The sequence below is a fragment of the Cupriavidus gilardii genome, assembly GCF_017598945.1.
Classification (GTDB): domain Bacteria; phylum Pseudomonadota; class Gammaproteobacteria; order Burkholderiales; family Burkholderiaceae; genus Cupriavidus; species Cupriavidus gilardii_E.
The window spans coordinates 1-57,671 of the sequence record NZ_JAGFTW010000028.1; the positions used below are offsets into that span (position 1 = coordinate 1).

General features: G+C 67.7%; 45 protein-coding genes, 1 tRNA gene and 2 pseudogenes (1 of these 48 running past the window's edge). 21 read left to right on the forward strand and 27 right to left on the reverse strand.

Annotated elements, in window-relative coordinates:
• Positions 1 to 41: 41 nt before the first annotated feature.
• The 15 genes and pseudogenes from J5T34_RS09945 to gloB form a co-directional block, all read right to left on the reverse strand.
• Positions 42 to 515, reverse strand: coding sequence for a DUF4149 domain-containing protein (locus J5T34_RS09945; RefSeq protein WP_208579670.1), 474 nt, complete (start codon positions 513 to 515; stop codon positions 42 to 44).
• A gap of 66 nt (positions 516 to 581) precedes the next feature.
• Positions 582 to 1,058, reverse strand: a complete 477-nt coding sequence (greA, locus tag J5T34_RS09950; RefSeq protein ID WP_174107197.1) for a transcription elongation factor GreA — start codon at positions 1,056 to 1,058, stop codon at positions 582 to 584.
• Positions 1,059 to 1,353: 295 nt separating this feature from the next.
• Positions 1,354 to 4,602: a carbamoyl-phosphate synthase large subunit gene (gene carB / locus J5T34_RS09955; protein WP_208579606.1), complete on the reverse strand. Its 3,249-nt coding sequence runs from the start codon at positions 4,600 to 4,602 to the stop codon at positions 1,354 to 1,356.
• A gap of 68 nt (positions 4,603 to 4,670) precedes the next feature.
• Positions 4,671 to 5,366: a leucine efflux protein LeuE gene (leuE, locus tag J5T34_RS09960; RefSeq protein ID WP_208579607.1), complete on the reverse strand. Its 696-nt coding sequence runs from the start codon at positions 5,364 to 5,366 to the stop codon at positions 4,671 to 4,673.
• Positions 5,367 to 5,406: 40 nt separating this feature from the next.
• A complete protein-coding gene (carA, locus tag J5T34_RS09965; RefSeq protein ID WP_208579608.1) occupies positions 5,407 to 6,543 on the reverse strand; it encodes a glutamine-hydrolyzing carbamoyl-phosphate synthase small subunit in 1,137 nt (378 codons plus the stop codon).
• Positions 6,544 to 7,032: 489 nt separating this feature from the next.
• Positions 7,033 to 7,443, reverse strand: a complete 411-nt coding sequence (locus J5T34_RS09970) for a RidA family protein (protein WP_208579671.1) — start codon at positions 7,441 to 7,443, stop codon at positions 7,033 to 7,035.
• Between the two features lie 99 nt (positions 7,444 to 7,542).
• The gene (locus J5T34_RS09975; RefSeq protein ID WP_208579609.1) at positions 7,543 to 8,019 is read right to left on the reverse strand and encodes an acyl-CoA thioesterase; all 477 of its coding nucleotides are present in this window, start codon (positions 8,017 to 8,019) and stop codon (positions 7,543 to 7,545) included.
• Positions 8,016 to 9,686 (reverse strand): AMP-binding protein, encoded by a 1,671-nt coding sequence (locus tag J5T34_RS09980; protein ID WP_208579610.1) that lies wholly within the window; start codon positions 9,684 to 9,686, stop codon positions 8,016 to 8,018. Before J5T34_RS09980 ends, J5T34_RS09975 begins: the two co-directional genes overlap by 4 nt.
• A 44-nt stretch (positions 9,687 to 9,730) precedes the next feature.
• A complete protein-coding gene (locus J5T34_RS09985; RefSeq protein ID WP_208579611.1) occupies positions 9,731 to 10,915 on the reverse strand; it encodes an acyl-CoA dehydrogenase family protein in 1,185 nt (394 codons plus the stop codon).
• A gap of 15 nt (positions 10,916 to 10,930) precedes the next feature.
• Complete coding sequence (locus J5T34_RS09990) at positions 10,931 to 11,782, reverse strand: enoyl-CoA hydratase family protein (protein ID WP_208579612.1); 852 nt, start codon at positions 11,780 to 11,782, stop codon at positions 10,931 to 10,933.
• A 69-nt stretch (positions 11,783 to 11,851) separates the two neighbouring features.
• On the reverse strand, positions 11,852 to 12,658 hold the full coding sequence (locus J5T34_RS09995) for an SDR family NAD(P)-dependent oxidoreductase (RefSeq protein ID WP_208579613.1): 807 nt from the start codon (positions 12,656 to 12,658) through the stop codon (positions 11,852 to 11,854).
• Positions 12,655 to 15,024 (reverse strand): bifunctional salicylyl-CoA 5-hydroxylase/oxidoreductase, encoded by a 2,370-nt coding sequence (locus J5T34_RS10000; protein ID WP_208579614.1) that lies wholly within the window; start codon positions 15,022 to 15,024, stop codon positions 12,655 to 12,657. Before J5T34_RS10000 ends, J5T34_RS09995 begins: the two co-directional genes overlap by 4 nt.
• 169 nt (positions 15,025 to 15,193) lie before the next feature.
• Positions 15,194 to 17,086: pseudogene (locus J5T34_RS10005) on the reverse strand (propionate--CoA ligase).
• 221 nt (positions 17,087 to 17,307) lie between these two features.
• Positions 17,308 to 18,981 (reverse strand): transglycosylase SLT domain-containing protein, encoded by a 1,674-nt coding sequence (locus tag J5T34_RS10010; RefSeq protein WP_208579615.1) that lies wholly within the window; start codon positions 18,979 to 18,981, stop codon positions 17,308 to 17,310.
• A gap of 127 nt (positions 18,982 to 19,108) precedes the next feature.
• Positions 19,109 to 19,909 (reverse strand): hydroxyacylglutathione hydrolase, encoded by an 801-nt coding sequence (gene gloB / locus J5T34_RS10015; RefSeq protein WP_208579616.1) that lies wholly within the window; start codon positions 19,907 to 19,909, stop codon positions 19,109 to 19,111.
• A gap of 10 nt (positions 19,910 to 19,919) precedes the next feature.
• Between gloB and J5T34_RS10020 the strand changes: the two genes are divergently transcribed.
• The 4 genes from J5T34_RS10020 to J5T34_RS10035 all read left to right on the forward strand — a co-directional run bounded on the left by J5T34_RS10020 (position 19,920) and on the right by J5T34_RS10035 (position 22,233).
• Entirely contained in the window at positions 19,920 to 20,723 is an 804-nt protein-coding gene (locus J5T34_RS10020) for a class I SAM-dependent methyltransferase (protein ID WP_208579617.1), read from the forward strand.
• 137 nt (positions 20,724 to 20,860) lie between these two features.
• Positions 20,861 to 21,310, forward strand: a complete 450-nt coding sequence (gene rnhA, locus J5T34_RS10025; protein WP_174107168.1) for a ribonuclease HI — start codon at positions 20,861 to 20,863, stop codon at positions 21,308 to 21,310.
• A gap of 10 nt (positions 21,311 to 21,320) precedes the next feature.
• A complete protein-coding gene (gene dnaQ, locus J5T34_RS10030) occupies positions 21,321 to 22,046 on the forward strand; it encodes a DNA polymerase III subunit epsilon (protein WP_208579618.1) in 726 nt (241 codons plus the stop codon).
• A 112-nt stretch (positions 22,047 to 22,158) separates the two neighbouring features.
• Positions 22,159 to 22,233 (forward strand) — tRNA-Val (locus J5T34_RS10035).
• A 375-nt stretch (positions 22,234 to 22,608) separates the two neighbouring features.
• On the opposite strand, the gene J5T34_RS23925 is transcribed toward J5T34_RS10035, so the two are convergent.
• On the reverse strand, positions 22,609 to 22,746 hold the full coding sequence (locus tag J5T34_RS23925; protein ID WP_244258804.1) for a head-tail connector protein: 138 nt from the start codon (positions 22,744 to 22,746) through the stop codon (positions 22,609 to 22,611).
• A 933-nt stretch (positions 22,747 to 23,679) separates the two neighbouring features.
• Here J5T34_RS23925 and J5T34_RS10040 point away from each other — a divergent pair.
• Positions 23,680 to 24,729: a restriction endonuclease gene (locus J5T34_RS10040; RefSeq protein ID WP_208579619.1), complete on the forward strand. Its 1,050-nt coding sequence runs from the start codon at positions 23,680 to 23,682 to the stop codon at positions 24,727 to 24,729.
• Between the two features lie 470 nt (positions 24,730 to 25,199).
• Here the strand turns inward: J5T34_RS10040 and J5T34_RS10045 are convergent, their stop codons facing one another.
• Entirely contained in the window at positions 25,200 to 25,679 is a 480-nt protein-coding gene (locus J5T34_RS10045; protein WP_208579620.1) for a DUF1801 domain-containing protein, read from the reverse strand.
• Between the two features lie 255 nt (positions 25,680 to 25,934).
• Between J5T34_RS10045 and J5T34_RS10050 the strand changes: the two genes are divergently transcribed.
• Together J5T34_RS10050 and J5T34_RS10055 are read left to right on the forward strand one after the other, a co-directional pair.
• Positions 25,935 to 26,681 (forward strand): hypothetical protein, encoded by a 747-nt coding sequence (locus tag J5T34_RS10050; protein WP_208579621.1) that lies wholly within the window; start codon positions 25,935 to 25,937, stop codon positions 26,679 to 26,681.
• A gap of 192 nt (positions 26,682 to 26,873) precedes the next feature.
• Positions 26,874 to 27,086, forward strand: coding sequence for a hypothetical protein (locus tag J5T34_RS10055; RefSeq protein WP_208579622.1), 213 nt, complete (start codon positions 26,874 to 26,876; stop codon positions 27,084 to 27,086).
• Between the two features lie 54 nt (positions 27,087 to 27,140).
• On the opposite strand, the gene waaC is transcribed toward J5T34_RS10055, so the two are convergent.
• The 7 genes from waaC to J5T34_RS10090 form a co-directional block, all read right to left on the reverse strand.
• Positions 27,141 to 28,136 (reverse strand): lipopolysaccharide heptosyltransferase I, encoded by a 996-nt coding sequence (gene waaC / locus J5T34_RS10060; RefSeq protein WP_208579623.1) that lies wholly within the window; start codon positions 28,134 to 28,136, stop codon positions 27,141 to 27,143.
• 185 nt (positions 28,137 to 28,321) lie between these two features.
• Positions 28,322 to 30,073, reverse strand: coding sequence for an ABC transporter substrate-binding protein (locus J5T34_RS10065; protein ID WP_244258805.1), 1,752 nt, complete (start codon positions 30,071 to 30,073; stop codon positions 28,322 to 28,324).
• A gap of 142 nt (positions 30,074 to 30,215) precedes the next feature.
• Positions 30,216 to 30,524: a DUF2160 domain-containing protein gene (locus tag J5T34_RS10070; protein ID WP_208579624.1), complete on the reverse strand. Its 309-nt coding sequence runs from the start codon at positions 30,522 to 30,524 to the stop codon at positions 30,216 to 30,218.
• Positions 30,525 to 30,551: 27 nt separating this feature from the next.
• Entirely contained in the window at positions 30,552 to 31,373 is an 822-nt protein-coding gene (locus tag J5T34_RS10075) for a carbohydrate ABC transporter permease (RefSeq protein WP_006576490.1), read from the reverse strand.
• Positions 31,366 to 32,247, reverse strand: coding sequence for a carbohydrate ABC transporter permease (locus J5T34_RS10080; protein WP_174107147.1), 882 nt, complete (start codon positions 32,245 to 32,247; stop codon positions 31,366 to 31,368). Before J5T34_RS10080 ends, J5T34_RS10075 begins: the two co-directional genes overlap by 8 nt.
• The gene (locus J5T34_RS10085) at positions 32,244 to 33,362 is read right to left on the reverse strand and encodes an ABC transporter ATP-binding protein (RefSeq protein ID WP_208579625.1); all 1,119 of its coding nucleotides are present in this window, start codon (positions 33,360 to 33,362) and stop codon (positions 32,244 to 32,246) included. The genes J5T34_RS10080 and J5T34_RS10085 overlap by 4 nt, the downstream gene beginning before the upstream one ends.
• 4 nt (positions 33,363 to 33,366) lie before the next feature.
• On the reverse strand, positions 33,367 to 34,539 hold the full coding sequence (locus J5T34_RS10090) for an ABC transporter ATP-binding protein (RefSeq protein ID WP_208579626.1): 1,173 nt from the start codon (positions 34,537 to 34,539) through the stop codon (positions 33,367 to 33,369).
• A gap of 203 nt (positions 34,540 to 34,742) precedes the next feature.
• Here J5T34_RS10090 and J5T34_RS10095 point away from each other — a divergent pair, with 203 nt between their 5' ends.
• Positions 34,743 to 35,510, forward strand: a complete 768-nt coding sequence (locus J5T34_RS10095; protein ID WP_208579627.1) for a DeoR/GlpR family DNA-binding transcription regulator — start codon at positions 34,743 to 34,745, stop codon at positions 35,508 to 35,510.
• 187 nt (positions 35,511 to 35,697) lie between these two features.
• On the opposite strand, the gene purU is transcribed toward J5T34_RS10095, so the two are convergent.
• Both purU and J5T34_RS10105 read right to left on the reverse strand, forming a co-directional pair.
• Complete coding sequence (purU, locus tag J5T34_RS10100) at positions 35,698 to 36,564, reverse strand: formyltetrahydrofolate deformylase (protein WP_149319792.1); 867 nt, start codon at positions 36,562 to 36,564, stop codon at positions 35,698 to 35,700.
• A 60-nt stretch (positions 36,565 to 36,624) separates the two neighbouring features.
• A complete protein-coding gene (locus J5T34_RS10105; protein WP_208579628.1) occupies positions 36,625 to 37,497 on the reverse strand; it encodes an NUDIX hydrolase in 873 nt (290 codons plus the stop codon).
• A gap of 74 nt (positions 37,498 to 37,571) precedes the next feature.
• Between J5T34_RS10105 and glpK the strand changes: the two genes are divergently transcribed.
• The 13 genes from glpK (at position 37,572) to J5T34_RS10170 (ending at position 57,189) form a co-directional block, all read left to right on the forward strand.
• Complete coding sequence (gene glpK, locus J5T34_RS10110; RefSeq protein WP_208579629.1) at positions 37,572 to 39,122, forward strand: glycerol kinase GlpK; 1,551 nt, start codon at positions 37,572 to 37,574, stop codon at positions 39,120 to 39,122.
• A gap of 106 nt (positions 39,123 to 39,228) precedes the next feature.
• Positions 39,229 to 40,872 (forward strand): glycerol-3-phosphate dehydrogenase/oxidase, encoded by a 1,644-nt coding sequence (locus tag J5T34_RS10115; RefSeq protein ID WP_208579630.1) that lies wholly within the window; start codon positions 39,229 to 39,231, stop codon positions 40,870 to 40,872.
• A gap of 58 nt (positions 40,873 to 40,930) precedes the next feature.
• Complete coding sequence (locus J5T34_RS10120; protein ID WP_208579631.1) at positions 40,931 to 41,308, forward strand: MliC family protein; 378 nt, start codon at positions 40,931 to 40,933, stop codon at positions 41,306 to 41,308.
• Positions 41,309 to 41,390: 82 nt separating this feature from the next.
• Positions 41,391 to 41,774, forward strand: a complete 384-nt coding sequence (locus J5T34_RS10125; RefSeq protein WP_208579632.1) for a hypothetical protein — start codon at positions 41,391 to 41,393, stop codon at positions 41,772 to 41,774.
• A 589-nt stretch (positions 41,775 to 42,363) separates the two neighbouring features.
• A complete protein-coding gene (bcsB, locus tag J5T34_RS10130) occupies positions 42,364 to 44,649 on the forward strand; it encodes a cellulose biosynthesis cyclic di-GMP-binding regulatory protein BcsB (protein WP_244258806.1) in 2,286 nt (761 codons plus the stop codon).
• A 16-nt stretch (positions 44,650 to 44,665) separates the two neighbouring features.
• Positions 44,666 to 45,859 carry a cellulose synthase complex periplasmic endoglucanase BcsZ gene (bcsZ, locus tag J5T34_RS10135; RefSeq protein WP_244258807.1) on the forward strand — a complete coding sequence of 398 codons (1,194 nt, stop codon included), beginning with the start codon at positions 44,666 to 44,668 and terminating at the stop codon, positions 45,857 to 45,859.
• A complete protein-coding gene (locus J5T34_RS10140; RefSeq protein WP_208579635.1) occupies positions 45,841 to 49,680 on the forward strand; it encodes a cellulose synthase subunit BcsC-related outer membrane protein in 3,840 nt (1,279 codons plus the stop codon). Before bcsZ ends, J5T34_RS10140 begins: the two co-directional genes overlap by 19 nt.
• A gap of 18 nt (positions 49,681 to 49,698) precedes the next feature.
• Positions 49,699 to 51,612, forward strand: coding sequence for a cellulose biosynthesis protein BcsE (bcsE, locus tag J5T34_RS10145; RefSeq protein ID WP_208579636.1), 1,914 nt, complete (start codon positions 49,699 to 49,701; stop codon positions 51,610 to 51,612).
• 7 nt (positions 51,613 to 51,619) lie between these two features.
• Positions 51,620 to 51,823 (forward strand): hypothetical protein, encoded by a 204-nt coding sequence (locus J5T34_RS10150; RefSeq protein ID WP_208579637.1) that lies wholly within the window; start codon positions 51,620 to 51,622, stop codon positions 51,821 to 51,823.
• Positions 51,820 to 52,641: a cellulose biosynthesis protein BcsQ gene (gene bcsQ, locus J5T34_RS10155; RefSeq protein WP_208579638.1), complete on the forward strand. Its 822-nt coding sequence runs from the start codon at positions 51,820 to 51,822 to the stop codon at positions 52,639 to 52,641. Before J5T34_RS10150 ends, bcsQ begins: the two co-directional genes overlap by 4 nt.
• Positions 52,638 to 55,205 carry a UDP-forming cellulose synthase catalytic subunit gene (gene bcsA, locus J5T34_RS10160; RefSeq protein ID WP_244258808.1) on the forward strand — a complete coding sequence of 856 codons (2,568 nt, stop codon included), beginning with the start codon at positions 52,638 to 52,640 and terminating at the stop codon, positions 55,203 to 55,205. The genes bcsQ and bcsA overlap by 4 nt, the downstream gene beginning before the upstream one ends.
• 56 nt (positions 55,206 to 55,261) lie before the next feature.
• Complete coding sequence (gene bcsG, locus J5T34_RS10165; protein WP_208579639.1) at positions 55,262 to 56,899, forward strand: cellulose biosynthesis protein BcsG; 1,638 nt, start codon at positions 55,262 to 55,264, stop codon at positions 56,897 to 56,899.
• Positions 56,896 to 57,189, forward strand: a complete 294-nt coding sequence (locus J5T34_RS10170) for a hypothetical protein (RefSeq protein ID WP_208579640.1) — start codon at positions 56,896 to 56,898, stop codon at positions 57,187 to 57,189. Before bcsG ends, J5T34_RS10170 begins: the two co-directional genes overlap by 4 nt.
• 97 nt (positions 57,190 to 57,286) lie before the next feature.
• Here the strand turns inward: J5T34_RS10170 and J5T34_RS10175 are convergent.
• Positions 57,287 to 57,671, reverse strand: a pseudogene (locus tag J5T34_RS10175) (TetR/AcrR family transcriptional regulator) (its annotated part continues 242 nt past the right edge of the window); the annotation flags it as partial.

Sequence of the window (57,671 nt, forward strand, 5' to 3'; positions counted from 1 at the left end):
CCCCTCTCCCGCAAGCGGGAGCGGGGAGAAAACACCCCCCTTCAGTCCTCCGCCCCCCTCCGCCGGCCGGCCAGACGCCAGACCAGCACTAGCGCCAGAACGCTCTGCAGCAGATAGAAGGCGCTCGAGACGCCGTGCAGCATGCCGAAGCGCGCGCGGAACGGCGACTCGGACACCCCGAGCCCCATCGCCTGCGCCTTGTGCCGGAGGCTCTCCATGAAGGGCTGCAGCCCGAAATAGCCGATCAGCACGCAGCACAGCATGCCGAGCACCAGCCAGCGCAGCGCGCGGTAGCGCGTGGCACCGCGCCGGATCATCACGTTGCACAGCACCAGTTGCAGCACGCCGATCACCACGCCGAGCACGGCCTCGGTGCGGAACAGCTGGCCGGCGAGCATGCCGGCCATTTCGCGGCTCGGCAGCACCGCGAACAACGTGGGAGCGACCAGATAACCGATGGTCCAGAGGCTGCCCGCCCAGATCACGGTCAACAGCAGAAACAGCCGATGCGGCAGCAGCGGCTGGCCGGCGGACGCCGGGCCCGACAGCGGAGAGGACGGCGAGACCACGGCGCCGCCGCCTCAGATGTAGCGGACGGTGATGACTTCGTACTCGCGCTCGCCGCCGGGGGCCAGCACGGTCGCCACGTCGCCTTCGAACTTGCCGATCAGCGCCCGCGCGATCGGCGAGCTGACCGAAATCTTGCCGCTTTCCAGATCGGCTTCGTCTTCGCCGACGATCTGATAGCGGACCGATTTGCCCGATTCCAGGTCTTCCAGGTCGACGGTCGCGCCGAACACGATGCGGCCATCGGTATCGAGCTGGGTCGGATCGATGATCTGCGCGGCCGACAGCTTGGCCTCGACTTCCTGGATGCGGCCCTCGATAAAGGCCTGTTTTTCCTTGGCGGCGTCGTATTCCGCGTTTTCCGACAGATCGCCCTGCGCACGCGCCTCGGCGATGGCATTGATCACCGCGGGACGTTCGACAGCCTTCAGGCGTTGCAGCTCCGCTTTCAGGAGTTCTGCGCCGCGCTTGGTAATCGGAATGGTGCTCATGTCTTCGTCAGGCAAAAAAATGAGCCGCAGCGCAGCGGGCGATGTACGCAGCGGTCTTGCCGGCACACCTCCGCTCAACCGCGGCTTTTAGGTTCGTTGGTACTACCAGGGAATGTTCGGTAACGCCTTGCAATACCGAAATGGCTTTGCTTTGTCTTGCTTGTTTCGGCCGGCTGGGCCGCCGAAATTCCCGTTAGTTTAGGACAAGACGTCCGCCGGCATCAACACCGGCGGACGCGGGGGTCCGGTGCACCCGGACCCGGTGGGCGAACTTCGGCCGGGCGCGGGGCCGGAATCAGGCCAGCGACGCGTGCAGGCCCTGCAGGTCGTAGACCTCCAGATTCTGCATCTGCTTCAGGCCCTCGACCGCGGCGCGGGCACCGGCGATGGTCGTGTAGTACGGCACCCGGTTGGCCAGCGCCGAGATCCGGATCGAGCGCGAATCGGCGATCGCGGTGCGGGTCTCGTCCACCGTGGTGAACACCAGCGCCAGCTCGCCGTTCTTGAGCATGTCGACGATATGCGGACGGCCGTCCTTGACCTTGTTGACGACGCGCACCGGAATGCCGGCCGCCTCGATCGCGGACGCGGTGCCGCGCGTGGCCACCAGCGGGTAGCCCATGTCGTGCAGCATGCGGGCAACGCTGACCGCGTGCGGCTTGTCGCTGTCCTTGACGGTCAGCAGCACGGTGCCGCGCTCGGGCAGGCGCGAACCGGCGGCCAGCTGGCTCTTGAACAGCGCCTCGCCGAAGGTCTTGCCCACGCCCATCACCTCGCCGGTCGAACGCATCTCGGGTCCGAGCACCGGATCGACGCCAGGGAACTTGTTGAACGGGAACACCGCTTCCTTGACGCTGTAGTACGGCGGCACCACCTCGCCGCCGATGCCCTGCTCGTCCAGCGACTGGCCGGCCATGCAGCGCGCGGCGATCTTGGCCAGCGACAGGCCGGTGGCCTTCGACACGTACGGCACCGTGCGCGAGGCGCGCGGGTTCACTTCGAGCACGTAGACGATGTCCTGGCCGTCCTTCTGCTGGATCGCGAACTGGACGTTCATCAGGCCGACCACGTTCAGCGCCTTGGCCATCGCGGCGGTCTGGCGCTTGAGCTCGTCGACGGTCGCCTGCGACAGCGAGTACGGCGGCAGCGAGCACGCCGAATCGCCCGAGTGGACGCCCGCCTGCTCGATGTGTTCCATCACGCCGCCGATGAAGACGCGCTTGCCATCGCACAGCGCATCGACGTCGCACTCGATCGCATCGTTGAGGAAGCGGTCGAGCAGCACCGGCGAGTCGTTCGACACCTTGACCGCCTCGCGCATGTAGCGCTCGAGGTCGCGCGGCTCATGGACGATCTCCATCGCGCGGCCGCCCAGCACGTACGACGGGCGCACCACCAGCGGATAGCCGATCTCCTCGGCCAGCTTCAGCGCCTCGTCCTCGGCGCGCGCCGTGCGGTTCGGCGGCTGGCGCAGACCGAGCTCCTGCAGCAGCTTCTGGAAGCGCTCGCGGTCTTCGGCCGCATCGATCATGTCGGGGCTGGTGCCGATGATGGGCACGCCGTTGGCTTCGAGGTCCAGCGCCAGCTTCAGCGGGGTCTGGCCGCCGTACTGGACGATCACGCCGACCGGCTTTTCCTTGTCGACGATCTCGAGCACGTCCTCGAGCGTCAGCGGCTCGAAGTACAGGCGGTCGGAGGTGTCGTAGTCGGTCGACACGGTCTCCGGGTTGCAGTTGACCATGATGGTCTCGTAGCCATCCTCGCGCAGCGCGAGCGCCGCGTGCACGCAGCAGTAGTCGAACTCGATGCCCTGGCCGATCCGGTTCGGGCCGCCGCCCAGCACCATGATCTTGCGCTTGTCGGTCGGGTTGGCCTCGCACTCGCCATGTTCGGCCTCGTAGGTCGAGTACATGTAGGCGGTGTTGGTGGCGAACTCGGCCGCGCAGGTGTCGACGCGCTTGTAGACCGGGCGCACGTTGTGGGCCAGGCGCGCCTCGCGCACGGCCTTGGCATCGGTCTTCATCAGCCTGGCCAGGCGCCGGTCCGAGAAGCCCTTCTGCTTCAGGTAGCGCAGCTCGGCGGCCGACAGGCTGGCCAGCGTGCGGGCCTTGACCTGGGCTTCCGTCTTGACGATGTCCTCGATCTGGGCAAGGAACCACGGGTCGATATCGGTCTCGGCGTACACCTCCTCGAGCGACATGCCCAGGCGGAACGCATCGCCGACGTACCAGATGCGGTCCGGGCCCGCCTCGCCGATCTCCTCGACGATCTCGTCGCGGTCGGTCGATTTCTCGTCCAGTCCGTCGACGCCGACCTCCAGGCCGCGCAGCGCCTTCTGGAACGATTCCTGGAAGGTACGGCCCATCGCCATCACCTCGCCCACCGACTTCATCTGCGTGGTCAGGTGGCTGTCGGCCTGCGGGAATTTCTCGAAGGCAAAGCGCGGCACCTTGGTGACGACGTAGTCGATCGACGGCTCGAACGACGCCGGGGTCTGGCCGCCGGTGATCTCGTTCTTCAGCTCATCCAGCGTGTAGCCGACCGCCAGCTTGGCGGCGACCTTGGCGATCGGGAAGCCGGTGGCCTTCGAGGCCAGCGCCGACGAACGCGACACGCGCGGGTTCATCTCGATCACGATCATCCGGCCGTCCCTCGGATTGATCGAGAACTGCACGTTGGAGCCGCCGGTATCGACGCCGATCTCGCGCAGCACCGCCAGCGAGGCGTTGCGCAGCAGCTGGTATTCCTTGTCGGTCAGGGTCTGCGCCGGCGCGACGGTGATCGAGTCGCCGGTGTGGATGCCCATCGGGTCCAGGTTCTCGATCGAGCAGACGATGATGCAGTTGTCCTTCTTGTCGCGGACCACTTCCATCTCATACTCTTTCCAGCCCAGCAGCGATTCCTCGATCAGCAGCTCGCGGGTCGGCGACAGGTCCAGGCCGCGCTTGCAGATCTCTTCGAATTCTTCGCGGTTGTAGGCGATGCCGCCGCCGGTGCCGCCCAGCGTGAACGACGGACGGATCACGATCGGATAGCCGCTGGTGTCGGTCTCGCGCGCGATCTGGGATTGCACGGCCAGCGCCTCTTCCATCGAGTGGGCGATGCCGGACTTGGCCGAACCCAGGCCGATCTTGGTCATCGCGTCCTTGAACTTCTGGCGATCCTCGGCCTTGTCGATCGCCTCGGGCGAAGCGCCGATCAGCTCGACCTTGTACTTGTCGAGCACGCCGTGGCGGTGCAGGTCCAGCGCGCAGTTCAGCGCGGTCTGGCCGCCCATGGTCGGCAGGATCGCATCGGGACGCTCCTTGGCGATGATGCGCTCGACCACCTCCCACGTGATGGGCTCGATGTAGGTCACATCGGCGGTGTTCGGGTCGGTCATGATGGTCGCCGGGTTCGAATTGACCAGGATGACCTTGAAGCCTTCCTCGCGCAGCGCCTTGCACGCCTGCGCGCCGGAATAGTCGAACTCGCAGGCCTGGCCGATGATGATGGGGCCCGCGCCGATGATCAGGATGCTCTGGATGTCTGTGCGTTTTGGCATTGCACGCTCTCTTTGTCGGCCGGTCCGCGCTCGCTGGCGAGCAGGCGCACCGCGCCGGATATCAATATTCAGTTCAGGGTGGCCGTCGCCAGCTTGGCGCCGAAGCCGATAAACATCGCGCCCACGCCGCTCGCCATGCCGGCCGACAGCCTGCGCCGGCGGCGGAAGGCCTCGGCCAGCTTCGCGCCGACGAAGATGATGGCGGTCAGGTAGACGAAGCTGCAGGCCTGGCAGATCAGCCCCAGCGCGGCGAACGACAGCACCGGATAGGCATACTGCGGATCGACGAACTGGATGAAGAACGACACGAAGAACAGGATCGCCTTGGGGTTCAGCAGGCTGATCAGCAAGGCCTTGCGGAACGGGTTGGTCGGGTCGGTGGCCTGCACCTGCCCTTCCCCCTGCTCCGCCGGGGCACTCTCGGCGGCGGTCTTGCCGTTGCCGGTCCAGCTGCGCAGCGCGCCGCGCAGCATCTGGAAACCGATCCACGCCAGATAGGCGGCGCCGATGTACTTGATCACGTAGAACAGCCCGGGGCTGGCCTTGAGCAGCGAGGCCACGCCGGCCGCCGACAGCACCATCAGGATGGCGTCGCCGAGGAACACGCCACAGGCGCCGCGATAGCCGGCCCGCACGCCCCGCTGCGCGGCGACCGACAGCACATACATCGAATTCGGCCCCGGCAGCAGCACGATGAAGATCGTGCCCAGCAGATAGGTCCAGAAGTCGGTAATGCCGAAGGTGGCATGCATCAGGGCGTTCATGGTTCGCGATCCCGTCTCGATGTCGATGTGCAGGTCCGCCTTACTGGCGGGCCTCTTCCATCAGCCTGGTGAAGCGGTCGAACAGATAGGCCACGTCGTGCGGGCCGGGCGACGCTTCCGGGTGGCCCTGGAAGCAGAAGGCCGGCTTGTCGTTCAGCGCGAAGCCCTGCAGCGTGCCGTCGAACAGCGAGACGTGCGTCACGCGGGCGTTGGCCGGCAGCGTCGCGGCGTCGACCGCGAAACCGTGGTTCTGCGAGGTGATCACCACGCGGCCGTCGTCCAGGTCCTTGACCGGATGGTTGGCGCCGTGGTGGCCGGTCGGCATCTTGACGGTCTTCGCACCGACGGCCAGGCCCATGATCTGGTGACCCAGGCAGATGCCGAAGGTCGGGATGCCGCGCTGCAGGAATTCCTGCGTGGCACGGATCGCGTAGTCGCACGGCTCGGGATCGCCCGGGCCGTTGGCCAGGAAGATGCCGTCCGGCTTGTAGGCCAGCGCGTCGGCGGCGGTCGATTGCGCCGGCAGCACCGTGATGCGGCAGCCGCGCTGGGCCAGCATCCGCAGGATGTTGAACTTGACGCCGTAGTCGAACGCCACCACGTGGAAGCGCGGGTTCTCCAGCTTGCCGTAGCCGCGCTCCAGCGCCCACTCGGTCTGATTCCACTCGTACGGTTCCTTGACCGACACGACCTTGGCCAGGTCCATGCCGGCCAGGCCCGGGAACGAGCGCGCCAGGTCGATGGCCTTCTGCGCATTGTCCTCGCCGGCCAGGATGCAGCCGTTCTGCGCGCCTTTCTCGCGCAGGATGCGGGTCAGCTTGCGGGTGTCGATGCCGGCGATGGCGGGCACCTTCTCCTGCTTCAGGTAGTGCGGCAGCGTGTGTTGCTTGCGGAAGTTCGAGGCGAGCAGCGGCAGATCCTTGATGATCAGGCCGGCGGCATGGACTTTGGTGGCTTCGACATCCTCGGAATTGACGCCGACATTGCCGATATGCGGATACGTCAGCGTGACGATCTGCCGCGAATAGCTCGGGTCGGTGAGGATTTCCTGGTAACCGGTCAGCGCGGTGTTGAACACCACTTCGCCGATGGTATGGCCGGAGGCGCCGATGGAATAGCCACGAAAGACCGTGCCGTCTGCTAGCGCAAGGATGGCGGGCGGAAAAGACGGTAACACGGGTAGGCTCCTGCTGGATTCACCCTGTGACCGACCTCTCTCGACGCCTCGTGCCCCGAATCTGACGGCGAGCGCACCGGCATTGCGCCGGGGCGGTCGGGCCGGGCTGCGCGGGATTCGGCATGGGCGCGGCGGGGTGTCGATGGCGATCGGCACGGCGCTCCGGGGCGAATCCGCAGGGCAGCGGTCAGGGCGGCGGAAGGTGGAATGCGGTTGGCGCTAGGGTGAAGGGTTCTGAAAGCGAAACTTTCGGATTCTACCTCACGCCGGCCAATTTCTCAAGTTTTCAAGGACTTGCGTATGCCATGCCTACCGCTTCTGCCCTCGCAGTACTCCCCTCTCCCGCTGGCGGGAGAGGGGTTGGGGGAGAGGGAGCAGCAGTGGCTCTGCGAGGCGTTGCGGTCACTGCGACCGCCCTTTCCCTCTCCCCCGCCCTCTCCCGCCAGCGGGAGAGGGAGGACACCATCGGTGGGTGGCCGTTCAGGAGATTTACGCCGCCGGCGGCACCACCGCCGTCACCTCGATCTCGACCCGGGCGCGCGGTTCGATCAGGTCTGCCACCTGGACCGCCGTCATCGCCGGGAAGTGGCGTCCGATGATGGTGCGGTAGTGCTTGCCGATGGCGGGATAGGCGGCGACATATTCGGCCTTGTCCTTCACATACCAGGTCATCCGCGCGATGTGCTCCGGCCGCGCCCCGCCCTGCTCCAGTACCGCCACTACATTGCGCAGCGCCTGCGCGGTCTGCTCGGCAAAGTCGTCGGTCTCGAACTCGCACTGGCCGTTCCAGCCGATCTGGCCGCCGACGAAGATCAGCCGGCTGCCGGCCTGGAACTCGGTCAGGATGCCGTTGGCATAGCCGCGCGGCGCCGCCCAGTCCGGCGGTTGCAGCACGGCCATCGGCTGGCCCCGCTCCGCGGCGGTGGCGATGCTGGTGGCGTTGGCGGTGGTCGCGGATTTGGCGGTGGGCGCCACGATATCGTTCATAGCTTGGGCTCGTCAGGAATTCGATGGAGAAGATGCCGATGCGGCGGCAGGCGCTTCGTCGACGACGCGGTCCACAAAGCGGGCTATCGCCTCGCGCACCGGCGCGGGAAAGGGTCGCGGCGCGATGCGGGCCGTATCGACGCAGACCAGGCGCTGGGTGAATTCGACCCGCAGGTCCTGCTGCAGGCCAAGAAAACGCACCTGCAGCGTGCAGCTCGAACTGCCCAGCCGCGTCACCGCCAGCTCGCGCGTCAGCACCTCGCCCATTCGGCTCGGCGCGACGAAGCGGCATTGCAGGTCGGCGGTCGGCACGCCGGCGCAGTCGGCGCCATGCATCCGCTCGAACGGCCAATCGAGCGCCTCGCGAAACCAGTCCTCGACCAGATCGTTCAGCATCTCGAAATAGCGCGGAAAGAACACGATGCCGGCGGCATCGCAATCCTTGAAGCGCACCCGCACCGTATTGCGAAAGGTCGCCGCTGCGGTCATGACGCCGGGACCCCGTTCTGCTCGGCCATCTGCCGCAGCCGGAAGCGCTGCAGCTTGCCGGTCTCGGTACGCGGCAGCGCGTCGACGAAGTGGATGCGGCGCGGATACTTGTACGGCGCGATCTGCCGCTTGACGTGCTCCTGCAGCGCGACGCGCATCGCGTCGTCGCCCTGAAAGCCGGGACGCAGCACCACATAGGCGGCCACGACCTGGCCCCGCCCATCGTCGGGCGCACCGACCACGCCGCATTCGGCCACGGCCTCATGCTGCATCAGCGCGGCCTCGACCTCGGGACCGGCGATGTTGTAGCCGGCCGAGACGATCATGTCGTCCGAGCGCGCCTGATAGAAGTAGTAGCCGTCGGCGTCCATCACGAAGGTATCGCCGGGCAGGTTCCAGCCGTCGCGCACATAGTTGGCCTGACGCGGATCGTCGAGGTAGCGGCAGCCGGTCGGGCCCTGCACCGCCAGCTTGCCGGGCACGCCCGGCGGCAGCGTCTGCATGTTCTCGTCGACGATGCGTGCGACATAGCCGGGCACCACCTTGCCGATCGCGCCGCGCCGCACCTCGTCGCCGGCGCTGGAGATGAAGATGTGCATCATCTCGGTGCCGCCGATACCGTCGGTCATCTCGATGCCGGTGGCCGCCTTCCAGCTCTGCCGCGTCGCATCGGGCAGCGCCTCGCCGGCCGACACGCTCTTCTTCAGGCTGGACAGGTCGTAGCGGTTCGCCGCCGCGGCCATCTGCCGATAGAAGGTCGGCGCGGTGAAGACGATGGTGGCGCGCGCGTCCTGGATCAGCGCCAGCAGCGTCTCCGGCGTCAGCTTCTCGGCCAGCACGGTCGAGGCACCGATCCGCAGGGGGAAGCACAGCAGCCCGCCGAGACCGAAGGTAAAGGCCAGCGGCGGCGTGCCGCAGAACACGTCGTCCGGCGTGGGTCGCAATACGTGCCGCGGGAACAGATCGCACATCGCCAGCACGTCGCGATGGAAATGCACGGTGCCCTTGGGCTGGCCGGTGGTGCCGCTGGTGAAGGCGATCAGGCAGATATCGTCGCTGGCGGTATCGCAGGCGGCGAAGTCGTCGGGCTTGCCTTCCAGCGCCGCTTCGAGCGAACCCGGGCCGCTGCCGTTGAAGCACAGCACTTGCCGCATCGTCGCGCAGTAAAACTCGCCGCCCTCGCGCATGTTGGCGTCCAACTCGTCGCGCAGCCGCGCGTCGCACAGCGCGGCGCCGACCTCGGCGCGGTCGATCACCTGCTTCAGCTCGCGCGCGCGCAGCAGCGGCATGGTCGGCACCGCGATCAGGCCGGCCTTCAGCGTCGCCAGCAGGCTCGCGGCCATCATCAGATTGTTGGGGCCGCGCAGCAGGATGCGGTTGCCGGGCACCAGCCCCATGTCCTCGGTCAGCACGCGCGCGATGCGGTTGGTCAGCGCGGCGAGCTCCGCGTAGCTGACCGTGGCGAAGCCGCTCGCGCTATCGGCATCGGGATAGCGGATCGCGGTGCGTTCGCCGCGACCTTCGCGCACGTGGCGATCGACCAGTTCGATGGCCGCATTGAGCCGCTCGGGATAGCGCGTGTCCTCGTTGAACAGGAACACCGGCCAGGCCTCGCGCGGCGGCAGGCGGTCCTGGGCGAAGGTATCGATATGGGCTGTGCTCGCCATGGCTGTCTCCTTGATGGGCGGCGCTCGTTCTGTGGAGCGCGCGGTCAGGACTGCGGTTGCCGCGCGGCCAGCGTTTCGCGCGCGACGATCAGCTTCTGCACTTCGGTGGCGCCCTCGTAGATGCGCAGCGACCGGATTTCCCGGTACAGGCTCCCGACCCGGCTGCCGATGCGCACGCCGAGTCCGCCGAACAGCTGCACCGCGCGATCGATCACCATCTGGGCGTTCTCGGTCGCGGTCATCTTGGCCATCGCGGCCTCTCTCGTGGTGCGGCCCGCGCGGGTATCGCGCAGCCACGCCGCGCGCCAGGTCAGCAGCGCGGCCGCGTCGAGCGCGGTCGCCATCTCGCCGATCGTGGCCTGCGTCAGCTGCAGGTCGGCGAGCTTGCCGCCGAACATCGGCCTTGCGGTGGCGCGCGCAATTGCTTCATCCAGCGCCGCGCGGCCGAAGCCCAGCGCGGCGGCCGCCACCGAGGCGCGGAAGATGTCGAGCGTCATCATCGCCAGCTTGAAGCCCTGCCCCGGCTCGCCGAGCCGCTGCGCAACGGGCACGCGGCAGCCGTCGAAGCGCAGCGTGGCGAGCGGATGCGGCGCCATCACGTCGATGCGCTCGGCGATCTGCAGGCCCGGCGTATCGGCATCGACCACGAAGGCGGTGATGCCGCGCGCGCCGGGCGCTTCGCCGGTGCGGGCGAACACGCAGTAGAAGTCGGCGATGCCGCCGTTGGATATCCAGGTCTTGGTGCCGTCGAGCACGTAGTGGTCGCCGTCCAGCGTCGCCTGGCACTGCATCGCCGCGACATCGGAACCGGCCTCGGGCTCGGACAGCGCGAAGGCGGCGATCGCCTCGCCCCGGGCGACGCGCGGCAGGTAGCGCTGCCGCAGCGTCTCGTCGCCCGCCAGCGTGATCGCGCCAGAGCCCAGTCCCTGCATCGCGAAGGCGAAGTCGGCCAGCCCGTCATGGCGCGCGAGCGTCTCGCGCAACAGGCACAGCGCGCGCGAGTCGAGCTGTTCCAGCGCGCCGCCGTAGGCCCGCGGCACGCAGTAGCGCAGCCAGCCGGCCTCGCCGAGCTGCCGCACCAGCGCGCGGCAGTCCGCGTCGACATCGGCGCCGGGCGCATGCGGCTGCGCCGACAGCGAACGCGCGCACCAGGCGTCGAGCTCGCGCGCCAGCGTGCGATGCGCGTCGTCGAAGAATGGCAGCGCCAGATCGTCTTGCCAGCCGGTCATGTCGGTTTCCCTCGCTCAGTTGCCTTCAAACACCGGCTTCGCCTTGGCGACGAACGCCTCGTAGGCGCGGCGGAAGTCGCCGGTCTGCATGCAGATCGCCTGGGCCTGCGCCTCGGCCTCGATCGCCTCGTCCAGCCCCATGTTCCATTCCTGGTGCAGCAGCTTCTTGGTGACGCCATGCGCGAAGGTCGGCCCCGCGGCAAGCTGCGCGGCCAGCGCGGCGGCCTCCTCGCGCAGCCGCTCGGGCGCGTGCAGGGCATTGAAGAAGCCCCACTGCAACCCCTCCTGCGCGCTCATCGCGCGGCCGGTATAGAGCAGCTCGCTGGCACGGCCCTGGCCGATCATGCGCGGCAGCAGCGTGCAGGCGCCCATGTCGGCGCCGGCCAGGCCCACTCGCACGAACAGGAAGGCGGTGCGCGCCGACTCGGTCGCCAACCGCATGTCGGAGGCCAGCGCGATCATCGCGCCCGCGCCGGCGCAGACGCCATCGACCGCCGCGATGATCGGCTGCGGACACGCCCGCATCGCCTTGACCAGATCGCCGGTCATGCGCGTGAAGTCCAGCAGCTCGGGCATCGCCATCTTCGTCAGCGGCCCGATGATCTCGTGCACGTCGCCGCCCGAGCAGAAGTTGCCGCCGGCGCCCTGCACCACCACCGCCTTGATGTCGTTGGCGTAGACCAGCGCGCGGAACAGGTCGCGCAATTCCGCGTAGGCGTCGAAGGTCAGCGGATTCTTGCGCTCGGGGCGGTTCAGCGTCACGGTGCCGACCTTGCCGTCATCGGATACCGACCACAGAAAGTGGCGCGGCGCGAAGTCCGCGAAGCCGCGCTTGTGGTGGCGCATGTCCAGTGCGATCTCGTTCATCTGCGTTCTCTCGTCGATGTGTCGATGGTTCGATGTGTCGATTCGTCGTTCGTTGTCGCCGATCCGCATTCAGCCGGTCATCACCTCGCCGCCGGCCACCGCGATCGCCTGGCCCGTGATCGCGCTCGCCGATGGCCGGCACAGCCAGGCCACCGCGTCGGCGACTTCATCGGGATCCACCAGCCGTCGCTGCGGATTGCGGCCGGCCAGCTCCGCCCGTGCCTGCTCCTCGGTGCGGCCGGTCTTGCCGACGATATTGGCCACCGCCTCACGCACGATGTCGGTATCGGTATAGCCCGGGCACACGGCATTGACCGTGATGCCGCTGCGCGCCAGTTCGAGCGCGAGCGCACGCGTCAGACCGAGCACGCCGTGCTTGGCCGCGCAGTAGGCCGTCACGTACGCGTAGCCGGTCAGCGCCGCGGTGCTGGCGACGTTGACCACCCGACCCCAGCCCGCCTCGCGCATCGGCGGCAGCGCCGCCTGCGTGCACAGGAAGGTGCCGGTCAGATTCACGTCCAGCATGCGGCACCACAGGGCCAGATCGGTCTTCGCAATCGGGGCGCTGTGTGCCTGGCCGGCGTTGTTGATCAGCACGCCGATCGGGCCCAGCGCCTGGGCGGCCGCGTCGAATGCGCGCGCCACGCTGTCCGCGTCGCTGACATCGGCCTGCACTCGATGCAGCCGCGCATCGGGATGGTCTTGCCCAAGCCGCTCCACGGCCCGAGCCAGCGCGTCGCCGTCGCGGCCCAGCAGCGTTACGCTGGCACCGTCTGCCAGCAAGCGATCGGCAATGGCCGCCCCAATGCCTCGGGCTCCACCGGTGACGAGCGCGTGGCGTCCGCGCAGCGGAAACGACGAACGATCGGCACTCATCGGGCCCCCGCCAGCACAGCGGCGCGTTCGAGATTGGTCTCCAGCTGGCGCTTGCCGGCCTGGTACTGCACCGGCCAGTCGACCGGGCGGTAGCCCAGTTGCGCAGCCTGGTGCAGCGTCCATGCCGGATCGGCCAGATGGGGCCGCGCGATCGCGCACAGGTCGGCGCGGCCGGCGGCGATGATGCTGTCGACGTGATCGGCCTCCGAGATCGCGCCGACCGCGATGGTCGGAATGCCGGCTTCGTTGCGGATGCGGTCGGCGAACGGCGTCTGGTACATGCGGCCATAGATCGGCTTCTGCTCGGGGCTGACCTGCCCCGACGAGCAGTCGATCAGATCCGCGCCGGCCGCTTTGAAGGCACGGGCGATCTCGACCGCGTCGTCGGGCGTGATGCCGCCCTCGACCCAGTCGTGCGCGGAAATGCGGACCGACATCGGCCGCTGCGACGGCCACACCTCGCGCACCGCGGCGAACACTTCGAGCGGATAGCGCAGCCGGTTGGCCAGCGAGCCGCCGTATTCGTCGTCGCGCTGGTTGGCCAGCGGCGAGATGAACGACGACAGCAGATAGCCGTGCGCGCAATGCAGCTCCAGCCAGTCGAAACCGGCCTCCGCCGCGCGCCGGGCGGCGGCGACGAAATCGTCGCGCACCCGGTCCATATCCTCGCGCGTCATCGCGCGCGGCACCTGTGAGATGCCGGGCAGGTACGGCAGCGGCGAGGCGGAGATCAGCGGCCAGTTGCCCTCGGGCAGCGGATGGTCCATCGCCTGCCAGCCGAGCTGCGTCGAGCCCTTGCGGCCGGCGTGGCCCAGCTGCATGCCGATGCGCGCGCCGCTGGCGAGGCCCGTGCCCGCATGGACGAAATCGACGATGCGGCGCCACGCGTCGCGCTGCGTGTCGTTCCACAAACCCGGACATCCGGGCGTGATGCGCGCGTCGGGCGAGACACAGGTCATCTCTGCCATCACCAGGCCGGCGCCGCCCTGCGCGCGGGCGCCGAGATGCACCAGGTGGAAGTCGCCGGGGACGCCGTCGACGCACGAATACATCGCCATCGGCGACACCACCACGCGGTTCTTCAGCGTCAGGCCGCGCACGCGATACGGCGTGAACATCGGCGGCAAGACGCCGTCATGGGCGCGCAGGCTTTCCTCCGGCACGCCGGCCTGCCGCGCCAGCCAGCGCTCGTAGCTCTCGACATAGGTGCGGTCGCGCAGCCGCAGGTTCTCGTGCGAGATGCGCTGCGAGCGCGTCAGCAGCGAATAGGCGAACTGCTCGGGCGCCAGGCGCGCATAGCGCTCGACGTTCTCGAACCATTCGGTGGAATTGCGCGCGGCGTTCTGGATCTTCAGCACCTCGACGCTGCGCGTGGCCTCGTAGCGGCGCAGCGCCTCGTCGAGCGCGTCCGGACCGGGCTGCGTCATGCCCTGCAGATTGCTGGCCAGATCGATCGCATCCTCCAGCGCCAGCTTGGTGCCCGAGCCGATCGAGAAGTGCGCGGTGTGGGCGGCATCGCCCATCAGCACCACCGGCACGCGGCGCCCGCCGGCCAGCGTGTTCCAGTGCACCCAGGTGTTGCAGATCACGCGGTTGAAGCGGATCCAGTTGGCCGAGCCGCGCAGGTGGGTGGCGTTGCTGATCAGCGGCTGGCCATCGAGATACTTGGCAAAGAGCCGCTCGCAGTAGGCGATGCCCTGCTGCTGGTCCATCTGCTCGATGCCGGCGGCGCGCCAGACCGATTCCGGCGTCTCGACGATAAAGGTCGAGGTGTCGTCGTCGAAGCGGTAGGCATGCGCCTGAAACCAGCCGTGCTCGGTCTGCTCGAAGGCGAAGGTGAAGGCGTCGAAGCGCTTTTTCGTGCCGAGCCAGACGAAACGACACTGCCGCGTATCGATATCCGGCGCGAAGGTCTCGGCGTAGCGCGTGCGCACGCGGCTGTTGACGCCGTCCGAGGCGATCACCAGATCGGCGCGGTATTTCTCTGCCAGCGCCTGGTCGTCCTGCACATCGGTCTCGAACACCAGCTCCACGCCGAGCGCTTCGCAGCGCGCCTGCAGGATGTTCAGCAGCCGCTTGCGGCCGATGCCGATGAAGCCATGCCCGCTGGAGCGCATCGTGCGGCCGCGGAAGTGGATATCGATGTCGTCCCAGTGATTGAACGCCGCGTCGATCTCGCGCGCGCTCTCCGGATCGGCCTCGCGCAGGTTGTCCATGGTGGCGTCCGAGAACACCACGCCCCAGCCGAAGGTGTCGTAGGGCCGGTTGCGCTCGACCACCACCACCTCGTGACGCGGATCCTGCCGCTTCATCAGCAGGCCGAAGTAGAGGCCGGCCGGTCCGCCGCCAATACACAGTACTCGCATCTGTCGTCTCCTCGCGGCGTGGTTGCCGCTGCTGCCGCCGCGGATGCTCCGGCGCTGTGCCGTAATCAATACAGCCCTAAATATTTTATGTTTAAAATAATAGGGCGAGGCGGCCCGCTTGGCAAGCGTTCCCTGCGGCATGGCGCCAGGGACCGCTTGCGGGCGGCGATCAGCCCTGCAGCGCCTCCCGGAACTGCGCCAGCGCCGACGGATCCTCGATGGTGGTCAGATCGCCGGGATCGCGCCCTTCTGCCACCGCCTGGATCGCGCGGCGCAAGAGCTTGCCGGAGCGCGTCTTCGGCAAGGCGCCGACGAACACCACGCGGGCCGGCCGCGCCACCGCGCCGAGCTGGCGGTCCACCGTCTGCATGATCTAGCCTTCGAGCGCCATGCGGTCCTGCGGCGTGGCGGCGCGGCCGGGGTCGCGCAGGATGCAGACCGCCAGCGCGACCTGCCCCTTCAGCGGATCGGCCACGCCCACCACCGCGACCTCGGCCACCGCCGGATGCGAGGCGATGCTTTCCTCGATCTCGCGCGTACCGAGCCGGTGGCCCGCCACGTTCAGCACGTCGTCGGTCCGCCCGAGGATGAACAGATAGCCGTCCTCGTCGCGCACGCCCCAGTCGAAGGTCGAATAGCGCTGCTTGTCCGGAAAGCCGGACCAGTATGTCTTGACGAAGCGCTCGTCGTCGCCCCAGACGGTGCTCATGCAGCCGGGCGGCAACGGCCCCTCGATCGCGACCACGCCCTTCTGCCCCGGCGCGCATTCGGCGCCGGTCTGCTCGTCGACGATGCGCACGTCGTAGCCGTACACCGGCAATCCGGGCGAGCCGAGCTTGGCGGGCAGCGCCTCGATGCCGTGCTGCAGGGCGATGATCGGCCAGCCGGTCTCGGTCTGCCAGTAGTTGTCAACCACGGGCTTGTTGATGGCCGACTGGATCCAGCTGGCGGTCGGCTCGTCCAGCGGCTCGCCGGCCAGGAACAGCATGCGCAGGCTCGACAGGTCGTAGCGGGTCAGCCAGGCCGGGTCCTGCTTTTTCAGCACGCGGATCGCGGTCGGGGCGCTGAACATCACGTTGACGCGGTATTGCTCGACCAGCTGCCACAGGATGCCGGCATCGGGCCGCACCGGCGTGCCTTCGTACAGCAGCGTGGTCATGCCGGCCAGCAGCGGGCCGTAGACGATATAGCTGTGCCCGACCACCCAGCCGATATCGGAGGTGCAGAACATCGTGTCGCCGGGCTTGGCGCAGAAGATGTTCTCCATCGACGTGGCCAGCGCGACCGCATAGCCGCCGGTGTCGCGCTGCACGCCCTTGGGCTTGCCGGTGGTGCCGGAGGTATAGAGGATGTACGACGGCGCGCTCGATTCCAGCCATTCGCATGGGACCTGCGTCGCGCCGACGCGCTCGCGCCAGGCCAGATAGTCCTCGTCGCGGCCGGGCGTGCGCTCCATCGGCGCAAGGCCGCGATCGACCAGCAACACCTTCTCGGGCGGGTTCTGCGCCAGCCGCAGCGCCTCGTCGAGCAGCGGCTTGTACGGCACGACCTTGCCGCCGCGCGAGCCGGCATCGGCGCTGACCACCACGCGCGGTCTGGCGTCGTCGATGCGTGCGGCCAGGCTGACCGAGGCAAAACCGCCGAACACGACCGAATGCACCGCGCCGATGCGCGTGCAGGCCAGCATCGCGAACACCGCCTCGGGGATCATCGGCATATAGATCAGCACGCGATCGCCCTGGCGCACCCCCAGCGCCAACAGCACCGCGGCCATCCGGTTGACCTCGGCGTGCAGCTCGCGATAGCTGTAGCTGCGGCGCTGGTCGGTTTCCGTGGAGACATGGACCAGCGCCGGCTGTTCGGCGCGCTTGGCCAGGTGCCGGTCGACCGCGTTATGGCAGATATTGGTGCGGCCGCCCACGAACCAGCGCGCGAACGGCGGCCGGCTGTAGTCGAGTACCTGTTCGCAGGGGGTCTGCCAGTCGATGCGGCGGGCCTGCTCGGCCCAGAAGGCGTCGGGATCGACGAGGGAGCGCGCGTGCACGGCGCGGGTGGTGGTCATTGCTGTCTCCTCCGCTCGGGCGGCGGTTATCGTTGGACCGCCAGTTTGCCACCACCGGCCCCGGCTTCGCCATCCGCAATGTCCACAAGGTCACGCGCCGGATGGCTGGCCGGATGGCCAGGGCGTCGCCGCAAAGACAAAGGGGCACGCCCCTCGGCATGCCCCTTTTCGATACAGCCCGATACAGCCCGATACAGGCCGATAGAGCTCCTCCTGGCGCTTCAGCGGGCCTTGCCCTTTGCCTTGGCCTTGGGCGAGGCGCTGGCCTTGGCGCTGGCGCGTGCCGTGGACGCCTTGGCGCTGGCCTTGACGGACGCCCGCGATGAGGCCCGCACCGCCTTGCCGTGGGGTTCCACCACCACGCGCTGGCGGGCGTTCACCGCGCGGGCGCCCTTGCCCGACACGCGGATCACCCGCACCTCGTCGTCGCGCTCGGCGATGGCGCGCGCGCGCTTGACCGGCACGTTGAGCACCAGGCTCTGCCCCGCCACCAGCTTGGAGCCGGACAGCTTGTTCCAGGCACGGACCTGGTTGACCGAGACGCCATAGCGGCGCGCCACCGACGCCACCGTATCGCGCTTGCCGGCGCGCACCACCAGCCGGCGCGCTTCGGGCAGGTCCGGCTCCATCGCCAGGATCGCGTTTTCGGCCAGCTTGGCGCTGATGTCCTCGGTATGGCGTCCCGAACGCGGAATCATCACGGTCGAACCGGGCTTGAGCCGCATGCCCTTCGGAATCCGGTTGATCTCGCGCAGCGTGTCCGGATCGACGTTCAGCCGCGCGGCCAGCGATTCGACCCGCTCGCGGCCATCGACCGTCACGGCGGTCCAGCTCGACAGCCCGCCGCGGTAGGTGTTCAAGTTGTACTGGAAACGCTCGGCGTTCTCGAACGGCAGCAGGATCTGCGGGTTCGAGGCGCCCAGGATCACCGGCTTGTTGAACGACGGGTTGAGCGCGCGAAATTCCTCCAGCGGCATGTTGGCCAGCTTGGCGGCCAGCGTCACGTCGATGTCGCGCGAGGTCGTCACCGTGACGAAGTACGGATGGTCCGGAATCGGCGGCAGCGTGACGCCATAGGCGGCCGGGTTGCTGACGATGTTCTTGACCGCCTGCAGCTTCGGCACGTAGTAGCGCGTCTCGTTGGGCATCGTCAGGCTGGCGTAGTCGGTCGGCAGCCCGCGCGCCTCGTTGCGCGCGATCGCGCGCGAGACCGCGCCCTCGCCCCAGTTGTACGCGGCCAGCGCCAGATGCCAGTCGCCGAACATGTCGTGCAGCCGGCTCAGATAGTCCAGCGCCGCTTCGGTCGAGGCCAGCACATCGCGGCGCTCGTCGCGGAACATGTTCTGCTTCAGGTTGTAGTGCTTGCCGGTGCTCGGGATGAACTGCCACATGCCGGCCGCCTTCGCGGTGGATACCGCCTCCGGGTTGAACGCGCTCTCGACGAACGGCAGCAGCGCAAGCTCGGTCGGCATGTTGCGGCGCTCGAGTTCGGCGACGATGTGGTACAGGTATTTGCTCGACCGCGCGATCATCCGCTCCATATAGTCGGGCCGCGCCGCATACCACTGCGTGCGGTCCTCGACCAGCGTGCCCTCCAGGTCCGGCATCGAAAAGCCGCGACGGATGCGGACCCAGATGTCCTGCGACTGGCCCAGCGTCCAGTCGATCCTGTCCTCGTCGACGTTGATCGGCGCGGTGTCGCGCGCGATGGTCGGCGGCAGGTGGATCGAATTGAGCGGATCGGTGGGAGGAAGGCCGGATTTGGGCTTGGTGGCGGAAGCCAGGGCGGTCGGCGAGCCGGCCGTGCCGGCTTCATCAGGCGGGACGGGCGTGCTGGCGCATGCCGCCAGCAGCGCCGCACAGGCTACGGCCGCCAGGTATCGACCAATTCTCATCAATTTCTCGGATCGTGACGCTAAAAATTGGCTGATGCTAAAGACAAAGCGGCTGGTGCGTCAATCGGATTTTCCGCATTCGGCGGGACGATGAAGGATCGCGCAGACGGATCGGGCGGCGTGCCGGTCAGCGAAAGCCATCCTTCCAGGCCCGCAGCGCGCCAAACGCCGCGGCATCGTCCCCCGGCTGCGCGCCCTGCTCGGCCAGTGCCCGGCGCACCGACGGCTCGCGCGAACGCAGGAAGGGGTTGACCGCGCGCTCGTGGCCGACGGTGGTCGGCACGGTCGGCTCGCCGGCGGCGCGCAGTGCCTCGACGCGCGCGTCCCAGGCCGCCAGCGCGGCGTTGTCGGGTTCGACCGCACGGGCGAAGCGGACATTGCTGCGCGTATACTCGTGGGCGCAATAGACCCGCGTCGCGTCGGGCAGCGCCGCCAGCTTGTCGAGCGAGGCCAGCATCTGCGCCGGCGTGCCCTCGAACAGCCGCCCGCAGCCGCTCGCGAACATTGTGTCGCCGCAGAACACCACCGGGCCGATGCCGGGCAATTCGCCGGTGTAGGCAATATGTCCTGCGGTATGGCCCGGCACCTCGAGCACCCGCAGGCGCAGCGCCGGCGCCTTCAGTTCGACCTCATCGCCCTCGCGCACCGCGCGGGTACGATGGCCGATGCGCTCGGCGGCCGGACCGATCACCGGCACCGGCTCGCCATCGGGTCCGGTCGGATAGGCCGCCAGCAGCTCCGCCACCCCGCCCTGGTGATCGCCATGGTGGTGGGTGATTACAATGGCGCCCAGGACCAGCCCCGCCCGCGCCAGATAGGCGAGTACCGGCGCGGCCTCGCCCGGATCGACCACGGCGGCGGCATTGCCGTCGTCGATCGCCCAGATATAGTTATCCTGGAAAGCGGGGATCGGCTCCACCCTCAACATGCGTGCTCCTATGTCCAAGCGTCCGATTATAGATTGGGAAAACTGGCTGGCCTCCGCGCCCGGCCAGTACATGCTGCGCTGGGAGGAAGGCCAGTACGACCGCACCGTGGCCGATATCTTCGGCTACCACGCGGTCCAGCTCGGCATGCCCGTGCTGGACACGCTGCGCGAGAACCGCATGCCCTTCGGCGCGCTGGCGCTGGACGCGCGCAGCGGCCCGCACGGCCCCCGCGCCGCGGAAACGGGCAGCGCCCCTGGCAGCCAGCTGCTGTGCCGCTTCGACGAGCTGCCGTTCGATACGCAAAGCATCGACCTCGTCACGCTGCCGCATGTGCTCGAGTTCTCCGAGGACCCGCACGAGGTGCTGCGCGAGGTCGCGCGCGTGCTGATGCCCGAGGGCCGCGTGGTGGTGTCCTGCTTCAATCCGATGAGCCTGTGGGGCGCGCGCCAGGGCCTGAACCGGCTCGGCGCCGACCCGTTCCTGCCGACCGACGCCCAGTCGATCGGCTTCGTGCGCATCAAGGACTGGCTCAAGCTGCTCGGCTTCGATATCATCCGCGGCCGCTTCGGCTGCTATTGCCCGCCCTACCGCACCGACCGCTGGCTGCAGCGCGCCGCCTTCATGGAGAAGGCGGGCGATCGCTGGTGGCCAATCTTCGGCGCGGTCTATATGCTGTCGGCGGTCAAGCGCGTGCGCAACGTCCGCCTGGTCGGACCCGCCTGGAAGACGCCCAAGGCGGCGCTGGCGCCAGTGGCCGCGCCCGTCGCGACGCCAAACGGCACGCACGGCAAGTCGCCCGACGAAGAGAAGTGAGGGGCCTGCGCCGCGGCCCCGTCCGCTTCATCCCTTGCCGCCGGACCATGCCCGGTCCGGCCTGATTCCAACCGCGTCCGCCCCGGCGGACACCCGGCTGCGGCGACATCCGCCGAACCGGTTCGTACCCTTCATCGATGCAAGAAGTCACGATCTATTCCGATGGCGCCTGCAAAGGCAATCCCGGCCCCGGCGGCTGGGGCGCCGTGCTGGTCGCCAATGGCCACGTCAAGGAGCTGTTCGGCGGCGAGGCCAATACCACCAACAACCGGATGGAGCTGACCGCCGTGATCGAGGCGCTGCGCGCGCTCAAGCGGCCCTGCAAGGTGCAGGTCTGGACCGATTCTCAATACGTGCAGAAAGGCATCTCCGAATGGATCCGCGGCTGGAAGGCGCGCGGCTGGAAGACCGCCGAGAAGAAGCCGGTCAAGAACGCCGACCTGTGGCAAACGCTGGACACGCTGGCCGCCGAGCACGATGTCTCGTGGCACTGGGTCCGCGGCCACAACGGCCACCCGGGCAACGAACGGGCCGACGCGCTGGCCAATCGCGGTGTCGCCTCCCTCACCGGCGCCCAGGTTGAGTAGAATGCCCGCCATGCGACAAATCGTACTGGACACCGAAACCACGGGCCTGAACGCCGCCACCGGCGACCGGCTGATCGAAATCGGCTGCGTCGAGCTGGTCAACCGGCGGCTGACCGGACGCAACCTGCATTTCTACATCAACCCGGAACGCGACATCGACGCCGGCGCAATTGCGGTGCACGGCCTGACGGTCGAATTCCTGGCGGACAAACCCAAGTTCGCCGAGGTCGTCCACGAGATCCGCGATTACGTCCAGGACGCCGAGCTGATCATCCACAACGCCGCGTTCGACCTGGGCTTCCTCGACATGGAGTTCCAGCGGCTGGGCTTGCCGCCCTTCCGCAAGCATGTCGCCAACGTGATCGATACGCTGCTGGAAGCGCGCCAGATGTTCCCCGGCAAGCGCAACTCGCTCGATGCGCTGTGCGACCGCCTGGGCATCAGCAATGCCCACCGGACGCTGCACGGCGCGCTGCTGGATGCCGAACTGCTGGCCGAGGTCTACCTGGCGATGACGCGCGGCCAGAACTCGCTGGTGATCGACATGATGGACGCCAGCGCGGGCGCCGGGCCGGCCGCGGTTGCCACCGCCGACCTGTCGGCGCTGCGCCTGCCGGTGCTGGAACCGACCGAGGACGAACTGGCGGCGCACGCCGCGGTGCTGAAGGATCTGGACAAGGCCAGCGGCGGCAAGACGGTGTGGCAGGAGGCGCAGCCACTGGAAGAAGCGGCCTGAGGCTGCGTCGGCTTCTTCGGTGAAAAAATTCGACGAAGGGCTTTACAAGATACAACGGCACTGACATAATCTCGCTTTCTCTGCTGCACGGCAGTTTCAAGCGCAGTGGCAGGGGTGGTTAGCTCAGCGGTAGAGCACTGCCTTCACACGGCAGGGGTCACAGGTTCAATCCCTGTACCACCCACCAGATTCGCGGGATACCGCATGAAAAGGCCCTCAGACGACAGTCGAGGGCCTTTTTCATTTTGTACTCAAAAAGTATCCAAAACCATTCCGGGAACAGGACTGGCGGAGAACAACAGTGGGCATAGAAAGCGCAGTAGTAACCGCCTAGCACGGGCCGCCGGACTGATTGCCTTTGGACGGCGGGAGCTTTTCGCGCGAAAGCGCCGCGACCTACCCGCAGTTGACCATGCCAGACGAGAAGGCCCTCGAATACGAGACTTTGACATCTGAGCCGGAGCCACGCAGCATCCTCCGCCGGCCGAATGACGTGCGTTTCAACGCGGTCATGGTGTCGGCCTCGGAGGAGGAGCATTCCCCTTCGACTGGAGCATTTTTCCTAAACCGTCATCACACGATACGGGTTCAGCACACGCTCATAGGTCGGATTGCGGAAGTACTGCGCCGCCGCCCCTTGCCCACCCGCTTCGCGGTTCTCGTACAGATCCCCGACTTGCAGAAGGATCGCCGCCTTCATCGGGGCCGGCCCACGGTGCCGACGCAAGCCGGCAAGCCCCTGAAGACGTGGAAAGGCGCCAGTTTGGGCACCGCCTTGCTCATATGACCGCCATCAGTGTGCCGCGCCTGGAGCGGCTTGGCCTCCAGGCCATACCTGAGCTCGATGATGGCCAAATTCCGCCATAGCAGTGCGTCCTTGCCCGTTACTAGACCCGCCTTGCGTGGGCCATTCTTTTAGCCGAGACCTGGCTGGGTCGCGACTCACCGCTGCTGTGCCGGACCAGCAGCGCGCCGCCTTCGCGTGTCCATTGGGGACGCGGAATCCGAAAAAACTTGTGGCACCGTGTAGTTTCTCGCCAAACTCTTTGATTTATAAGGAAACGGACACTACAACTTCGCTGCTTTTTGCCACGGTTTGCTTTCTCTTTGCCACACCGCCCTTCCGACGCCTCATTCCCCTTATTTCTTTTTTCCTTTTAAAATCAACGAGAAAGAGAAAGAAAGCGAAAAAAGCAGCACGCTGCCACGGTTTCAGAGCATTGCCTATTTTTTGAGCCACGAAATTGGCAGGCTGCCGCACCTGGTTTCGTGGGCATTCGTGGTGAGGTATGGCGTTGATTTATAAAGCATCGCAGACAGCCTGAGTCCCCTACCACAATGCCACGGCTCTTTTTTTTGCTAGTATCCTTCCGCCGGCGTTACAAGCCTCATAAGGAACCCCACGCCCTTTGGCAGCATTCGAGACTACTGCGAGCCTCAAGGACCGCAGAGAAGTTTGCTAAAGGGTTATCGTCCGCGCTCGAGAGCGGCTCCTGATGGGCGTGTCGCCTCACTTAGTGATCGGCTAGGATCCGCCGCTCCATTACCGGCAACGCATTGGCGTAATCGATCATTGAGGCGGGCTTGCAGAGTCGACCAATCTGCCAACTCACAGGCCTCAGAGCCTCCGAAAATGACCAAACTTCCTCTTTCGCCGATGCTCGTTCAGTACCTCGTCGGCCTATGCTGCCTGAAATGGGATCCGGATGCCGTCGACGTTACGATAGGCGACATGGTGCTCGATCCGGCAGCAGGCAAGAAGCGAGATATCGATGTCACGGTTACCATCACAGAGTCTGGGAGTGTGACCTACGCTTTCAAAGCGTACGAGGTAAAACACGAGAGTGCACCTCTTGACGTTGCTGATGTTGAGCAGCTGTGTCTCAAGCTGCTGGACATGCCATCGGTGACCCACAAGGCGATCGTATCGGCATCGGGGTTCACTTCGGGGGCTCAATCTAAGGCAGCCCGACATGGGGTCACCCTATACGAACTTCGACCGTGGACCCGAACGTTGCAAGAGCAGTTTCCCGCTCTAACGATGCAGGGTACGGCCGAAGAATGCTTTCCGATGAGCCAAGTGCTGCTTTGTTGGGTCGACCCGCAATATGGAATAGTCGCGCGAGAAGCGAAGGCGCCATTCTCGGTGCGCCCGGACGACAGCCTATTCGACGCATCGGGTCACGTACACCCCAAGTACAAGAGATTCACCGACTATGAAAATGAGTTGTTGCTGCGGTCGACTGAGATACTTTTTCAGTTGGATCCAGCAGTGACGATTTCACGTACGTTTCCTGTTCCACATACCGCTCCTGATGGTACTGTTGCCGCTGGACCTGCCTGGCCACACACGCACACCCTAGATGTTCTCAGTGATGGCGTCTATGTAGAGACATGTGAAGGCGTCTGTCGAATCGACTCGATCACGATCAATGGGTATCTCCAATGGCAGCGCATCAGCGACAAGTCGCTTTACTACGTCATTGATCAAATCCCAAGTGGGGAAGCATTTGCCGGCGCCCTAATTTCTGCGGAAAAGCGCGAAGGCCATATGACCGCTCTCGTGTTTTCGCCAAAGACGCGCGATATCGGAATCAATTTTGTACGCTTGGCCGAAAAGCATCTGAATTGCATCCGCAGGCTCAAGCTGAAGCAGCTTAACGCCCAAACTGATTCATTGTGAGGTCCGCGATCGCATGGCTTCTAGGTAGTCGAACGCTGACCTCACTTCGCCAAGCGGGCTATGGCATTCGTGCAGACAGGCTCAATGTAGGAACGAACACCCTGATGGTGGCAATTTACTGCGGCGGGCTGCTCGCCTAGTCCGAGCAGTGGCAGCTTTGGGCTTCGATACGGAACAAGAGACTGCTGGCCCGACCAGCAGGAAATTGAGATGATTGTGGCAAACCTACATGTTTTCGGCGGATTTTTACTTTTGAGGGTACCAACAGGGTATGTGTGGTGCATCATGCCCCTTAATTAAATGATTTACATAGATATTTATCGGTCAATCTGGTCGCTGTACCACCACCCAGATTCGCGGGAAACCGCATGGAAAAGCCCCTTGACGACAGTCGAGAGCCTTTTCCTTTTCCCCTTCCCTTATTGGCGCGATCGTTCGCCACCGCGCTTTTCCCCATCGCTTCTTCGCATTTACGGCACCCACCCCGGCAATTCCGCTGCCTGCCGTATCCACTCCCCTACCCGTTCCTCGTCAATCCCGTCGGCTTCGTAAATATCGAGATATCGCGTATCCGGGTCCTTCGATTCGCGCGGCGGCAGCGGGCGCAGCGACGATCCCTTGAAAAACGCCACCTTCACGTAGCGCGTGAAGCAATGGAAGCTAAGGAACCAGCCCCTGCCCTCGACGCCATAGAACGGCGAATTCCATTTCACCGCCTTGCGGACGTCGGGCACGGTTCTGACGATCAGTGTGTCCAACTGGCGCCCGACCTCCCGCTTCCAGTCCGGCATGGCGGCGATGTAGGCCTGCACGGGCGCATCGCCGTCGCCCTTCGGGATCTGCGGGTTGCCGCCCGAGAGCAGGACCGGTTTCCCGTCGGCGACCGACTTTGCGGCCGGTTTTGCCGGGGATTTTCTGCCCGGCTTCGCAGGTGTCTTGCTCGTTGCCATCGTCTTCGCTCCCAACGTCACAGGGTCGGCCGGTCCAGGACAGGCTGCGCGGTCCGCCACGGAATCGAACCGATGCTATGTCGAACGCCGGCCGCCAACAACCCATCCACGCCGGCTGACCGATCCGGGGGAAGCGCAATACCCCACCAATCGGGAATAGCAGACGCCGCGGCCAGCCACTAGGATTGCCGCGCCCCGGTGCAACACCGGGGCGCCACCCCAATAGAAAAACAAAGACAACCCTTCGAGAAATCCATGAATAAAACCCTGCTGATTGCTTCCATGGCACTGGCCCTCGCCGCTTGCGGTGGTGGCGGTGGAGACGACGACGGCCCGGCGCCGCAACCGACGACCTCCCCTGCCGAGGGCCTGTACACGGGCAAGACCTCGGCGAACCAGGACATCGCCGGCCTGGTGCTCGACGATGGCACCTACTACGTGATCTACACCTCGTTGGCGCCGATCTCGCTCGGCGTGATCCAGGGCAAGCTGAGTGCCGCCAATGGCAACTTCTCGTCGAACGACGGCAAGGACTTCAGCGTGACGTCGCGCGGGATCTTCGATGTCGCCATCAACGGCACCTACGCGACCAAGGGCAATCTGAATGGCACGGTGCGTTATCCGACCACGGGCCAGACCGCGACCTTCACCAGCACCTACGACAAGAACTACGAACTGACGCCGTCGCTGGCAACGCTGGCCGGCACCTACAGCGGCACCTCGGTCATTCCCGAGGGAGGCGAATCGGCGACGATCACCGTCGCCGGTTCGGGCACGATCAGCGGCGCGGGCGCATCCGGCTGCCGGATCGAAGGCGTCGCCAAGCCGCGCGCACGTGGCAACGCTTACGACATCACCGTGACGTTCGGTCCGTCGCCGTGCGCCCGTCCGGGGCAGAAAATGAGCGGCGTCGCGTATTACAGCGCGGAGGATCGCAGCCTGATCGCTGCGGGCACGACCGCGGACCGGTCGGCGGGCGTTTTGTTTGTCGGCACGCGATAACGTGAGTGGGAGCCATGCCGTCGCCGAAAGTCTCGCGGCATGGCGTAACCCGGTTGCCGCTGACCTCGCGAAGGCAGCCGTTAAACATTGTGTCGCCGCTTTTTGAGTGTCGGCTGAGATTTCCGATAGCCGGATTGAGGCCGTGCCGCCACACTGGCCAACGTTTCAGACCTCAACCAAAACGAGGCCATCGTGACCAGATCCGGCTATCTACCTTCCGCGCAGATCCTGCGTGTCAATGCAATGCTCCGCGACACCTCGTATCGATCGAGCCGCGTGTCCGCAGCGCTCCTGCCCTTCATAAACATGATCCGCGCCATGACCGAGCACGATATCAATCGCAGCTTTGAACTGGCGCAAGCCATGCTCGAAAGTTATCCACCATCCGGCGCGCCAGCCGAATAGAACGCTGTCGCACAGAGAATAGGGCCGCCGCAGCGCCGCGCACGGCCTTGTGCGTTACGCCCCCGCAGTTGCCGGCGCGCCCGTTGCAACCTTCCCCGTCACCTCATCAATCGCCCCAATCACCTCCGGCACATCCGGCACCACGCCCTCATTGCCGATCGACACCGCCCGGCCCGGTTCGGAAATACCGAAGTGCTCGCGTGAGGTCGCGGTGAACAGCATCACCGAGGGCTTGCCCAGCGCATGGGCGAGGTGGACGAAGCCGGTGTCGGTGCCGATGACCAGGTCCGCGGCGGCGACGCGCTGCGCGCATTCGGTGATCGTCATCCTGGGCAGTACCTCGGCGTCCGGGATGCCGCGCGCCAGCACTTCGGATTGCTCCCTTTCCGCCGGCGAGCCCCAGGGCAGTTGCACGCGATAGCCACGGGCATTCAGTTCCCGGCCGACCGCGATCCAGCGTTCGGGCGGCCATTTCTTGATCTCGAGCGACGTCGCATGGAACAGCATCGCGCGGGGCACGCCGTCGGTATTGAGCGGCGCGGCCGGGGCCGGAATGCGCAGTTCGTAGTGCTCCTTGGGGTCGAGCTCGTAGCCGAGCGCCTTGGCGGCGACCAGGCGCATCTTGTGACGGGCGGTGGCATCGCCATGCGGCGCGAAGATGTCCGTGTAGAACATCTCGGCGCGGGCTTCGCCCAGGTGTTTGGCGGCGTAGCCGAAGCGGCGGCGCGTGCGGGCCAGCCAGCCGACGATGGCGCTCTTGTAGACGCCGTGCACGTCGAGGACCACGTCGTATTTCTCGCGCCGCAGTTCGCGCACGGCGGCCAGGATCGCCCGCAGGTCCTTCCATTGCTTCGACTTCTTGTAGCCGCGCAGCGGGGGCGCGATCACGCGGTCGACGCCGACGGTCCAGCGCGGAATATCGGCGCAGGAGGCATCGGCGACCCAGTCGATCTTGGCCTCCGGGTAGGCATGCCGCAGATCCCAGATCAGCGGCAGCGTGTGTGCCATATCGCCGAGGGAGGTGATCTTGATAACCAGGATGCGCTTCATGGGTGCAGGAACGGGCCTTTGCCGCGGGGCTGAGTTTTTGCGAAGGCCGTAGTATGCACCAGAGGCTGGGGGATCGACGTTTCCGGAGGTAACGGGAGCGCTGGCCGCAGGCGTGCGGCGGTTGCCCTCTCCCCCGGCCCCTCTCCCGCAAGCGGGAGAGGGGAGAAACCAAGCTCATCAGAGCTTCACCGCACCCTGCCCTCCTTCCAGGCCTGCAGCAGCTTCTCGTAGGCGATGGTCTCGCCCTTCGGCTTCTCGTTGGCCAGCTTCTTCCACGGCGCGTGCTCGTCCGACAGCCACTTGGCCGGATCGCCCTTGGCATTGAGCTTGGGCGCGCAGGTCGCCATGCCGGCGCGCTGCAGCCGCGCCATCACCTGGTCCATCTCCTCGGCCAGGCTGTCCATCGCGGCCTGCGGGGTCTTCTCGCCGGTCACCGCGGTGGCCACGTTCTTCCACCACAGCTGCGCGAGCTTCGGATAGTCGGGCACATTGGTGCCGGTCGGCGTCCACGCGACGCGCGCCGGGCTGCGGTAGAACTCGATCAGCCCGCCGTACTTGGCCGCGTTCTTGGTCAGATACTCGTGATTGATGTCGCTGTCGCGGATGAACGTCAGCCCGGTCAGCGACTTCTTCAGCGACACGGTCTTCGACGTCACGAACTGCGCGTAGAGCCACGCGCCCGCCAGCCGGTTCGGATCGGTCTTCTTGAAGAAGGTCCACGAGCCGACGTCCTGATAGCCGTTCTGCATGCCCTGCTTCCAGTACGGGCCATACGGCGACGGCGCCATGCGCCATTTCGGCGAGCCGTCGGGGTTGACCACCGGCAATCCCTTCTTGGTCATGTCCGCGGTGAACGCGGTGTACCAGAAGATCTGCTGCGCGACCTGTCCTTGCGCGGGCACCGGTCCCGCTTCGGAGAAGGTCATGCCCATGGCCTGCGGCGGCGCGTACTTCTTCATCCAGTCGACGTACTTGGTCAGCGCGTAGACCGCCGCCGGGCTGTTGGTGGCGCCGCCGCGCGAGACCGAGGCGCCGACCGGCGTGCACTTGTCCGCCGCCACGCGGATACCCCATTCGTCGACCGGCATGCCGTTGGGCAGCCCCTTGTCCGCGGTGCCGGCCATCGACAGCCAGGCATCGGTGAAGCGCCAGCCCAGCGACGGGTCCTTCTTGCCATAGTCCATATGGCCATAGACCTTCTTGCCGTCGATCTCCTTGACGTCGTTGGTGAAGAAGTTGGCGATGTCCTCGTAGGCGGACCAGTTGGTCGGCACGCCGAGGTCGTAGCCGTACTTGGCCTTGAATTTCTCCTGCAGGTCCTTGCGCGCGAACCAGTCGGCGCGGAACCAGTAGAGGTTGGCGAACTGCTGGTCGGGCAGCTGATACAACTTGCCGTCGGGCGCGGTGGTGAACTTGGTGCCGATGAAGTCCTTGATGTCGAGATCCGGATTGGTCCATTCCTTGCCGGCGCCGTTCATGTAGTCGGTCAGCGGCAGGATCGCGCCATAGCGATAGTGCGTGCCGATCAGGTCCGAATCGGAGATCCAGCCGTCGTAGATCGACTTGCCCGACTGCATCGAGGTCTGCAGCTTCTCGACCACGTCGCCTTCCTGGATCAGGTCGTGATTGACCTTGATGCCGGTGATTTCCTCGAAGGCGCGCGCCAGTGTCTTGGCCTCGTACTCGTGCGTGGTGATGGTCTCGGACACCACGTTGACCTGCGTCACGCCCTTGGCCTTGAGCTTGGCGGCCGCCTCGATAAACCACTTCATCTCGGCCAGCTGCTTGTCCTTGGCCAGCGAGGACGGCTGGAACTCGTTGTCGATCCACTTCTTCGCCTCGGCCTCTCCTGCCCAGGCGGCGTGGCCGCAGGCGAGCGCGGCGGCCACCGCCACCAGCTTCACCGCCAGCCTTGCCTGTTGCTTCAGCGCTGTCATCGATGTCTCCTCGAATGGTCCTTCCCGATAGCGTTGCGGGTCGCGGCCGGGGAAGGATTGAGCCGCGCTACCTGTCAATCAAACGGATTCGAACGCACCTCTGAACCAAAGCCAAACAGCCGCAAAAAAAGCCGCCCAACCATCAGCCCTTGCGCATGACCAGCGCCAGCACCGCCATCGACAACAGGAAGCTGATCCACACCGACGGCTCCTCCTGCAGCGAGAACCAGGCCATCATCGCCTCGCCCAGGCCGACCCAGGCGAGGTTGATCCACGCGGCGCACATCAGGCCGATAAACAGCCGGTCGCCGCGCGTGGTGGCGATCGGCAGCCAGCCCTTGCGCAGGCGCGTCGGCGAGCGCAGCTCCCAGATCGTCATGCCGATCAGCATCAGCACCACGCAGATGAAGAACACCGCGACCGGCGTGGTCCATACCATCCAGCCGAACATGGCCGTCGTTTCCATCGCCACCCCCGCTCAGACGCGGCCCATCGCGAAGCCCTTCGCGATGTAGTGCCGCACGAACCAGATCACGATGCCGCCGGGCACGATCGTCAGCACGCCTGCCGCGGCCAGCACGCCCCAGTCCATGCCGGAGGCCGACACCGTGCGCGTCATCGTTGCCACGATCGGCTTGGCATCGACCGAGGTCAGCGTGCGCGCGAGCAGCAGCTCGACCCAGCTGAACATGAAGCAGAAGAACGCCGCGACGCCGACGCCGGCCTTGATCAGCGGCAGGAAGATCGTCAGGAAAAAGCGCGGGAACGAATAGCCGTCGACATAGGCGGTCTCGTCGATCTCGCGCGGCACGCCCGACATGAAGCCCTCCAGGATCCACACCGCGAGCGGCACGTTGAACACCAGGTGCGCGAGCGCGACGCCCAGGTGCGTGTCCATCAGCCCGACGCTGGTATAGAGCTGGAAGAACGGCAGCAGGAATACCGCCGGTGGCGTCATCCGGTTGGTCAGCAGCCAGAAGAACACATGCTTGTCGCCGATGAACTGGTAGCGCGAGAACGCATACGCCGCGGGCAGCGCCACGGTCACCGAAATCACGGTGTTCAGCGCGACATAGATCAGCGAATTGATGTAGCCCGAATACCAGGACGAGTCGGTGAAGATCGTGCGGTAGTGCTCCAGCGTGAATTGCGCCGGCCACAGCGACAGCGTCGACAGGATCTCGTCGTTGGTCTTGAACGACATGTTGAGCATCCAGTAGATCGGCAGGATCGCGAACACCAGATAGACCAGCAGAAAGGCGGCGCGCCACCAGCCGCCGCGCGAGGCCGGGTCATGCATGGGGAACCTCCTCGGCGACGGTGCCGGCGCGCTGCATCCAGTTGTAGAGCACGAAACACAGCAGCAGGATGATCAGGAAATAGACGATCGAGAACGCCGCGGCCGGGCCCAGATCGAACTGCCCCACCGCCTTCTGCGTCAGGTATTGCGACAGGAAGGTGGTGGCGTTGCCGGGCCCGCCGCCGGTCAGCACGAAGGGCTCGGTATAGATCATGAAGCTGTCCATGAAGCGCAGCAGCACGGCGATCATCAGCACGCCGCGCAGCTTGGGCAGCTGGATATGGCGAAACACCGCCCAGCGGGAGGCGCCGTCGATCTGCGCGGCCTGGTAGTAGGCATCGGGAATCGCGCGCAGGCCGGCGTAGCACAGCAGCCCGACCAGCGGCGTCCAGTGCCAGACGTCCATCACCAGCACCGTCAGCCACGCGTCGAGCGCATTGCCGGTGTAGTTGTAGTCGAAGCCGAGCCCGGCCAGCGCGGCGCCAAGCAGGCCGATGTCGGTGCGGCCGAAGATCTGCCAGATGGTGCCGACCACATTCCACGGAATCAGCAGCGACAGCGCGACGATCACCAGCACCGCCGACGCCTTCCAGCCGCGCGCCGGCATCGACAGCGCCAGCAGGATGCCGAGCGGAATCTCGACCAGCAGCACCGCCAGCGAGAAGCCGAGCTGCCGCAGCAGCGCATCGTGCAGCTCGCCGTCGCGCAGCACCGCGCGGAACCATTCGGTGCCGACGAACACGCGGCGCTCGGGCGAGATGATGTCCTGCACCGAGTAATTGACGATCGTCATCAGCGGCAGGATCGCCGAGAACGCGACGCAGATCACCACCGGCAGCACCAGCAGCCACGCCTTCTGGTTGATCGGCTTCATCGGACCAGCTCCTCGTCGACGTAATAGCAGGTATGGCGGTGAAACACCGAGAACCACGCGGTGTCGCCGGGGCGCAGCGCGGCGGCTTCGTCGCCCAGCCGCGCGCGCAGCAGCGAGGCCGTGTCGGTGCCATCGCCGCCCTGCTGCTGCAGCCGCGCCGCGGCGATCCAGTAGGTGCCGATATCCTGCGCGCGTTCGATCGCCGCGGGCACCGCCTGCTCGTCGTCGGGGCGCGCGAGCCGCAGATATTCGGGCCGCACGCCGATCTTGAACGTGCCGGCGGCCTGCAGCCGCTGCGCGATGGCGTCGTCCGTCGGCGGCGCATAGCGTCGTCCGGCCAGCTCGATCCAGCCGTCCCGCCAGCGCGCCGACAGAAAGTTCATGCCGGGCGAACCGATGAAATGGCCCACGAACGTATGGGCGGGCCGCTCGAACAAGGCATCGGCGGTACCGACCTGCACCGCCTTGCCCCGCGACATCACCACCACCTGGTCGGCAAAGGTCAGCGCCTCGGTCTGGTCGTGCGTGACATAGATCAGCGTCAGATGGAATTCGCGGTGGATTTCCTTGAGCTTGCGCCGCAGCTGCCATTTCAGGTGGGGGTCGATCACCGTCAACGGTTCGTCGAACAGGATGGCGGCGACATCGTGGCGCACCAGGCCGCGCCCCAGCGAGATCTTCTGCTTGGCATCGGCCGACAGGCCGCTGGCCTGGCGATCGAGCACGGCGGACAGGTCCAGCATCTCGGCCACCTGCCCGACCCGTTCGCGCACCTGGGCCTGCGGCACACCGCGGTTGCGCAGCGGAAAGGCCAGGTTCTGGCCGACCGTCATGGTGTCGTAGATCACCGGGAACTGGAATACCTGGGCGATATTGCGCGCCTGCGGCGATTCGCCGGTGACATCGCGGCCGTCGAACGACACGGTGCCCTGCGACGGCCGCAGCAGTCCCGAGATGCAGTTCAGCAGCGTGGTCTTGCCGCAGCCCGACGGTCCCAGCAGCGCGTAGGCGCCGCCGTCGTCGAAGGTGAAGCGCAGCGGCAGCAGCGCATAGTCGTCGTCGCTGCGCGGATTGGGACCGTAGGCATGGGCCAGGTCCAGATCGATACGGGCCATGGCCTCAGTTCCCCAGCCCGTTGGCGGGCCGCAGATGCGCGCGACGCGGCGCGCGAATGCATCGCCCCTGCGCATCGAACAGATAGAGCTGGGACGGATCGAGCCGCAGCGTCACCGTCTCGCCCAGCGCCAGGTCCAGCACGCCGGGCACCTGCGCGACCAGATTGCCGACCGCGGTGTCGACGTGCACGAAGGTATCGGAGCCCGACAACTCGGCCAGCGCGACGCGGCCCGGCAGCGGCACGCCTTCGCGCGCACGCGGCACGCCGACGGCCAGTTCGTCGTGCCGGTCGGACACGCCATCAAGCCACAGCGTGCCGGCACGCACGCCGACGGTCACCGGGCCGGCGTAGCCTTGCAGGGCATCGCCGGCACCGCCCAGCTGCGCGCCGTCATCCGGGCGCAGCGCTACCTCGATGCCGTCGGGCAGGTGCACGGCGGCGTCGCGCCACTCGCCGGCGATCAGGTTCATCGGCGGATCGCTGAAGGCGCGCGCCACGCGCAGCGAATCGGGATAGTGGAAGACCTCGGCCGTCGGCCCGTATTGCAGCAGCTCGCCGGCATCGAGCACCGCGGTATGGCCGCCGAGCAGCAGCGCCTCGCCGGGCTCCGTGGTTGCGTAGATCACGGTGGCGTCGCCCTGCGCGAACAGCTGGGCCAGTTCCTCGCGCAGTTCCTCGCGCAGCTTGTAGTCGAGGTTGACCAGCGGCTCGTCCAGCAGCATCAGCGGTGCGCCCTTGGCCAGCGCCCGTGCCAGCGCGACGCGCTGCTGCTGGCCGCCGGACAGTTCGGCGGGATGGCGCTCGAGCAGATGTTCGATATGCAGGCGCGCCGCCAGCGTGCGAACGTGCCGGTCGATATCGGCTGCACCGCGCAGCCGCAGCGGCGAGGCGATATTGTCGAACGCGGTCAGCGACGGGTAATTGATGAACTGCTGGTAGACCATCGACACATTGCGCTGGCGTACCGGCATGCCGGTCACGTCGGCGTCGTCGACCAGCACGCGGCCGGCGCTGGGGCGGTCCAGCCCAGCCATGACGCGCATCAGCGACGTCTTGCCCGCCTGGGTCGCCCCGAGCAGGATCGTCACCGCGCCAGGCACCGGCGCCAGCGACATCGGATAGAGGTGGACCTGCGAACCTGCCTGCTGCGCGATGCCTTCCAGTCTGAGCTGCATCCGGTCTCCGTCAGGGTTCTTGCCCTGCGCGCGGCATGGTTGGGCCCGAAGACAGGTCGCGGGATCAGCGGACACAGGGCGGGACGCAAAGGAACACCGGCGCGCATCGATTGCTTGCTTGCTCGTTTTAGTAAAGAAGCGAACAAAAAACAATAGTGCAATGCATCATTTGTTTTCGTTTTTGTTTGAACTAGAATCCCGGCATGACGCTCAATCCCCGCCAGACCGCTCTTCTGGAAGAAGTCCGCAGCCAGGGTTTCGCTTCCATCGAAGAGCTAGCACGCAAGTTCGGCGTGACCCTGCAAACGGTCCGGCGCGACGTCAATCTGCTGGCGGAGAACGGCATGCTGGCGCGCTTTCACGGCGGCGTGCGGATGGACGGCTCGACCACCGAGAACATCGCCTATCGCCAGCGCCAGCTGCTCAATGCCGAAGGCAAGGCGCGCATTGCGCGCGCGGTGGCCGCCGCGGTGCCCGAGGGGTGCTCGCTGATCATGAACATCGGCACCACGGTCGAGGAAATCGCCCGGGCGCTGATGCATCACCGCGGCCTGCGCGTGATCACCAACAATCTGCACGTGGCCAACATCCTGGCCGACAACCAGGACTGCGAGGTCATCGTCGCCGGCGGCGTGCTGCGATCGCGCGACCGCGGCATCATCGGCGAGGCCACGGTCGAGTTCATCCGCCAGTTCAAGGTCGATATCGGGCTGATCGGCATCTCGGGCATCGAGGCCGACGGCACGCTGCGCGATTTCGATTTCCGCGAGGTCAAGGTGGCTCGCACGATCATCGAGCATTCGCGCGAGGTGTGGCTGGCGGCCGATGCGACCAAATTCAACCGGCAGGCGATGGTCGAGCTGGCGCACCTGTCGCAGATCGACCGGCTCTTCACCGACGAGCCCCTGCGGGCGCCGTTCGAGCAGATCGTTGCGGACAGCGGGGTGAAATGTGTGGTGGCGGGGGAATAAGGCTCGGAGCTGCCCTCTCCCCTGCCCCTCTCCCGCAGGCGGGAGAGGGGAAAGCGGTGTGCGCGTGCTGCCGAGCGTCTCAACGTCCGCTGCGAGCGCAAGAATGGCAGTCGGTTCGCGCGTGCCGGCGGTGTTCTCCCCTCTCCCGCTCGCGGGAGAGGGGCGGGGGAGAGGGCAACCGCGCTCGTTACTTGAACACGACCGTCTTGTGCCCGTTCAGCAGGATCCGATGTTCCGCATGCCACTTGACGGCACGTGCCAGCGCCACGCATTCGACATCGCGGCCAACGGCGGTCAGCTGGTCCGGATCCATGCTGTGGTCGACGCGCTCGATTTCCTGCTCGATGATCGGGCCTTCGTCGAGATCGGCGGTCACGTAGTGGGCCGTCGCGCCGATCAGCTTGACGCCGCGATCGTGCGCCTGGTAGTAGGGCTTGGCGCCCTTGAAGCTGGGCAGGAAGGAATGGTGGATATTGATCGCGCGGCCCTCGAGCTTGCGGCACAGGTCGTTCGACAGCACCTGCATGTAGCGCGCGAGCACGACCAGGTCGATCTTCTGGTCCTGCACCACTTCGAAGACCTTCGCCTCCTGCGCGGCCTTCTGCTCGGCCGACGCGTTCATCAGCGGCAGATGGAAGAACGGAATGTCGTAGGACGCGGCCAGCTGGTAGAAATCGCGGTGGTTCGACACGATCGCGGCGATCTCGACCGGCAACTGCCCGCTCTTGGCGCGGAACAGCAGATCGTTCAGGCAATGGCCGATGCGCGACACCATGATCATCACGCGCGGCTTGATCGCGGCATCGAACAGCTCCCATTGCATCGAGAACTGCTCGCCGACCGGCGCGAACGCGCTCTTGAGCGTGCCGAGCTCCGGGCCGCCCGGGGCCGCGGTGAAATGCACGCGCATGAAAAAGCGACCGGTGTACTCGTCACCGTACTGGTCCGAATCGACGATATTGCAGCCGTGCTGGAACAACAGTCCCGAAACGGCGTGCACGATGCCCGGCTGATCGGGGCACGAAATGGTCAGAATAAAGCCTGGATTGCTCATCGTTGGTGTTCTCTGGAGGGGGCGCGCCGGGCGGGCCGGCCGCCGTGCCGAGGCATCGCGCTAGTCGGCGACACCGGGTACGGGCGGCGCCCAGCCGCGCCGGTGCAGCGCAGAGAGCGTCACCAGCGTGGCATCGAGCGTCATCGCGCCATCCGCCATGATAGCAAGGGCGGCCTCCGGCCCCACCCGCCGGTGCTCGGCGACCTCGCCGTCGCGGTTGTGCGGCACGAAGTCGGCGGGCAGTTCCAGGTCGTACGGATAGACCATTTCCCACTGCACGCCCTCCTCGATTTCGCGCAGCACCTCGACCGCGCCGTGGGCCTGCGCCTGGGCCGCAAGCCATGGCGGAATGCCCGATTCCTCGTCGCATTCGCGCACCAGCGTGGCCAGCGGATCGCTGCCGTGCGGCATGCCGCCGGCGACCAGGTTGTCCCACATGCCGGGGTCGACCGCCTTGCTCTCGCTTCGCCGCGCGATCCACAGCGCGCGCTGCCCCGCCACGATGCCGTTCATGTGCGAGGCAAAGGTCAGCAGGCCGAGGTAGCGCGCGGCGGCGCGTTCGATCGTCGCGAAGGCCGGATGCGTCAGCGCCGGCGTGACGGCGAACGCTTCATCGCGCCAGCCGCGCAGCAGATTGTGCGCGGCCAGACGGCGGGCCAGCGTGGCCAGCGCGGCGCTGCGGGCGTCGAAGTCGTGCACGTCGGGCAACAGCACGACCGAGCCCTCGCGTTCCGGCCCGAGCACGGCGAAGTCGATGCCCTCGCCTCCTTCCAGTTCGCGCAGCGTGTGCGCGTGGCGGCGCGGCAGCCAGCCAACCTGCAGGTCCTCGATGATCAGCCGCAGATGCTGCGCCGGGTGGAAACGCGAGCGCGCGGCGAGGTTGGCGGCGATGCGGTGAGCAAGGTCCTGGGAATTGGATATCGAATTGGACATCGACATATTGGCGCCCCGACACGGGCGTCCCTGTACGAAACCACGGAATCAATGAAATCAGCAGGATGGCAGCCATGACCGACAGCACGACGCCAGCGCGCGGCGAATATATCCTGGCGCTCGACCAGGGCACCAGCAGTTCGCGCGCGATCCTGTTCGATCATGCCGGCAATGTGGTGCGGATCGCCCAGCGCGAGTTCCGGCAATATTACCCGCAGCCCGGCCATGTCGAGCACGACCCCTACGAGATCTGGCAATCGCAGCTGGCGGTCGCGCACGAGGTGCTGAACGCCGCGGGCGTATCGGCGCGCCAGATCCGCGCGATCGGCATCACCAATCAGCGCGAGACCGCGGTGCTGTGGGACCGCCGCACCGGCGAGCCGGTCGGCCGCGCACTGGTCTGGCAGGACCGCCGGACCGCGCCGATGTGCGAGGCGCTGCAGCGCGACGGCCATGGCGAGCGCTTTCGCGCCAGCACGGGCCTCGTCATCGACGCCTATTTCTCCGGCACCAAGCTGCGCTGGATGCTCGACCACTACGATGGCGCACGCGAACGCGCGGCACGCGGCGAGCTGGCCTTCGGCACGGTCGACAGCTGGCTGATCTGGCAGTTGACCGACGGCAAACGCCATGTCACCGACGTCTCCAACGCGTCGCGGACGATGCTGTTCAATATCCACGAATTCCGCTGGGACGACGAACTGCTGGCGCTGCTCGATATTCCGCGCAGCCTGCTGCCCGACGTGGTGCCGTCCAGCGGCGAGGTGGCACGCACCTCGCAGCGCGTGTTCGGCGCCGAGCTGCCGATCGCCGGCATCGCGGGCGACCAGCAGGCGGCCACCTTCGGCCAGGCCTGCCTGTCGCCCGGCATGGCGAAGAACACCTATGGCACCGGCTGCTTCCTGCTGATGAATACCGGGTCTGCCCCGGTGGTCTCGCAGAACCGGCTGCTGACGACGATCGGCTGGCAGCTTGGCCAGGACGCCAGCGGCACCACGCAATACTGCCTCGAAGGCGGCGTCTTCATGGGCGGCGCCACGATCCAGTGGCTGCGCGACGGCCTGCAGATCATTCAGAGCGCGCCCGAGGTCGAACCGTTGGCGCGGCAATGCGAGGACACCGGCGGCGTGGTGCTGGTCCCTGCGTTCGCGGGGCTGGGCGCGCCGCACTGGGACGCGTTTGCACGCGGCACGCTGATCGGCATCACCCGCGGCACCGGCAGGCCGCAGATCGCGCGCGCCGCGCTCGAAGCGATCGCGCTGCAGAGCGTCGACGTGCTCGACGCGATGCAGAAGGACGCCGGCATTGCGCTGGCCGAACTGCGGGTCGACGGCGGCGCCTCGCGCAGCGACCTGCTGATGCAGATGCAGGCCGATCTGCTCGGCACCGCGGTCGTGCGTCCGCGCGTCACCGAAACGACCGCGCTGGGCGCGGCCTATCTGGCGGGCCTGGCCTGCGGCTTCTGGCGCGATCAGCAGGAACTGGCCAGCCAATGGCAGATCGAACAGCGTTTCGAGCCGCGGCTGTCGGCCGATGCACGCGCCAGCCAGCTCGCGCGCTGGCATCGCGCGGTGGAGCGCGCGCGGGATTGGGCGCGCGACGAAACCGCGTCCGCCGCCCCGTGAACGCGCATCAGCCGACGAACCGCCGACGCGCGCCGCCCTCGCACCGACCCCGCATCGACTCCGCATCGACGCCGCATTGACTCGCCAGGTACCGCTCTCCTTCGCCATGCAGACACCCAACCCTACCCTGCCCCCCGATCGCGCGACGCTGCTCGCCACACTGGAGCGCGAGCGCCGCTGGGACGTGATCGTGATCGGTGGCGGCGCGACCGGCCTCGGCACCGCGGTCGATGCCGCCTCGCGCGGCTATCGCACGCTGCTGCTGGAGGCGGCGGACTTCGCCAAGGGCACCTCCAGCAAGGCCACCAAGCTGGTGCACGGCGGCGTGCGCTACCTCGCCCAGGGCAATATCGGCCTGGTGCGCGAGGCCCTGCAGGAGCGCGGCATGCTGGCGCGCAACGCGCCGCATCTGGTGTGGCCGCTCGGCTTCGTGGTGCCCGCCTATCAGCTGTTCGACCAGCCCTTCTACGGCATCGGGCTGAAGGTCTACGACATGCTCGCCGGCAGCCGCAATCTGATGGACAGCCGCTGGCTGAACCACGCGGAGACGCTGGCAGCAGCGCCGACGCTGGCCGAGCATGTCGGCGGCCGCCCGTTGCGCGGCGCGAATCTGTATTTCGACGGCCAGTTCGACGACGCGCGTCTCGCGATCGCGCTGATGCGCACGCTGTTCGATCTCGACGGCGTCGCGGTCAACTATGCCCGCGTGACGGGCCTGGTGATGCAGGCCGGCGTGGTCGGCGGGGTCACCGTCCGCGACGAACTCGGCGATGCCGAACTGACGCTGCATGCCGAATGCGTGATCAATGCCACCGGCGTCTGGGTCGACGCGGTGCGCCGGATGGAGGACCAGCGCGCGCAGATGATGGTGGCGCCGAGCCAGGGCGTGCACCTGACGCTGCCGCGCAGTTTCCTGCCCGGCGATCGCGCGATCCTGGTGCCCAAGACCGATGACGGCCGCGTGCTGTTCCTGGTTCCCTGGAACGGCCACACCATCGTCGGCACCACCGACACGCCGCGCCGCGATCTGCCGCTGGAGCCGCGCGCCGAGGACGACGATATCGACTTCATCCTCGAGACCGCCGCGCGCTATCTGTCGCGCGATCCCACCCGCGCCGACGTCACCAGCGTCTGGGCTGGACTGCGTCCGCTGGTCAAGGCGACCGGGGAGAACTCGACCGCCTCGCTGTCGCGCGAACACACGATCGTCGTATCGAAAGCGGGCCTGATCACGGTGACCGGCGGCAAATGGACGACCTATCGCAAGATGGCCGAGGACGTGGTCGATACCGCGATTCGCCGCCAGATGCTGCCCGCGGCGCCGTGCGTGACCGCCGATCTGCCGCTGCACGGCGCGGGCGCGTGGGCCGGACAGCAGGCCAACCTGAACGCGCCCGACCGCTACTACGGCGGCGATCTGGGCCTGCTGCGCAGCCTGCCCGGTGCGGACAACGTGATCGCGCCGGAATCGGGCCTGACCGAGGCGCATGTCCGCTTCGCCGCGCGTTATGAACTGGCGCGCCGCGTCGAAGACGTGGTGGCGCGCCGCAACCGCCTGCTGTTTCTCGATGCCCGCGCGGCCGAAGCCGCAGCGCCGCGCGTGGCCGCGATCCTCGCCGAAGAGCTGGGGCACGACGCCGCCTGGCAGCAGGCGGAGATCGACAGCCTGCGCACGCTGGCCGCCAGCTATCGGCTCGACGTGGACCACCATCGGGCCGATCGCCGTGACGAACATGGCGTCGGACGTTGAGCGTCCTGCGCCGACATCAGCAGCGTTTCTCCCTCGACCGCTTTCCCTGCAAATCGATATGGCTATCCCTTTCCTCCTTCGCCGCGCCGTCATCGCTGGCGTCGCGCTGCTTGCCGCCACCGCCTGCAGCGCCCCGGCACAGGCTCGTCCCGGCATCGACGGCGTGCGCTTCGACGCGCCGATCACCGTGCATTACCGCTGCGATGAAGGCAAACAGCTGACCGCACGCTATTTCAACAGCCCCGACAACCAGATCGCGATCCTGCGTCTGGACGGCAAGCCGCTGCTGTTCGTCACCGTCCTCAGTGCGTCCGGCGCGCGCTACGCGCACGGCCAATATGTCTGGTGGACCAAGGGCGACGACGCGATGCTGCAGGACTTCACGCAGGGCGAGCACGCGCCGCCGACCTACGCCAATTGCCGCGCGCAGCGATAGGCCGGCCGCGCCAGACACGCGAAGGTGGGCGCGACAATGGTGTCCGAGCGATAATGCGGGTCATCGAATCAGGGAGAACACCATGGACGAGATAGACGATCTGTCCGATCTGCCGATGCCCCGCTTCATCTGGGGCTTCGCCATCGCCACCGGCAAGGGGGGCGAAGTGATGCACGACGAATTCGAGTATCTGACCCATACCCGCAGTCCGCGCTTCACCTGCCGCGTGGTCGAGCTCGAGGACATGCCCACCGAGAGCGACGAGTCCGGTATCGATGGCCGCATCGTCCACTACGACGATCCCGCCCGCCTGTTCTACATCACCGATGCAGGCATGGCGCTGGTCAATTTCGAGCTGTTCGACAAGCTGCCGGACCGCCAGAAACTGAAGAATGTCTGCGACGAGGCCATCCGCAACTGGATGATCCGGCGCGACTTCCTCGACAGCGAGGATGACGAGGATTGAGGCGAAAATCGCCGTCGGCCGCGCAGCGAAGGGCCATGCCCGGGCATTGATGCAGCGCATCGATGCCGCGCCGACATGCCGACAGCCCGTCGGACACCCGGTCGGCCCAGTCCTACAAGCCTAGCGGAGGGGTCCCGACAGTAGGCCCCGCCCGCGCTCCCTATAGTGAAGCCATGGAGTTCACGACAAGGAGCGACACCATGCCTTATATCCTCGCCTGGTTGCTGGGTGTGCCGGCCTTCGTGCTGGTCCTGATCTGGCTGTTCGCGCACTGATCCTCGCGCGCGGCATGGCCGGCGGCGCCTTCATGACATTCTCGCCGTCGGCCACGCCGCATGTGGCAACGATCCAACGTCCGCCCGCAAGGCGGACGTTTTTATTGGGCCCCGGCCAGCACCCGGGCGGACGCCAACAGACATTGGTGTAGACTCCGCCGGACAAGGCGCATCGTATTGCCGCAGAGCGCCGCCCCCGCCGCAGCTATCGAGGGGAACCTGGCCAGACGGACGCACTACGGGCGTTCATCGCTTATTTGGCATTGATGACGAGGATCGATTTGACTGCCGCCACGCCGCGCCGGCGTGGCGCCATGCTGACCACGGCATGCCTTCTGGCCGCGATGGCATTGCCGCCGGCTCATTCCCAACCCACTTCTCCGACTGCGGCAGTCGAAGCCCCGGCCAGCAACGGCGGCGGCGCCTTGGCCTCCGCCGGCGCCCCGTCGGCGCCGGCCGGCACGCCGGCGCGCCGCCAGGTGCTGACGGTCGCCGAGATGGGCGCCTATGGCCCGATCGCGCTGCGCGGACTCGATCCCGAGCGCGTGCTCAATGTCGGCATCCGCGCCGACGAGGTCGTGACCAGCGCCACGCTGCGGCTGCACTACACGTATTCGCCCTCGCTGATCTATCCGCTGTCGCATCTGAAGATCAAGCTGAACGACGAAGTCGTCGCCACGCTGCCGCTGGAGGCCAATCGCGCCGGGCAGCAGGTCACGCGCGATATCCCGCTGGAGCCGCGGCTGTTTACCGACTTCAATCGCCTGGCGATCGAATTCATCGGCCACTACACCGTGGACCACTGCGAGGACGCTGCGCATTCGGCGCTGTGGACCGATATCAGCGCCAACAGCGCGCTGACGCTGACCACCGCCGCGCTGCGCCTGCCGGACAATCTCGCCCTGCTGCCGCTGCCCTTCTTCGATCGCCGCGACAATCGCCGCGTCACCGTGCCGTTCGTGCTGGCCGACAACGCCGACATGGCGACGTTGCGCGCGGCCGGCGTGGTGGCATCGTGGCTGGGCGCGCTGGCCGACTATCGCGGTGCGCGCTTCCCCGTCGCGCGCAACGCGCCGGCGGGCCAGCACGCGATCATGCTGACGTTGCCGGGCCCCGCTGCGGCCGCCCTCGGACTGCGCGAGATCGCCGGTCCCTCGGTCACGGTGATGCCGAATCCGAACAGCCCCGACCACAAGCTGCTGGTCATCGCCGGCCGCAATGCCGAGGAATTGCAGACGGCGGCCAATGCGCTGGTGCTCGGCAAGGCGGCGATGGCCGGCCGCCAGGCATCGATTCAGACCGTCGACCTGGGACCGCCGCGCGCGCCGTATGACGCGCCGAACTGGGCGCCGGTCGATCGTCCGGTGCTGTTCCGCGAGCTGGTCACCGATCCGCAGCAGCTGCAGGTCTCGGGCAACGACCCGCAGGCGATCCGCGTCAATCTGCGCGTGCCGGCCGACCTGTACGGCTGGAACCAGCGCAGCGTGCCTTTGAGCCTGAAATACCGCTATACCGCGCCGTCCACCTACAACGACTCGGTGCTGAACGTCGATATCAACGAGCAGCTGGTGCGTTCGTACCGGCTGCGGCCGCTGTCGGGCAGCGACGACGAGAATCTGGTCAGCGTGCCGCTGCTGTCCGGCAGCGACGCGGTGATCTCCAACGAGATCCGGGTGCCTGCCTTCCGCGTGGGCAGCGACAACCAGATGCAGTTCCGCTTCCATCTGGACTCGCAGAAGACCGGCCTGTGCGCGTCGACGCCGGCCAAGGTCGCACGCGCCGCGATCGATCCGGACTCGACCATCGACTTCAGCGGCTTCGCCCACTACGCGGCGATGCCGAACCTGGCCTTTTTCGCCAACAGCGGATACCCGTTCACGCGCCTGGCCGATCTGGCCGATACCGCGGTGGTGCTGCCCGACGCGCCGCGCGCGATCGATCAGGAAGCGCTGCTGACGCTGCTGGGCCATATGGGCCGCTGGACCGGACTGCCGGCGCTGCGCGTCACGGTGGTGCCGGCGAAGGACGTCGAATCGGTCAGCCAGCGCAATCTGCTGATCGTCGGCAACGGCAGCGCCGGCGAGCTGCTGGCGCGCTGGGGCAAGTCGCTGCCGTTGATGATCGCGCGCGGCAAGACCGAGATGGCATTGCGCGACCAGCGCGCCAGCGCCTGGTCGAACTGGCTCAGCGACAGCGAGCCCGAGGCGATGACGCCGGCCGGCCGCGCGATCCTGTCGGCTGACGGCCCGCTGGCCGCGCTGGTCGGCTTCGAATCGCCCTATCGCGAGCGCCACAGCGTGGTGGCGGTGACCGCCACCGAGGCGGACCGGCTCGGCGACGTGCTCGATGCGCTGGACGATCCGTCGAAGGTCGCGCAGATCCGCGGCGACCTGACCGTGGTGCGCGCCAGGGAAGTCGAGGGCCTGCGGCTGGGCGAGCGCTATTTCGTCGGCGATTTTCCCTGGTATGCGCGGGTCTGGGTACGCGTGTCGTCGCACCCGGTATTCCTCGGCATCGCGGGCATCCTCGCGGGCCTGGCGGTGGCGCTGAGCGCGTTCTGGGCGCTGTCCCGGCTGGCGGCGCGGCGCAACGGGGGCTGAGATGGCGGCGTTGCACATGGTCGCTCGCCTGCGCGATAACGTCGGCCGGCTGGCGACGGCCTCGCGCGCGCTGCTCGGCGCCGCGCTGCTGACCGCCTCGCTCGGCTGCGCCGCCGCGTCGTGCCCGTGGCCCGCCTGGGACAACTTCAAGCGCGACACCGTCAGCGCCGATGGCCGCGTCATCGACGCGAGTACGCCGCAGCAGACCACCGTGTCCGAGGGCCAGGCCTATGCGCTGTTCTTCGCGCTGGTCGCCAACGACCGGCCGACCTTCGAACGGCTGCTGACCTGGACAGAAAACAATCTGGCCGAGGGCGATCTGGCCTCGCGGCTGCCGGCGTGGATCTGGGGCAAGCGCGAGGCCGCCGACGGCAAGCCCGAGAGCTGGGGCGTGCTCGACGCCAACCCCGCCTCCGACGCCGATCTGTGGATCGCCTACGCGCTGCTGGAAGCGGGCCGGCTGTGGCAGGAGCGCCGCTACACCGCGCTCGGCACCGTGATCGCGCGCCAGGTGGTGCAGCAGGAGACCGCGCTGCTGCCCGGGCTGGGCCGCACGCTGTTGCCCGGACCGATGGGCTTCCATCCTTCGCCGACGGTCTGGCGGCTCAACCCGAGCTATGTGCCGCCACAGCTGATGCGCCGCTTCGCGACGCTGTGGCCGCAGCAGACCGAATGGACCCAGCTGCTGTCCAGCTCGGCGCGGCTGCTGCTCGATACCGCGCCGCGCGGCTTCTCGCCCGACTGGGTCGAATACCACGGCGGTGGCAAGCCCGGCTTTCGTCCCGACCAGCAGACGCAGGCGGAAGGCGCATACAACGCGATCCGGGTCTATCTGTGGGCCGGCATGCTGGCGCAGCAGGATCCCTTGCGCGCGCCGCTGCTGAAGACCTATCGCCCGATGGCGGACTACACCATCGCGCACGGCCATCCGCCCGAGCGCGTCGACACGCGCTCCGGCGCCGTCGGGCCGAATTCGGGCAACGCAGGCTTTTCCGCGGCGGTGGCGCCGTATCTGCTTGCGCTCGGCGAGTCCGGCGCGGCGCAGCGCCAGCTCGAGCGGATGCGCAAGCTGGCCGCCGAACAGCCGCTGGGGTACTACAGCCAGGTGTTGTCGCTGTTCGCCCTCGGCCATCTCGATGGCCTGTACCGTTTCGAAGCCGATGGCGCGCTGACGCCGGCCTGGACCGCGACATGCCCCGCTCGCCGCTGACCCCCGCCGCCGCGGTGCTGCTCGTTGCCGCGATGCCGGCGGCCGCGTTGGCCCCCGCCGCGCCGTCCGCGGCCGCGGCCAACGCGGAACTGGCGCGCCTGCTGTCGTCGGCGCGCATGTGGGACGCGAAGAATCGCGCCGATCTGGCACGCGGCGCGCTCGACAAGATCCTGACGATCGAGCCGCAGCAGCCCGACGCGCTGCTGTTGCTGGCGCAGATCGAACTGCGTTCGAATCGTCCGGCCGAGGCCCAGCGCATCCTGCAGCGCCTGCGCCAGCACCATCCGAAACACCCCGCCACGCGCGAGCTCGAGGACACGTATCGCCTCGCCACGCAGGACAAGCGCGAGATGGCAACGGTGCGCATGCTGGCGCGCGGCGGCAACGAGAAGGAAGCGCTCGAACGCCTGCAACGGCTGTTTCCCGACGGGCCGCCGCAGGGCGAACTGGCGATCGACTACTACCGCATCCTGGCAGGTACCGACGCCGGCCGTCCGCGCGCGATCGCGGCGCTGCGCAAGCTGCTGCAGCAGCAGCCCGACGACGCGCGCCTCGCGCTGGCGCTGGGCGATTTGCTGACCGACCGCCCCGCCACGCGCGCCGAAGGCCTCAACCTGCTGTATCGGCTGAGCCAGCGCACCGACGCCGATCGCAAGACCGCGCTCGACATCTGGCGCCGCACGCTGTATCGCGTCAACGACGATCCGGCCTACGCGATCTGGTTCGAGCGCTATCTGAAGGAAGCGCCGGACGACGACATCGCGCGGCAAACCCTCGCCGAACTCGACAGAAAGCGCGAAGCGCATCGGCGCATGCTGGCCGATCCCGCCTACCAGGCGCGCGAGCGCGGTCTGCGGCAGCTGGAGCGCGGCAATCTCGCCGAAGCTCAGGCCGCCTTCGAGCAGGCCATGCGCACGCGCGGCAACGATGCCGAGGTGGTCGGCGGCCTGGGCCTGGTGCGGCTGCGCGAGGGCCGGCACGACGAGGCGCGCGCGCTGTTCGCCCGCGCGCTGCAGCTCGATCCCGAGCAGCGCAACAAATGGCGCAGCCTGCTGGACACCGCCACCTTCTGGGGCACGCTCTCACGCGCGCGGCTGGCCGGCACGCAGGGCAAGCCGGGCGAGGCCGAGACGCTGGCTCGGCAGGCGCTGGCGCGCCAACCGGACAACGCCGATGCGCTGGCCATCCTCGCCGACGCGCTGGTGGCGCAACGGCGCGAGGCCGAAGCCGAGACGCTGCTGCGCCAGCAGTTGGCGGGCCGCACGCCCGATCCCGGCGCGCTGCGCAGGCTGGTGGCGCTGCTGCAGAACAGCGGCCGCCACGCCGAGATCGGTCCGCTGCTGGCCGCCACCGAAGCTCGCCTGGAAAAATCGCCCACCAATGCGGACACGCTGCGCCAGCTGCGCGCCGAACTGCTGACGCGCCAGGCCGACCAGCTGCTGGCCGAGCGACGCGCGAGCCCCGCCATCGCCAGGCTGGAGGATGCGCTGCGGCTGACGCCCGACGCGCCGTGGACGCGCTACACGCTGGCGCGGGCCTATCGCGATCTCGGACTGCCGGCGCTGGGCCGCGAGACCATGGAGGAAGGCCTGCGCCTCGCGCCGAACGCCGACACGCGCTATGCCACCGCGCTGTTCCTGAACTCGGTCGACGACCCCGATGCGGCGGCCTCGCTGCTGGCGCAGATCCCCGAGGGCGAGCGCACCGAAGGCATGCGCGAACTCGGCGGCAATCTGCATGCGCAGCAGTTGCTGCGTCAGGGCCGCCTCGCACTGGCCGCCGGCCGCACCGACGAGGCGCGCGCGCTGCTGCGGCAAGCCGCGGACGCCACGCAGGCGGACCCGCAGATGCTGGCCACCGTCGGCCGCGAAGCGATCGCGCTGGGCGAATCCGACTACGGGCTCGGGCTGGTGCAACAGTGGCTCGCCGCCCATCCCGACGATCCCGCCATCGGCGTGCGGCTGCGCTACGGCGAGCTGCTGGCCGCCGCGGGCCGCGATGACGCGCTGCGCGGCTGGCTCGACGACTTGCGTGCGCGCGATGCGCAAACGCGCGGCCAACGGGGCGCGTTCGAACCCGCGCAACGTGCCGCGCTCGACGATCAGTCGCTGCGGCTCGCGCTGCGCGACACCGACCGTCATCTCGATGCGGACGATGCCGCCGGCGCGTTGCGCGTGCTGGCCGCGGTGCCTGCCGAGCAGCAACGGGATCGGCGCTGGTCGCTGGCACTGGCCGACGTGCGCGAGCGGCAAGGCGATCTCGGCGGCGCGGCGGCCGCGGCCCGGGCGGTGCTGGCGCGCAACCCGAACGATGCCGACGCCCGATTGACGCTGGCGCGGCTCGCCGAACGCGCCGGGCGCAACAACGAAGCCCTGCGCATCGTGCGCGAGGTGCTGGCCGGCACCGCCGAGGACGACATCGATACACGGCTGTCGGCGGCGCGGCGCCTGACCGCGCTGCGGCGCGACGGCGAAGCGGCCGCCGTGGTCGACGCCCTGCGTCAGCGCTACCCGCAGCGCGCCGATATCGTCGTGCAGCAGGGACGCATCGCGCAGTCGCGCGGCCAGTTCGACGATGCGGCTTCGCTGTACCGGCAGGCCCGCACGCTGGAGCAGGCCGAAGCGTCGGCGCCCGCCGTCGGCGGCACCGCTGCGCAGCGCGCGCTGCAGGATCTCGATGCGCGGCGCGATGGGCAGGTCGCCACCGCCACGCTGTTCTCGCGCAAGTCCGGCGACAGCGGCATCTCGGAGCTGAGCACCACCGAGATTCCGCTCTACGTGCGGATTCCGCATGGCTACACCGGTCATGTGTTCTTCCACGCCGATACGGTGCTGCTCGATGCCGGCACGTTGCGTCCCAACGCCGACAGCGCCGAGCAGTTCGGCCAGATCGCCGCACGCGGCAGTGCGGGGCTCTCCTCGCGCGGGCAACACGACAAGGGGATGGCGCTCGCCGCCGGGTATGCGTACAACGGCGCCTATGGCAGCTGGCGCGCCGACCTCGGCACCACGCCGCTCGGCTTCGTCGAGCAGAACGTGGTTGGCGGCCTGCGCTATCGCGCCGAGCTGCGCCGCGCCGCGGCCACCATCGACGTGTCGCGCCGCCCGGTGACCAGCAGCCTGATCTCGTACGCGGGCGCCATCGACCCGGCCAGCAACGAACGTTGGGGCGGCGTGGTCCGCAACGGCATCACGCTCGGCTATTCGCATGATGTCGGACGCGGCAGCGTGTTCGCTACGGTCGGCGCCGGCGTGCTGACCGGACACAACGTGCGCACCAACCGCGAGTTCACCGTGCGCACCGGCTTCGACTGGCCACTGCTCGATGCGCGCAACCAGCGCGTCAGCAGCGGCCTGGTGGTCAACTATTGGCGCTACCAGGAGAACCTGCGCTACTACACCTTCGGCCACGGCGGTTACTACAGCCCGCAGCGCTATCTGTCGCTGGCGGTGCCGCTCGAATGGACCGGCCGGCGCGGTCTATGGTCGTGGCGGCTGGGCGGCTCGGCCGGCTGGTCGGATACGTACGAGAAGGACATGCCGTTCTATCCGACCCGCTCCGGCCTGAACGCCGACGCCAGGGCGAACGGCATTGACCCGATCTACCGCGGCGGCAACGGCGGCGGCTTCAGCTATACCGCACTCGCTGCAGTCGAGTACCGCTTCGCGCCGAAGTGGGTGGCCGGCATGGCGCTGCAGATCGACCGCTCGCGCGACTATGCCCCCAATCGCGCGATCGCCTATCTGCGCTATCACTTCGAGCCGCAACGCGGACCGGTGCCCTTCCCGCCCGAGCCGGTGCGGCCGTATTCCTCGTACTAGATCGGACCGACGCGAATCATGAGCCCATCGACGAGGCCTGCCGCCACTTCCCTGACCCCGGACTCCGCGGCATCCACCGCATCCACCGCGCCGGCGCTGCCGCGCTCGGCGCTGTTCGCGCGGCTGCAGGCCCGGCCCGCGCTGGCGATCGACGGCCTGCCGCCCGAACTGGCGACGCTGGCGCCGGGGCACGTGCATATCGTCTATGCCGAGCCGTCGCCGGCCCGCGACGCGTTGTTCTGGCAGACCGCCGCCACCGCGCTGCGCGGACCGGCGACGGTGCTGTCCGCCCGTCCGGCCGGCGGCATCGCGCAGGCGCTGCGCGAGCACGGGCTCGATATCGACGTGGGCGGCGCGCTGCATCATCGTGCCAATCTGTGCGGGCTGCGCGTGGGCAGCGACAACGGCAGCGGCAATGGCAATGGCCGCGGCGGCGCGGGCATCGACACGCTGCTCGACGCCCTGCAGGCGCTGGCCGAGCAATGCGCGGCCCGGCACAGTGTCATGATGGTCGAGGGCGCGGAAGCCTGCTTTTCCTGGCACGACGGCGCGCGCCTGTCGCGCGAAGGCGCCCGCCTCGCGGCGTGGTGCGCGCGCGAACGGCTGTCGTTGCTGCTGGTGCTGGCGCCACCGATGGACGACGCGCAGCCGCCTGCCGACCTGGGCAGCCTGCATGCGCGCTTTGCCGGTGCCGCGCATCTGGCGCAGGTGCAAGGTCAATTCACCTGGGAGGTCGCGTTCTGGCGCGATCGCGAGGCGGTGCTCGCCAGCCGCTCGCTGCCGCTGCGCTTCGCGCCGGACGAGCACCGGCTGATGGTCAGCGGCGCGGGCATCGACGGCGAAGGCGGCGATGCCGCGTCGACCGGCCTGCTGGCGCCCGACGAACATCGCGTGATCGTCTGCCGCGATGCCGTCGCGCACGAACGCTGGGTGCCCGAGTCCTGGCAGCTGGTCGACAGCAACGAGGCCGCGGTAGCGAGCGCCAGCGGCGCGGTGGCGGCCACCGTGCTGCTGCATTACCACGGCAACCGCGCGTTCGAGGCGCTGGCCGAACAGGTGCACCGGCTGCGCCGCACGCGCGGCAGCGCGCTGAAGATCGTCGTGCGCGAGGATCAGGAAGCCATGCGGCAGCACTACGAGCTGCTGCTGCTCAATCTCGGCGCCAATCTGGTGATCGCGCGACGCACGCCGTTCGCGCGCGTTCAGGCGATGCTCGAGGGCGTGCAGGGCCAGGTGTTCTCGCGCCCGCTGCCCGCCGACTACCGGACTGCGTTGTCCGCCGTGCTGACCGGCTCGGCGATCGGCTACGTGCCACCGGCCGAATTCATCGACACGGTGCGCGGCGCGGTCGAACAGGGCCGCACCATCCGGCTGCCGCACGTGCTGCTGCGCCTGACGCTGCTGCCCGAGGTCGCCCATATCGATGCGCTGCGCGCCTGCCGGATGAACCGCACCGGCGATATCTGCAGTGCGGACGCCGACAGCGTCTACGTGTTCTTCTTTGCCTGCCGCCTCGACGACGCCGACGCGGTGTGCCGGCGCGTGTTCCAGCGGCCGCTGGAAGCGCTGTTCTCCGGCGAACTGCGCTGCGGCGATGCGCCCACGATCGAGGCGGCGCTGAACGCTTTCGCACAGCAGGCCGCGGCGCAGGCGCTGCCCGACTACAGCGGGTGGCTGCAGGCAAGGGAGCAAGCGAGCGAGGCGACGATGGAGCAAGGCGCCGCCCTGCCCGCGGCGCCGGCTGCGGTGCCGGCAAGCGAAGGCCCGCAGGCCACGGCCAGTGCGTCGCCGGTGAATCGTGCCCGGCCCGCCCTGCCGCTGCTGTCCCCGCTCGACGCGCTGCGGCCATCCGCCTCGGCTCAGGCCGGCTCGCGTCCCCAACCCCGCACTGCGCCGGCGCCTGCCGCGGTGCCGCTCAAAACCAGGGGATAGCCTCGCCATGCGCGTCTTTATCGGATATTTCATCTGGGGCCTGATACTGGCCGCCCCCATCGCCTGGCTGATCTGGAAGCTGGACCTGATGCGCGTGATGCCTCGTTGGTTCCAGCCGCGGCAGCGCCGTGCGGTGCGGCTGCCGCCGCAGCTCGAAGGCATCGTCATCCGCGGCAAGCGGTGGCAGGCGCCGAAGGACGGCACGCGATGAGGACAATCGCTATCGTCGCGCCCGTCGGCGGCGCGGGCCGCAGCACGATGACCGCCGCCCTGGCCTCGCTGCTGGTGGGGCGTGGGCATGACGTGCTGGTCCTGGAATGCGATCCGCGCAACCTGCTCGGCCTGCATTTCGGTCTGCGCGAGCCTGTTGCGCGCGGGCTGGTCGACGCGGCCCTGCGGCCGTCCGCCAACGACTGGGCGGCCGCGGGCCTGCGCAGCGACGACGGCGTGCTGCTGGTGCCGTGGGGTCAGGCCGATACCATGCCTGGCGGCAATGGCGGCGACGACGATGTCGACGCCGAGGCCATCGCCGCGCGACACCTGTTGGAGCAGCCGCAATGGCTGCGCGGCCTGCTGTCGCAGGTCGACCTGCCCGACGACGGCGTGGTGCTGATCGATACACCGGCCTGGCCCGGCCCCCATGCCGCGCAGGCGCTTGCCGCCGCGGATCTGGCGCTGATGCTGGCACCGCCCGAGCCCGAAGTCTGCGCCACGCTGCCGCGCATGCAGAATGCGCTCGAACAGCTCGGCCTGCCCTATCGCGTCGTCGCGACCAAGGTCCAGCCGGCGCGCCAGCTGCATGGCGATGTGCTCGCGCTGCTGCGCGCCCGCCTTGAGGAACGGCTGCTGCCCTATCAGGTGCATCTGGATCACGGCCTGCCCGAAGCGCTGGCGCGCGGCGAGAACTTCTGCCGGGCGATGCCGCATTCGCAGGCCGCGCACGATCTGCAGGGCGTCGCGGCCTGGCTGTCGCAATGGATCGCGGCATCGATCGGCGCGTCCGCCCACGATGCGGAGGCACGCTCATGATCCTCGGCGTCGTGCTCGACCTGACGCTGCGGCTGCGCGCCACGCTGGCGCAAGGGCTGGGTCTTGCCGGGCAGCCGACGCTCGCCGACTGGCTGGTGCGCCTGTTCTTCCGTCCGCCGCGGCCCGGCAAGCGCGACTGGCCGGCCGAGTTCGCGTCCTGGCTATCGCGCCGCGGCGCGGAGCGTCTTGGCATCGATCCGCGGCACAGCCTGCCACGTCGGATATGGCGCCTGTTCGTGCGCCCGCCTCGCCCGCGTCGGCGCCTGGCCGCGCCGACGCGCCGCCGCAGCGTGCCGGAGCCGGCGCCATCGCAATCGGCGCTGCGCCGCTGGCTCGATCAGCGCCTGGAGCCGGCCTACCGCTACGTCGCGCGCAAGCGGCGCCGCCTGGCGGCGCGCCTGCCGCGCGTGGATTGGATGCGCGCCGGCAGCGGCCTGGCCCACGTGGCGGCGCTGGTGCATCGCGTGCGCGGGCTCGCGCCCACGATGCTGGTGCTGGCGGCCCTGACAGGGCTGGTGCTGTGCACCACCCCGCTGCCGCTGGGCGGGCAGCTGACCGTGTTCGCGCTGGTCTGGATCGCGGTGATGGTGTTGCGCAAGATCCCGGGGCGCTTCCCCACGCTGACGATGATGGCGCTGTCGCTGCTGATGACGCTGCGCTATATCTGGTGGCGCGCCACCGAGACGCTGGATCTGGCCACGCCGATGGAGGTCACCATCGGCTATCTGCTGTTCGCCGCCGAGGCCTACACCTGGCTGGTGCTGATCCTCGGCTATGTGCAGACCGCCTGGCCGCTGTCGCGCCGGCCCAAGCCGATGCCCGCGGACACCGCGCAATGGCCGACCGTCGACGTCTATATCCCGACCTACAACGAGCCGCTGTCGGTGGTGCAGCCCACCGTCTATGCCGCGCGCAGCCTCGACTGGCCCAGCGGCAAGCTGAACATCTATCTGCTCGACGACGGCCGCCGGCCGCAGATGCAGGCCTTCGCCGAGCAGGCCGGCGTGCACTACCTGACGCGCAGCGACAATCGCCACGCCAAGGCCGGCAACATCAACCACGCGCTGTCCGTCACCCAGGGCGACTACATCGCGATCTTCGACTGCGACCACATCCCGACCCGCTCCTTCCTGCAGATGACGATGGGCGAGTTCATCGCCGATCCGCGCTGTGCGATGGTGCAGACGCCCCACCACTTCTTCTCGCCCGATCCGTTCGAGCGCAACTTCGATACCTTCCGGCGCGTGCCCAACGAGGGCAGCCTGTTCTATGGGCTGATCCAGGACGGCAACGATCTGTGGAACGCGGCGTTCTTCTGCGGCTCGTGCGCCGTGATCAAGCGCGCGCCGCTGGCCGAGATCGGCGGCATCGCGGTCGAGACCGTGACCGAGGACGCGCACACCGCGCTCAAGCTGCACCGGCGCGGCTACAACACCGCCTATCTGCGCACCGTGCAGGCGGCGGGCCTGGCCACCGAAAGCCTGGCCAGCCATATCGGCCAGCGCATCCGCTGGGCGCGCGGCATGGCGCAGATCTTCCGCATCGACAATCCGCTGCTCGGCAAGGGGCTGAAGCTGTTTCAGCGCCTGTGCTATTCGAACGCGATGCTGCACTTCTTCTACGGCATCCCGCGGCTGATCTTCCTGACGATGCCGCTCGCCTATCTGGTGTTCGGCATGCACGTGATCAACACCTCGGCGGCGATGATCGCGGCCTATGTGCTGCCCTATCTGGTGATCGCCAACATCACCAACTCGCGCATCCAGGGCAAGTACCGGCATTCGTTCTGGGCCGAGGTCTACGAGTCGGTGCTGGCCTGGTACATCGTGCTGCCGACCACGATGGCCTTCATCAATCCTCGGCTGGGCAAGTTCAACGTGACGGCCAAGGGCGGCCGCATCGAGGACGACTATCTGGACTGGACGATTTCCAAGCCCTATCTGCTGCTGCTCGCGCTGAACGTGGCGGGACTCGGCATGGGCGTGGGCCGGTTGCTGATGGGCACCACGACCGAGCCCGGCACCGTCGTGATGAACATGGTGTGGGCCAGCGTCAATCTGCTGATGCTGGGCGCGGCCATTGGCGTCGCCAAGGAGGCGCGCCAGGTGCGCGTGTCGCACCGGATTCCGATGCGCGTGCCCGCCACGCTGCTGCTGCCGGATGGCACCACGCTGGCGTGCAAGACCGAGAATTATTCTCTCGGCGGCCTGGGGCTGCTGCTGCCGATCGACGTGGCGCTCGGCGAAGGCGAACGCGTCGGCGTCTGCCTGTCGCGCGGCGCACGCGAATACCATTTCGCCGCGACGGTGGCGCGCAACGTCAACCGCCACCTCGGCGTGCGGATGCAGGACCTGAGCCCGGAAGCCGAGACGCAACTGATTCAGTGCACCTTCGGACGCGCCGACGCGTGGATCGACTGGCTCGACGATCAGCCGCGCGATGCGCCGCTGCGCGGGCTCAAGGAGGTCATCGAGATGGGTTATCAAGGGTTCCTGCGCCTGTACGACGCCGCGCTGGACATGCTCGAAGCCGCGCTGGCACGGCGGCGAGCCCGTCAATCCTGAGCGGCCCGCGCCGTCGATCCACCGTAAGCCGAACCGCATTCCGAACTGCGATCCATATGGGACTCTGGAACCTCTACTTCGCCGCCAAGCTGGCCCTGTTCGCCATCGGACAGGTGCAGCCGCGCTGGCTGCTGAATCTGCTGTTCGCGCTGTGGCTGGTGCTGCCGCTGGAACACCGCGGCCTGCGCGTGTTGCGCCAGGTGCTGGCCGTGGTGGTCGGCGTGGCGCTGCTGTACCACGAATCGAACCTGCCGCCGTTCGCGCGCGTGGTGTCGCAGTTCTCGAACCTCAGCGCGTTCACCCCGGCCTATCTGCTCGAACTGCTGCAGCGCTTCGTCAGCCCGAACATGGTGCTCGGCGCGATCGTCGTCACGCTGGCCTATCTGGTGATCAACCGTTGGGTGCGCGTCACCACCTTCGTGCTGCTCGCGCTGATCGTGGTGCCGCTGTGGCAAGGTGCGGGCACCGCTTCCACCGGTACGGCTGCGACCGGCACCGCGACCGCGCGCGTTGCGCAGCGGCCGGCCTCGACCATGCGGATCGACAGTCCCGCCGAGGTCGGCGACAACGAGGCGCAGCTGAACGCCTTCCGCGCGCAGGAAGCCGCGCGCCAGGTCGCGTTCACGCCGTTGAGCGCCTCGCCCGACAGCCAGTTCGACATCATCGTGCTGCATGTCTGCTCGCTGTCCTGGGACGACCTCGATGTCGCCAAGGCGCGCAATCATCCGCTGCTGTCGCGCTTCGACTATCTGTTCACCGAGTTCAGCTCGGCGGCCAGCTACAGCGGCCCGGCGGCGATCCGGCTGCTGCGCGCGACCTGCGGCCAGCAGCCGCACCAGGCGCTGTACTCGCCCGCGCAGGGGCAATGCCACCTGTTCGAGGCGCTGGCGCAGGCCGGCTTCGATACGCGCGTGCTGATGAACCACGATGGCCGCTTCGACAATTTCCGCGGCTTCGTCGACAAGGAAATCGGCGTACCGAACGTCACGCACGTGCCGGTGGACGGCGTGCCGCCGGCAATGCGGGCCTTCGACAATTCGCCGATCCTGGGCGACTACGCGGTACTCGAGAAGTGGTACAAGTCGCGGCTGGCGCAGAACAGCGGACCGCTCGCGCTGTACTACAACACGGTCACGCTGCATGACGGCAACCGGCTGCCGGATTCCAAGCTCACCAGCATCCAGTCATACCCCCTGCGGCTGACGCGGCTGCTCGACGATATCGACAAGCTGATCGCGCTGATCGCGCAGTCGGGCCGCAAGGCAGTGGTGGTGTTCGTGCCCGAGCACGGCGCGGCGCTGCGCGGCGATGCCAACCAGATCGCCGGCATGCGCGAGATTCCGACGCCGCGGATCGTGCATGTGCCGGTGGGGGTCAAGCTGATCGGGTTGCAGGGTGGGAATACGGCCGGCAATGCAGGCGGCAATGCGGGCAACAATGCGGGCGGCAACGACAATGGCGCCAACGGCCCGGTGACGATCCACGCGCCGAGCAGCTATCTGGCGCTGTCGCAGCTGTTGTCGAACCTGGTCGCCGACAGCCCGTTCCGGCAAGGCGCGCCGGCGCCGTCGCAGTACGCAGCGGACCTGCCGCAAACGCGCATGGTCGGCGAGAACGAGGCCACCGTGATGATGAAGCGCGGCACCGGCTACGTGGTACGCACGCCCGACGGCGTATGGGTGGATGGCAAATGAGCGAGTTGAATGAGGTCAGCGAGGGCCGGCGCAAGCGCGCCCAACTGCGGCGCGGCATGCGACCGCGGCACGCGCCGCGGCCCAATAACGATATCGAGGCGCTGGCGATGAAGGTGCCGGGCTTCGCCGCGCATCGCTATGTCGACGAGCAGGAAACCCAGGCGGCCCGCGCCGCCGCGACGCGCTGGCCGCGGCTGGCGGGATGGCTGGGCCATGGGGATGACGGCGCGCCGGAGGGCCACGCGGTCGGGCAGGGGCCAGCGCCGGGGCTCAGCCCGACGCCGCGTTGAGCGCCTGCGGCTCGGCGCTCGGCTCGTTCACTGCGTTGGGCGCGGGCGAGCCCGGGGCCGCCGCCGAAGCCGACGACCACCGTGCCGGCGCATCGGCCCCCGCCACGGCAGCCAGCAGCAGATTCGCCGCCGGCTCCAGCCGCTCCTGCTGATTGAACAGCCGCACGGACACCAGGCTGTTCTGCAGCGCGGCAAACAACACCTGCGCCAGCGCCGCCGAGCCGATCGTCGGCTGCGCATCCCCGCCGTTCTGCTCGCGTGCGCGCTCCAGCAGCGCCGTCAGCCAGCTTTCGTGAATCCGATGAAATTCCTGCAGCGCCTGATGCACCGCCGACGGCAGGCACAAGGCCTCGGTCGACAGCATGCCGGCCAGACATACCTGTTGCCCCCCGCATTCCCGCCGCCACGAGGCCAGATAGCGTTCCGCCTGCTGCAGCGGCGGCAGCGCCGGATCGATGCCATCCAGATAGCGCGCAATGCGC

Bases quoted from the DNA above. Each gene is read 5' to 3' on its own strand.
- bcsG (WP_208579639.1), top strand. From the start codon at position 55,262: ATGGGACTCTGGAACCTCTACTTCGCCGCCAAGCTGGCCCTGTTCGCC.
- J5T34_RS09990 (WP_208579612.1), bottom strand. From the start codon at position 11,782: ATGAACGAGATCGCACTGGACATGCGCCACCACAAGCGCGGCTTCGCG.
- J5T34_RS10020 (WP_208579617.1), top strand. From the start codon at position 19,920: ATGTCCAAGCGTCCGATTATAGATTGGGAAAACTGGCTGGCCTCCGCG.
- greA (WP_174107197.1), bottom strand. From the start codon at position 1,058: ATGAGCACCATTCCGATTACCAAGCGCGGCGCAGAACTCCTGAAAGCG.
- waaC (WP_208579623.1), bottom strand. From the start codon at position 28,136: ATGAAGCGCATCCTGGTTATCAAGATCACCTCCCTCGGCGATATGGCA.
- leuE (WP_208579607.1), bottom strand. From the start codon at position 5,366: ATGAACGCCCTGATGCATGCCACCTTCGGCATTACCGACTTCTGGACC.
- J5T34_RS10095 (WP_208579627.1), top strand. From the start codon at position 34,743: ATGACGCTCAATCCCCGCCAGACCGCTCTTCTGGAAGAAGTCCGCAGC.
- J5T34_RS10000 (WP_208579614.1), bottom strand. From the start codon at position 15,024: ATGCGAGTACTGTGTATTGGCGGCGGACCGGCCGGCCTCTACTTCGGC.
- J5T34_RS10070 (WP_208579624.1), bottom strand. From the start codon at position 30,524: ATGTTCGGCTGGATGGTATGGACCACGCCGGTCGCGGTGTTCTTCATC.
- dnaQ (WP_208579618.1), top strand. From the start codon at position 21,321: ATGCGACAAATCGTACTGGACACCGAAACCACGGGCCTGAACGCCGCC.
- bcsZ (WP_244258807.1), top strand. From the start codon at position 44,666: ATGGTCGCTCGCCTGCGCGATAACGTCGGCCGGCTGGCGACGGCCTCG.
- J5T34_RS10120 (WP_208579631.1), top strand. From the start codon at position 40,931: ATGGCTATCCCTTTCCTCCTTCGCCGCGCCGTCATCGCTGGCGTCGCG.
- glpK (WP_208579629.1), top strand. From the start codon at position 37,572: ATGACCGACAGCACGACGCCAGCGCGCGGCGAATATATCCTGGCGCTC.
- bcsB (WP_244258806.1), top strand. From the start codon at position 42,364: ATGCTGACCACGGCATGCCTTCTGGCCGCGATGGCATTGCCGCCGGCT.
- purU (WP_149319792.1), bottom strand. From the start codon at position 36,564: ATGAGCAATCCAGGCTTTATTCTGACCATTTCGTGCCCCGATCAGCCG.
- J5T34_RS10105 (WP_208579628.1), bottom strand. From the start codon at position 37,497: ATGTCCAATTCGATATCCAATTCCCAGGACCTTGCTCACCGCATCGCC.
- J5T34_RS09970 (WP_208579671.1), bottom strand. From the start codon at position 7,443: ATGGCCGTGCTGCAACCGCCGGACTGGGCGGCGCCGCGCGGCTATGCC.
- carB (WP_208579606.1), bottom strand. From the start codon at position 4,602: ATGCCAAAACGCACAGACATCCAGAGCATCCTGATCATCGGCGCGGGC.
- J5T34_RS10010 (WP_208579615.1), bottom strand. From the start codon at position 18,981: ATGAGAATTGGTCGATACCTGGCGGCCGTAGCCTGTGCGGCGCTGCTG.
- bcsA (WP_244258808.1), top strand. From the start codon at position 52,638: ATGATCCTCGGCGTCGTGCTCGACCTGACGCTGCGGCTGCGCGCCACG.
- rnhA (WP_174107168.1), top strand. From the start codon at position 20,861: ATGCAAGAAGTCACGATCTATTCCGATGGCGCCTGCAAAGGCAATCCC.
- gloB (WP_208579616.1), bottom strand. From the start codon at position 19,909: ATGTTGAGGGTGGAGCCGATCCCCGCTTTCCAGGATAACTATATCTGG.
- J5T34_RS09980 (WP_208579610.1), bottom strand. From the start codon at position 9,686: ATGGCGAGCACAGCCCATATCGATACCTTCGCCCAGGACCGCCTGCCG.
- J5T34_RS10050 (WP_208579621.1), top strand. From the start codon at position 25,935: ATGAATAAAACCCTGCTGATTGCTTCCATGGCACTGGCCCTCGCCGCT.
- J5T34_RS23925 (WP_244258804.1), bottom strand. From the start codon at position 22,746: ATGAAGGCGGCGATCCTTCTGCAAGTCGGGGATCTGTACGAGAACCGC.
- J5T34_RS10115 (WP_208579630.1), top strand. From the start codon at position 39,229: ATGCAGACACCCAACCCTACCCTGCCCCCCGATCGCGCGACGCTGCTC.
- J5T34_RS10170 (WP_208579640.1), top strand. From the start codon at position 56,896: ATGAGCGAGTTGAATGAGGTCAGCGAGGGCCGGCGCAAGCGCGCCCAA.
- J5T34_RS10040 (WP_208579619.1), top strand. From the start codon at position 23,680: ATGACCAAACTTCCTCTTTCGCCGATGCTCGTTCAGTACCTCGTCGGC.
- J5T34_RS10075 (WP_006576490.1), bottom strand. From the start codon at position 31,373: ATGCATGACCCGGCCTCGCGCGGCGGCTGGTGGCGCGCCGCCTTTCTG.
- bcsQ (WP_208579638.1), top strand. From the start codon at position 51,820: ATGAGGACAATCGCTATCGTCGCGCCCGTCGGCGGCGCGGGCCGCAGC.
- J5T34_RS10140 (WP_208579635.1), top strand. From the start codon at position 45,841: ATGCCCCGCTCGCCGCTGACCCCCGCCGCCGCGGTGCTGCTCGTTGCC.
- J5T34_RS10085 (WP_208579625.1), bottom strand. From the start codon at position 33,362: ATGGCCCGTATCGATCTGGACCTGGCCCATGCCTACGGTCCCAATCCG.
- J5T34_RS10080 (WP_174107147.1), bottom strand. From the start codon at position 32,247: ATGAAGCCGATCAACCAGAAGGCGTGGCTGCTGGTGCTGCCGGTGGTG.
- J5T34_RS09985 (WP_208579611.1), bottom strand. From the start codon at position 10,915: ATGACCGGCTGGCAAGACGATCTGGCGCTGCCATTCTTCGACGACGCG.
- J5T34_RS10125 (WP_208579632.1), top strand. From the start codon at position 41,391: ATGGACGAGATAGACGATCTGTCCGATCTGCCGATGCCCCGCTTCATC.
- J5T34_RS10150 (WP_208579637.1), top strand. From the start codon at position 51,620: ATGCGCGTCTTTATCGGATATTTCATCTGGGGCCTGATACTGGCCGCC.
- J5T34_RS10065 (WP_244258805.1), bottom strand. From the start codon at position 30,073: ATGACAGCGCTGAAGCAACAGGCAAGGCTGGCGGTGAAGCTGGTGGCG.
- J5T34_RS10090 (WP_208579626.1), bottom strand. From the start codon at position 34,539: ATGCAGCTCAGACTGGAAGGCATCGCGCAGCAGGCAGGTTCGCAGGTC.
- bcsE (WP_208579636.1), top strand. From the start codon at position 49,699: ATGAGCCCATCGACGAGGCCTGCCGCCACTTCCCTGACCCCGGACTCC.
- J5T34_RS09975 (WP_208579609.1), bottom strand. From the start codon at position 8,019: ATGACCGCAGCGGCGACCTTTCGCAATACGGTGCGGGTGCGCTTCAAG.
- J5T34_RS09995 (WP_208579613.1), bottom strand. From the start codon at position 12,658: ATGAGTGCCGATCGTTCGTCGTTTCCGCTGCGCGGACGCCACGCGCTC.
- J5T34_RS10045 (WP_208579620.1), bottom strand. From the start codon at position 25,679: ATGGCAACGAGCAAGACACCTGCGAAGCCGGGCAGAAAATCCCCGGCA.